The organism is Collinsella sp. OM06-18AC, from assembly GCF_003438785.1.
GTDB lineage: Bacteria > Actinomycetota > Coriobacteriia > Coriobacteriales > Coriobacteriaceae > Collinsella.
Genome location: NZ_QSTX01000015.1, coordinates 1 through 51,724, shown reverse-complemented (window position 1 = coordinate 51,724; position 51,724 = coordinate 1). Strand labels below are relative to the sequence as shown.

The 51,724-nt window shown below is 60.4% G+C and carries 43 protein-coding genes and 1 tRNA gene; 37 read left to right on the top strand and 7 right to left on the bottom strand.

Features of this window, described 5'->3' with window-relative positions; all coding sequences use genetic code 11:
- Window positions 1-468: 468 nt before the first annotated feature.
- On the bottom strand, window positions 469-1,470 hold the full coding sequence (locus DXB86_RS10130) for a C39 family peptidase (protein WP_233504189.1): 1,002 nt from the start codon (window positions 1,468-1,470) through the stop codon (window positions 469-471).
- A 355-nt stretch (window positions 1,471-1,825) separates the two neighbouring features.
- Between DXB86_RS10130 and DXB86_RS08950 the strand changes: the two genes are divergently transcribed.
- The 24 genes from DXB86_RS08950 (at window position 1,826) to DXB86_RS08835 (ending at window position 28,930) form a co-directional block, all read left to right on the top strand.
- Window positions 1,826-3,277, top strand: coding sequence for an APC family permease (locus DXB86_RS08950; RefSeq protein ID WP_117634438.1), 1,452 nt, complete (start codon window positions 1,826-1,828; stop codon window positions 3,275-3,277).
- A 131-nt stretch (window positions 3,278-3,408) separates the two neighbouring features.
- Complete coding sequence (locus tag DXB86_RS08945) at window positions 3,409-4,686, top strand: amidohydrolase family protein (RefSeq protein WP_117736886.1); 1,278 nt, start codon at window positions 3,409-3,411, stop codon at window positions 4,684-4,686.
- A gap of 117 nt (window positions 4,687-4,803) precedes the next feature.
- Window positions 4,804-6,189, top strand: a complete 1,386-nt coding sequence (locus DXB86_RS08940) for a sensor histidine kinase (protein WP_233504188.1) — start codon at window positions 4,804-4,806, stop codon at window positions 6,187-6,189.
- 39 nt (window positions 6,190-6,228) lie between these two features.
- Complete coding sequence (locus DXB86_RS08935; protein WP_117736884.1) at window positions 6,229-6,963, top strand: LytTR family DNA-binding domain-containing protein; 735 nt, start codon at window positions 6,229-6,231, stop codon at window positions 6,961-6,963.
- A gap of 92 nt (window positions 6,964-7,055) precedes the next feature.
- Window positions 7,056-8,000, top strand: a complete 945-nt coding sequence (locus DXB86_RS08930; RefSeq protein WP_117584174.1) for a zinc dependent phospholipase C family protein — start codon at window positions 7,056-7,058, stop codon at window positions 7,998-8,000.
- Between the two features lie 101 nt (window positions 8,001-8,101).
- Window positions 8,102-9,361 (top strand): MFS transporter, encoded by a 1,260-nt coding sequence (locus DXB86_RS08925; protein ID WP_117736883.1) that lies wholly within the window; start codon window positions 8,102-8,104, stop codon window positions 9,359-9,361.
- Window positions 9,362-9,532: 171 nt separating this feature from the next.
- The gene (locus DXB86_RS08920) at window positions 9,533-10,720 is read left to right on the top strand and encodes a glycosyltransferase (RefSeq protein WP_117736882.1); all 1,188 of its coding nucleotides are present in this window, start codon (window positions 9,533-9,535) and stop codon (window positions 10,718-10,720) included.
- Window positions 10,717-12,060: a histidine kinase gene (locus DXB86_RS08915; RefSeq protein ID WP_117736881.1), complete on the top strand. Its 1,344-nt coding sequence runs from the start codon at window positions 10,717-10,719 to the stop codon at window positions 12,058-12,060. The genes DXB86_RS08920 and DXB86_RS08915 overlap by 4 nt, the downstream gene beginning before the upstream one ends.
- Window positions 12,061-12,132: 72 nt before the next feature.
- Window positions 12,133-12,849 carry a LytTR family DNA-binding domain-containing protein gene (locus DXB86_RS08910; protein WP_006235156.1) on the top strand — a complete coding sequence of 239 codons (717 nt, stop codon included), beginning with the start codon at window positions 12,133-12,135 and terminating at the stop codon, window positions 12,847-12,849.
- Window positions 12,850-12,946: 97 nt separating this feature from the next.
- Complete coding sequence (locus DXB86_RS08905) at window positions 12,947-13,414, top strand: YfcE family phosphodiesterase (protein WP_055252090.1); 468 nt, start codon at window positions 12,947-12,949, stop codon at window positions 13,412-13,414.
- A 409-nt stretch (window positions 13,415-13,823) separates the two neighbouring features.
- A tRNA-Asp gene (locus tag DXB86_RS08900) sits at window positions 13,824-13,901 on the top strand.
- A 358-nt stretch (window positions 13,902-14,259) separates the two neighbouring features.
- Window positions 14,260-14,745: an Rrf2 family transcriptional regulator gene (locus DXB86_RS08895; protein WP_117564951.1), complete on the top strand. Its 486-nt coding sequence runs from the start codon at window positions 14,260-14,262 to the stop codon at window positions 14,743-14,745.
- A gap of 21 nt (window positions 14,746-14,766) precedes the next feature.
- Entirely contained in the window at window positions 14,767-15,672 is a 906-nt protein-coding gene (locus DXB86_RS08890) for an adenine glycosylase (RefSeq protein ID WP_117564952.1), read from the top strand.
- Window positions 15,673-15,786: 114 nt separating this feature from the next.
- Window positions 15,787-16,326: a rubrerythrin gene (gene rbr / locus DXB86_RS08885; protein WP_055252097.1), complete on the top strand. Its 540-nt coding sequence runs from the start codon at window positions 15,787-15,789 to the stop codon at window positions 16,324-16,326.
- Window positions 16,327-16,770: 444 nt separating this feature from the next.
- Entirely contained in the window at window positions 16,771-17,205 is a 435-nt protein-coding gene (locus DXB86_RS08880; RefSeq protein WP_117736880.1) for a hypothetical protein, read from the top strand.
- 123 nt (window positions 17,206-17,328) lie between these two features.
- A complete protein-coding gene (locus tag DXB86_RS08875) occupies window positions 17,329-17,859 on the top strand; it encodes a DUF6036 family nucleotidyltransferase (RefSeq protein WP_117736879.1) in 531 nt (176 codons plus the stop codon).
- The gene (locus tag DXB86_RS08870; RefSeq protein ID WP_117629046.1) at window positions 17,856-18,419 is read left to right on the top strand and encodes a transcriptional regulator; all 564 of its coding nucleotides are present in this window, start codon (window positions 17,856-17,858) and stop codon (window positions 18,417-18,419) included. Before DXB86_RS08875 ends, DXB86_RS08870 begins: the two co-directional genes overlap by 4 nt.
- Window positions 18,420-18,470: 51 nt before the next feature.
- A complete protein-coding gene (locus DXB86_RS08865) occupies window positions 18,471-19,826 on the top strand; it encodes a DNA recombination protein RmuC (RefSeq protein WP_117736878.1) in 1,356 nt (451 codons plus the stop codon).
- A gap of 123 nt (window positions 19,827-19,949) precedes the next feature.
- Complete coding sequence (locus DXB86_RS08860) at window positions 19,950-21,752, top strand: ABC transporter ATP-binding protein (RefSeq protein WP_117736877.1); 1,803 nt, start codon at window positions 19,950-19,952, stop codon at window positions 21,750-21,752.
- Between the two features lie 63 nt (window positions 21,753-21,815).
- Window positions 21,816-22,481, top strand: coding sequence for an endonuclease III (gene nth / locus DXB86_RS08855; protein WP_117736876.1), 666 nt, complete (start codon window positions 21,816-21,818; stop codon window positions 22,479-22,481).
- 157 nt (window positions 22,482-22,638) lie between these two features.
- A complete protein-coding gene (gene mfd, locus DXB86_RS08850) occupies window positions 22,639-26,271 on the top strand; it encodes a transcription-repair coupling factor (RefSeq protein ID WP_117736875.1) in 3,633 nt (1,210 codons plus the stop codon).
- A 56-nt stretch (window positions 26,272-26,327) separates the two neighbouring features.
- A complete protein-coding gene (locus tag DXB86_RS08845) occupies window positions 26,328-27,191 on the top strand; it encodes a phosphatase PAP2 family protein (protein WP_117736874.1) in 864 nt (287 codons plus the stop codon).
- 45 nt (window positions 27,192-27,236) lie between these two features.
- Complete coding sequence (locus DXB86_RS08840; RefSeq protein ID WP_117736873.1) at window positions 27,237-28,262, top strand: low specificity L-threonine aldolase; 1,026 nt, start codon at window positions 27,237-27,239, stop codon at window positions 28,260-28,262.
- A 77-nt stretch (window positions 28,263-28,339) separates the two neighbouring features.
- On the top strand, window positions 28,340-28,930 hold the full coding sequence (locus DXB86_RS08835; protein WP_117736872.1) for a GNAT family N-acetyltransferase: 591 nt from the start codon (window positions 28,340-28,342) through the stop codon (window positions 28,928-28,930).
- A gap of 388 nt (window positions 28,931-29,318) precedes the next feature.
- On the opposite strand, the gene DXB86_RS08830 is transcribed toward DXB86_RS08835, so the two are convergent.
- Window positions 29,319-30,041 carry a GntR family transcriptional regulator gene (locus tag DXB86_RS08830; RefSeq protein ID WP_117736871.1) on the bottom strand — a complete coding sequence of 241 codons (723 nt, stop codon included), beginning with the start codon at window positions 30,039-30,041 and terminating at the stop codon, window positions 29,319-29,321.
- A 205-nt stretch (window positions 30,042-30,246) separates the two neighbouring features.
- Between DXB86_RS08830 and DXB86_RS08825 the strand changes: the two genes are divergently transcribed.
- The 12 genes from DXB86_RS08825 to DXB86_RS08770 all read left to right on the top strand — a co-directional run bounded on the left by DXB86_RS08825 (window position 30,247) and on the right by DXB86_RS08770 (window position 43,769).
- On the top strand, window positions 30,247-31,239 hold the full coding sequence (locus DXB86_RS08825; RefSeq protein WP_117736870.1) for an SIS domain-containing protein: 993 nt from the start codon (window positions 30,247-30,249) through the stop codon (window positions 31,237-31,239).
- A 287-nt stretch (window positions 31,240-31,526) separates the two neighbouring features.
- On the top strand, window positions 31,527-32,609 hold the full coding sequence (locus tag DXB86_RS08820; RefSeq protein ID WP_158555310.1) for a DMT family transporter: 1,083 nt from the start codon (window positions 31,527-31,529) through the stop codon (window positions 32,607-32,609).
- A 184-nt stretch (window positions 32,610-32,793) separates the two neighbouring features.
- Complete coding sequence (locus DXB86_RS08815) at window positions 32,794-33,717, top strand: PTS mannose/fructose/sorbose transporter subunit IIAB (RefSeq protein ID WP_117736868.1); 924 nt, start codon at window positions 32,794-32,796, stop codon at window positions 33,715-33,717.
- Window positions 33,718-33,753: 36 nt separating this feature from the next.
- Window positions 33,754-34,548 (top strand): PTS sugar transporter subunit IIC, encoded by a 795-nt coding sequence (locus DXB86_RS08810; protein WP_006235136.1) that lies wholly within the window; start codon window positions 33,754-33,756, stop codon window positions 34,546-34,548.
- A 13-nt stretch (window positions 34,549-34,561) separates the two neighbouring features.
- On the top strand, window positions 34,562-35,395 hold the full coding sequence (locus DXB86_RS08805) for a PTS system mannose/fructose/sorbose family transporter subunit IID (protein ID WP_055252122.1): 834 nt from the start codon (window positions 34,562-34,564) through the stop codon (window positions 35,393-35,395).
- A 191-nt stretch (window positions 35,396-35,586) separates the two neighbouring features.
- Entirely contained in the window at window positions 35,587-36,570 is a 984-nt protein-coding gene (locus tag DXB86_RS08800; RefSeq protein WP_226814256.1) for an SIS domain-containing protein, read from the top strand.
- Between the two features lie 156 nt (window positions 36,571-36,726).
- Window positions 36,727-37,356: an HAD family phosphatase gene (locus tag DXB86_RS08795; RefSeq protein WP_158555309.1), complete on the top strand. Its 630-nt coding sequence runs from the start codon at window positions 36,727-36,729 to the stop codon at window positions 37,354-37,356.
- A 353-nt stretch (window positions 37,357-37,709) separates the two neighbouring features.
- Complete coding sequence (locus tag DXB86_RS08790) at window positions 37,710-38,717, top strand: YitT family protein (RefSeq protein ID WP_117736866.1); 1,008 nt, start codon at window positions 37,710-37,712, stop codon at window positions 38,715-38,717.
- Between the two features lie 104 nt (window positions 38,718-38,821).
- Window positions 38,822-39,541, top strand: a complete 720-nt coding sequence (locus DXB86_RS08785) for a GntR family transcriptional regulator (protein WP_117736865.1) — start codon at window positions 38,822-38,824, stop codon at window positions 39,539-39,541.
- A gap of 376 nt (window positions 39,542-39,917) precedes the next feature.
- Window positions 39,918-41,897, top strand: coding sequence for an ATP-dependent DNA helicase RecQ (locus tag DXB86_RS08780; protein WP_117736864.1), 1,980 nt, complete (start codon window positions 39,918-39,920; stop codon window positions 41,895-41,897).
- A gap of 3 nt (window positions 41,898-41,900) precedes the next feature.
- Complete coding sequence (locus tag DXB86_RS08775; protein WP_117736863.1) at window positions 41,901-42,656, top strand: GntR family transcriptional regulator; 756 nt, start codon at window positions 41,901-41,903, stop codon at window positions 42,654-42,656.
- 144 nt (window positions 42,657-42,800) lie between these two features.
- Window positions 42,801-43,769, top strand: a complete 969-nt coding sequence (locus DXB86_RS08770) for an SIS domain-containing protein (RefSeq protein ID WP_117736862.1) — start codon at window positions 42,801-42,803, stop codon at window positions 43,767-43,769.
- A gap of 378 nt (window positions 43,770-44,147) precedes the next feature.
- Here DXB86_RS08770 and DXB86_RS08765 read toward each other — a convergent pair whose 3' ends face one another.
- Window positions 44,148-45,125: an L-lactate dehydrogenase gene (locus DXB86_RS08765; RefSeq protein ID WP_117736861.1), complete on the bottom strand. Its 978-nt coding sequence runs from the start codon at window positions 45,123-45,125 to the stop codon at window positions 44,148-44,150.
- 255 nt (window positions 45,126-45,380) lie between these two features.
- Between DXB86_RS08765 and metA the strand changes: the two genes are divergently transcribed.
- Window positions 45,381-46,307, top strand: coding sequence for a homoserine O-succinyltransferase (gene metA / locus DXB86_RS08760; protein ID WP_117736860.1), 927 nt, complete (start codon window positions 45,381-45,383; stop codon window positions 46,305-46,307).
- 31 nt (window positions 46,308-46,338) lie between these two features.
- Here the strand turns inward: metA and DXB86_RS08755 are convergent, their stop codons facing one another.
- From DXB86_RS08755 to DXB86_RS08740, 4 genes are all read right to left on the bottom strand, one after another.
- On the bottom strand, window positions 46,339-46,935 hold the full coding sequence (locus tag DXB86_RS08755) for a 5-formyltetrahydrofolate cyclo-ligase (protein WP_117736859.1): 597 nt from the start codon (window positions 46,933-46,935) through the stop codon (window positions 46,339-46,341).
- Between the two features lie 127 nt (window positions 46,936-47,062).
- Window positions 47,063-47,392 carry a type II toxin-antitoxin system HicB family antitoxin gene (locus tag DXB86_RS08750; RefSeq protein WP_022094981.1) on the bottom strand — a complete coding sequence of 110 codons (330 nt, stop codon included), beginning with the start codon at window positions 47,390-47,392 and terminating at the stop codon, window positions 47,063-47,065.
- On the bottom strand, window positions 47,385-47,648 hold the full coding sequence (locus DXB86_RS10220; protein WP_117629026.1) for a type II toxin-antitoxin system HicA family toxin: 264 nt from the start codon (window positions 47,646-47,648) through the stop codon (window positions 47,385-47,387). The genes DXB86_RS08750 and DXB86_RS10220 overlap by 8 nt, the downstream gene beginning before the upstream one ends.
- A gap of 146 nt (window positions 47,649-47,794) precedes the next feature.
- Window positions 47,795-50,827 carry an insulinase family protein gene (locus DXB86_RS08740; protein ID WP_117736858.1) on the bottom strand — a complete coding sequence of 1,011 codons (3,033 nt, stop codon included), beginning with the start codon at window positions 50,825-50,827 and terminating at the stop codon, window positions 47,795-47,797.
- Window positions 50,828-51,724: the final 897 nt, after the last annotated feature.

Genomic DNA, 51,724 nt, shown 5'->3' with positions numbered 1-51,724 from the left:
CTCTCTTCATGAGCCCCGCAGTCCGCTCCGACTGCGGGGCTTTTGCTATTCACCTAGTCATTGGGGACGTTCTTAAACGACTAGTCAAACAAGAACGTCCTCAACGACTATTCATTTAAGTTTGTCCCCAATGACTGCGGAAACCCGGCACTTGGGGACGTTCCTTTCCTGCCGGCAGCTTGGGACAGTCCTTAAAGGCCACTGTCGATCAACTGCGGAAAGTGCATCCCAGGATGAACGTCCAAAACGGGATCTAGTTTCCCTTGAGGTCCTCAACGGGAAAATGCATCCCGGAATTTGGCCGAAAAGCGGGATGTTGTTTCCCAAACGGACCGCTAGCGGAAAGCGCATCTCACCATTGAGTTCCAAAGTGGGATGCGCTTTCCGTACCGGCGGTTCCTGGCAATCTGGGACTACTCATTTAAGTCTGTCCCCAATGAGTGTCTGTCCCCAATGAGTGCTCAATGACTAGTAGTAGGCCCACATGGCTTCGACTTCGTTGAGGACCTCTACGACGCCCCAGCGGCGGGCGCTGCGGCTGGCCGAGTTGGGGTCGTAGACGCCAATCTGGTTGGCATCGTCGATGCCGTAGAGCACGATGTAGTGGCCTACGTTGGTAAACGTACCGGGGCGCACTGCGGCGATAACGGGCGCACCCGAGCGAAGTGCTTGGGTAATCGATTCACGATCGTTATAGAGCTGTGTTCCGTTGAGTCCCAGCTGCCACGCACCGCCCGTCATAAACGACCACTCGGTGGCACCAGTGGGGGCGTAGTTGCCGGCTTCGGCCAGTGCGCATATATCGACCGGCGTCTTATCGGTGTGGCCGGTCTTAAAGATATAGACCATGGTGAGGCAAGTGGGACCGCAAGCGTTTTCGCGAATAGTGCCACCGGCATAGGGCAGCTCCGACCATGCGGGGTCAATTTGGTAGATGTGGGGCATGGTGCCGGCCTGCCATTGCGAGCGTGGGGTCGAGAACGCAAAGGAGTAACCGGGCGCGACGGGAGCTTTAAGCAGCTTGTCCTCGGCAGTGGGCTCAAGACCGGCTGATCCGTGGGAGATACAGGATCCCAAAAACACAAAGACGAGGCAGGCGGCAATGGAGCAAAGCGCAAGGCGTAGGCGGCGGGCCGGAAGCGCGTGGCTTGTGGTGTGTGACGCGGGGTGAGGGGCGGAATTGGCGCGATCGCGTTGAGGTCGCGAAAAGGAGCGCTTAACGTAGTAATCGGTCTTACGACGATCGTGGCGGCGTGGCTGCGATGTGTCGGTCTGGCGTTGGCGTGTGCTCGTGCTCACGCGGTCTGACTGCTGCACGGTACGGCTTTGTTGCCGCGAAGAAGCCCCGAGTTGCTCTTGGGGGCGCTGCGGGTTGTCGTTGTCGGAGGTGCTTCTGGGCGTTGGCGTGGTGCGGCCGGCAAGGCGCACGCTTTGTGGCCGTTGGTCGCCGTCATTGTATCCGTATGCCATTCGAATCACCTTGCCTCATGTGTAACTTGTCTATCCTACATAAAAAGATGCACGACACATGGGTATGTGCGCCAAAAGCCTGACAAATGGTATGAACGTTGCCGCGCCGCGCGCCAAGCGTCACGGCAACAGGTATTCAAAAGCAGACAAGATGAAAGCGTCCAAGACGAATGACGTCTCCCGCCGTTCGTCCCAAAAACGGTGCCGCTCGTTTTGCAGTTCTGCCTTCGGTCGAGCTGCGAGCGGCGCTGCTGCGCCAAGGCCGTATCTTAAAGCCATGGAATAAAAGCGCGCGGCAAAACGGACCGCGCAAGGGGTGACGCCAAGGGGCGTCAAAAAGGAAAGGAGGGGAACAATGGCGGACAAGAACGCAGAAGTTGCAGTCGAGGACAACGGCGGCATGAAGAAAACGCTTTCGCTCTGGAACTTCTTCACCATCGGTTTCGGTGCCATCATCGGTACCGGTTGGGTTCTGCAGGTCGGCGACTGGATGGTCGTGGGCGGCGGTCCCGTTCCCGCTATGATCGCATTCCTCTTGGGTGCAATCTTCCTCGTGCCCGTCGGAGCTGTTTTCGGTGAGCTCACGGCTGCTATCCCCATCTCGGGCGGCATCGTCGAGTATGTCGATCGTAGCTTTGGCCGTACGATGAGCTACATCACCGGCTGGCTCCTGGCCCTGGGCAACGGCATCCTGTGCCCGTGGGAGGCCATCGCCATCTCGACCCTCGTGTCCGAGATGTTCGGCAGCCTGCCCGGCCTTGAGTGGCTGCGCGCCGTCAAGCTCTACACCATCTTGGGCGCCGACGTTTACCTGTTCCCGACGCTGATCGCGCTCGGCTTTGCAACCTACGTCATCTTCCTCAACTTCCGCGGTGCCAGCTCGGCCGCCAAGCTGCAGGCCTTCCTGACCAAGGCCCTGCTCTGCGGCATGCTGCTCGCCATGGGCGTCTCGCTGTTCACCGGCTCGCCGGACAACGCCATGCCCGTGTTCTCCCAGGTCACCGGTGCTGGTGGCGGCAAGCCCGCTACCGAGGGCACCAGCCTGTTCGCCGGTATCGTTTCGGTCCTGGTTCTGACCCCGTTCTTCTACGCCGGCTTCGACACCATTCCTCAGCAGGCTGAGGAAGCAGCCGAGGGCCTCAACTGGAACAAGTTCGGTAAGATCATCTCCTTGGCCCTGCTGGCCGCCGGCGGCTTCTACATGGTCTGCATCTACTCGTTCGGCACCATCCTCGACTGGCATGAGTTTGTTAAGAGCCCGGTTCCCGCGCTTGCCTGCCTCAAGGGCATCAACATGCTCCTGTACCTGGCCATGCTCGTCATCGCCACGCTTGGACCCATGGGCCCGATGAACTCCTTCTACGGCGCCACGAGCCGCATCATGCTCGCCATGGGCCGCAAGGGCCAGCTGCCCGAGAAGTTCGCCGAGGTCGATCCCAAGTCCGGCGCTCCCAAGCTCGCCTGCGTCGTTCTGGGCGTCATCACCGTCGTCGGTCCGTTCCTGGGCAAGAACATGCTCATCCCTCTGACCAACGTGTCGGCTCTCGCCTTCATCTTCTCCTGCGGCATGGTCGCCCTCGCTTGCCTGCGCATGCGCTTCACCGAGCCCGACCTGCCTCGTCCCTACGAGGTGCCCGGCGGCAAGTTTGGCATCAGCCTCGCTATCGTTGCCTGCGGCACCATCATTGGCCTGCTCGTGATCCCGTTCTCTCCCGCCTCCCTCAACATGGTGGAGTGGAGCATCGTGATCGGCTGGCTGGCTGTTGGCCTGGGCCTCATGGCCTTCACCAATTCCCGCAAAAAATAACGCCTAGCCGGGGCGGATCGGGTGCGCGGGGCCCTCTCTCCCGCGCACCGAACCCGGCACCACTTGGGTAGTTTTGTGAGGCCTTAACCCAACGCGGCCTCGCCCACTATATGGATCCATAAGGAGGAACCATGTCCACTAAGTATGCAATCGTTGGCGGCAAGCTCATCGACGGTACCGGTGCCGAGCCGGTCGAGAACTCCCTCGTTCTCGTCGACGACAATGGCAAGATCGAGTACGCCGGTGTCATGCAGGACCTTCCCGAGGGCGTTGAGGTTATCGACGCCGCCGGCAAGACCGTCCTTCCCGGCCTGATCGACACCCACCTGCACTTCTCGGGCAACCTGACCGACGATGACACCGACTGGGTCATGCAGCCGCTCCTCGAGAAGCAGGCCGTCGCCGTCAAGCAGGCCTACGACTGCCTCACCCACGGCCTTACCACCGTCTGCGAGATCGGCCGCTTTGGTATCCAGATCCGTGACTGCATCGACAAGGGCGTCTTCAAGGGCCCGCGCGTTTTGGCAACCGGTCTGGGCTTCTGCCGCGTTGCCGGTCACGGCGACTCCCACCACTGCACCCAGGAGCTCAACAAGGAATCCCACCCCTGGGGCGATCAGGTCGACGGTCCTTGGGATCTGCGCAAGGCCGTCCGTCGTCGCCTGCGCGAGAACCCCGATGCCATCAAGATCTGGGCTACCGGTGGCGGCATCTGGCGCTGGGACTCCGGTCGCGACCAGCACTACTGCTCCGAGGAGATCCAGGCCGTGATCGAAGAGGCCAAGTTGGTCGGCATCCCCGTGTGGAGCCACTGCTACAACAACCACGCCGCTGCCTACGATTCCGTCCGCTTTGGCTGCGAGCAGCTGATCCACGGTTTCGATATCGATGAGCGCACCATGGACCTCATGGCCGAGCAGGGCACCTTCTTCACCCCGACGATCGCCTTCCTGCCCACCTGGTACGCCACCTATCCGCCCGTCTACGTCCCCGAGCTGCACGACAAGTACGAGGGCACCCTGGTCGAGAAGGAGCTGCAGCGCAACTACGACTGCCTGCGCGAGGCCAAGAAGCGCGGCGTCGTCATGACGATCGGCTCCGACTCCTTCTCCTTCGTCACCCCGTACGGCACCTGCTCCATCGAGGAGATGTACGAGTTCGTCGACAAGATCGGCTTCACCCCGGTCGAGACCATCACCTGCGCCACCCTCAACGGTGCCAAGATGTGCCACATCGAGGACGAGACCGGTTCCATCGAGGCCGGCAAGTGCGCCGACCTGCTGGTCGTCAACGGTGACGTCGCCGCTGACATTCACGTGCTCAACACCGACAACATGGACGTCATCATGAAGGACGGCTGGATCGTCGAGGCTGGCACCTTTGGCGAGGCCAACAAATACAGTGCCTAAGATACCGTTTGTCGATGGCTGGATGTAAAACACAGTTTTTGATTGCATAATGCAATGGAGAGGGTCGCTTGCGGCCCTCTTTATTGCTATGGGTGCGGTAGATAAAAGGGGATGACGGTGGATTTAAACAGGCTGATTCTGGGCAAGAGCTACAACTCTACCAAGGTCTTTCGTACGGCCCAGCATGTGGTCCAGGCCATCCTGCTCGGTGTTGTCGTTCCGGCGCTTATCCTGTTGCTTATCTGGGATTTGACCGATAATCCCAACCCCGTCCCGGGCGTTGTCGTCATTGCCGGCTTGGTCATGCTGTGCTTCTTCTTCTCGTACGTCTTTGTCGTTCCCGACGACCTCACGTCGAGCGCTACCGACCGCACACTCGCCATCGCATCGAAAATATTCGCCTATACGTCGCGAGGCCTTACGCCCGAAGCGGCCCTGGGCGCTTCCAAAATCATCCTTTCCGAGACCATCGCCTCGGCCATCTGCTTTACCGACGGCAAGCAGGTGCTGGCGAGCTGGGGCGAGGACTCGGCAAAATGCCCCGCGGGCACTCCGGTTGTGCTGCGGACTACGCTCAACGTGATCAACAGCGGTGAGCAAAGCGTATTTTCGCGCGATGCCTCGACTGAGACGGGTGGCTACTTTCCGCGCCTGCGCGCCGGTATCGTCGCACCGCTCACCGTGCGCGGGCATTGCGTGGGCACGCTCGAGCTGTATTATCCCCGTCTGAGCAGCATCGATATGCGCCAGACGGCGCTTGCCTCGGGCTTTGCCGACCTCATTTCCACGCAGCTTGCGAGCTTTGAGCTCGAGCGCCAGGACGAGCTTACAGCTCGCGTGGAGCTGCGCGCCTTGCAATCGCAGGTCGATCCTCATTTTCTGTTTAACACCATCAGCACCATCGTGTCGCTCGTGCGTACCGAGCCGGACAAGGCCAGGTCGCTGCTCATCGACTTTTCCAATTACTACCGTCAGACACTGTCCGATTCCGATACCCTCACAACGCTCGAGCACGAGGTGGAACAGGGCACTCGTTACATCAACCTTATGCAGGCCCGGTATGGCGACGGCCGTCTGCGCGTCTCGGTCGATATCGACTTTGAGGTGCGCGACAGCATGGTGCCGCCGTTTATCTTGCAGCCGCTGCTCGAAAACTGCATCAAGCATGCGCAGCGCGAGACCGAGCCGCTTTCTATTCATGTTAGGGCTTTTGAGACCGATGACGGCTTGGAGATCATCGTCGAAGATGACGGCATCGGTATGAGCGAAGAAGTCTGCGCGCATCTGTTTGAGCAGCATCGCCGAGAGGAGCCCGAGAGCATTACCGCCGACGGTTCCGTCAAGCGAGGTTGCGGCCTGGCGCTCTTTAACGTACTTCAGCGCATCCATTTCTTTTACGGAGAAGATTCGGGCATGCGCGTGAAGTCCCAGGAGGGCGTGGGAACGCAGGTCATCGTCGAGCTGAACGGCGAGCCGCATGAGCCGGCGCCGATGAAGGTGTAGCGCGCGGTTGGATTGAGAGAAAAAAGAGGGGAAGCGCATATGTCCGAGGGATGGAACATCTTGGTGGTTGATGACGAGCCTCCTATTAGGGCTGAGCTACGTTATCTGCTGGAAAAGGATGCACGTGTGGGACAGATTGCCGAGGCGGGCAATGTCACCGAGGCCGTGGAGTCGATTCTGTCGAACAAGCCCGACGTGCTGTTTTTGGATATCACGATGCCCGGCCGCTCGGGAATCGAGCTTGCCGAGACGCTGCAGAACCTAAAGACGCCGCCGGTCGTGGTGTTTGTGACGGCATTTGCCGAGTATGCGGCCGATGCCTATAACCTCGATGCCGTCGATTACATCGTCAAGCCGGTCGAGGACGCGCGCCTGTCGAAGGCGCTCGACAAGATCGAAACCGCCCTGGGTGTTCGCCGCGCTGTCCATACCCCGCGCCAGCCCCTTCGCCTGACGGTGGATCGTGGGGGTAAAAAGGTGTTCATTCCCGTGGCGGATGTCTGCTACTTTGAGGCACGCGCCGATTTTTGCAACGCCGTCTGCGCCGAGGGAACATACCTGATCAATGAGTCGATTTCCTCGCTCGAGCGGCGCCTGGCCTCCGAGGGCTTTATCCGTGTCCACCGCAGTTATCTGGTCAATTTGGAAGACGTGCACAATGTCGAGATCGGCTCCACGGGCCTGATGGAGCTCAGGCTCGATCGCGTGACCTCGACGGTGCCCGTGTCCCGCCGTCGCGCCGCCGAGGTTAAGACGCACCTGGGGCTTGCGTAAGCGGTCCGCACGCCACCGTTTACCGCCGCAGGTTTGGCACGGGCGCGCGGTGGGCATAATGGGTGGCATCGAATGAAATCGAAAGGATCATTATGCCTGCGCTCATTACGCATCATCTGTTTGGCGAGGAAAGCATCGACCGTCTTCCGCAGGGCGTTATCACGTCCGACGAGGAGCGTATTGCCTTTATCCTGGGCAACCAGGGCCCCGACCCGTTTTTCTTCCACATTCTGACACCGCGTGTTTCCGACTGTACGCTGCTGGCGCAGGTCATGCATCGCTCGCGCATGTCTCGCCAGTTCGCGTGCCTGCGCGACGGCGTGTCGCATCTGCTGCCGCGCGACGCCAGCTTGGGTCGCGCCTTTGCGCTGGGTCTGCTGTCTCATTACGTGCTCGACCGCAACGCCCACCCCTTTGTCTATGAGCAGCAGTTTGGCATCGTGGAGTCCGATTCAGAGCTTGAGGATTCGAGCAGTCAGGTCCATGCCGTGATCGAGAGCGACCTGGATGTACTGATGCTGCAGCTTAAGCGCGATGGCGCTACGGTCGACGATTACCCGCCGGCGGGCGAGATCGTCACCACCGATCGCATCAGTCGCGTGGCCGGCGTGCTGATGAGCTATGTTGCCGGACGCGTGTACGGCATTGACATTCCGGCGGGGGAGTACGGTGCTGCCGTTGCCAATATGCAGCGACTTTACCGTGCGATTGAGCCGGCCGGCTCCGTAAAGACGCGCGCGATCTCGCTGGTTGAGGGGTTGGTGCACGACTACTCGCTGCTCGACGGCCTTGCCCATCGCGTGACGACGGAGCTGCCCGAGCGCACCGGTAACCTGGGCCATCTGACATGGAAGAATCCCTTTACCGATGAGGTCTCGAACGAGAGTTTCCCCGAGGTCTTTGATCGCGCGCTGGTCGATTACGAGTGCACGGTCGCGCGTTTTATCGAGACCGGTGACATGGAGGCCGTGACCGGTCACGTCAACTACAGCGGCCGCGTGCTCGGCACCGACGAGGAGTTCGACCGCGAGGAGTAGGGTCCGCTCCTGTCTCTTTGCCGAATCCTTACCGGCGCCTCCGTGCAATTGGGGTACGATGAACTAGCTGCATATCGGGCGAATACGAAGGGTCCCTGTCCATGAAATACACCAAGCTCGAGCGTAACTGGGTCATGTACGATGTGGGAAACTCGGCCCTCGTGCTGCTCAATACCTCGGTGGTGCCCATCTACTTTAACGCCATCAATACCGGCGCTTCCTCGGCAGACCTGGTGGTCGCTTGGGGCAACGCGCAGACGATTGCCTCGCTGGTCATTGCCATGCTCATGCCCATTCTGGGCGCGCTTGCCGATTACGCCGGCAACAAGATCAAGTTCTTCTTGGGCTTCTTCCTCACGGGCCTGGTTCTTTGCCTGGCGCAGGCTATCCCAATGTCCGCCATGGCATTTTTGACTGTGTACGTGCTGTGCACCATCGGCCTCAACTCTTCTATGACGTTCTACGACGCCATGCTGCCCGACATTACCACCGACGAGCGCATGGACGTCGTGTCCAGCTCGGGCTATGCCTGGGGCTACATCGGTTCCACCGTGCCGTTCATCATCTGCCTGGCGCTTATCATGGGTGGCCCCGCTCTTGGCGTCCCCACCATGCTGGCAACGCGTCTGTCGTTTATCATCACTGGTGCCTGGTGGCTCATCTTTACCCTGCCGCTCATTCGCACCTATAAGCAAAAGTACGGTCGCGAGCGCGGTCCCGAGGACACCATCGGCCACATCGTGGGCGGTGTGTTCTCCGAGGTCGGACACACCATGCGCGAGATTGCCCACAACAAGACCGTACTGGTCTACATGATCGCGTTCTTCTTCTACATCGACGGTGTGCACACGGTCATTTCCATGGCCACCAGTTACGGATCGGCCTTGGGCATCGATTCGACGCAGCTGGTGCTGGCGCTGCTCGTTACGCAGTTCGTGGCCTTTCCGTCCGCCATCATCTACGGCAAGCTCGCCGGACGCGTGGGCACGCTCAACATGATCCTGGTGGCGGTCGCCGCCTACATGGGGATTGTGCTGTTCGCCGCGTTCTTCCTAAAGACCGCCTTTGAATTCTGGGTGCTTGCCATTATGGTCGGCCTGTTCCAGGGCGGTGTGCAGGCGCTCAGCCGTAGCTACTTTGGCCGCATTATCCCCAAGGAAAAGTCCAACGAGTACTACGGCTTCTTTGACATCTTTGGTCGTTATGCAAGCGTTATGGGCACCTTCCTGGTGTCGGTCGTCACCTCGCTGACCGGCAACCCGTCGCTGGGCGTCCTTTCCATTGGCGTGCTGCTGGTCGTTGGCTTTATGCTACTGGTCCGCCTGTCCCGCATGACTCGGGCGGCAGAGCATGCCGCATAGGAGCGAGCGGCTATTGTGCCTGTCCACGGTACTCTTTTGGGGTTATCCGCAATAAACATTGCGACTTGCGAGCAATGATTTGCCCAAGTGGGTATGATGGAGTCAGCTAGGTCGCGGGGCGTCGCCTGTGTTTGGCGGCGTCCCGTTTTTGTGTTGCAGGGAGGGTAAGGCATGAACGCCACGGTCGTGATTCCAACGTATTGGGCGGGCGATGACGCTCGCGCAAACGCCCCTGGCACCTATGACCATTCGACACGACTCAACGCCGACAATCCCGAACTCGACCGCTGCCTGGTCTCGCTTGAGCAGGTACGTGACATCCCGCGCATCATCCTTTTGGTGGTCTGTCCCGTTTCTGCCACAGCCGATGTGTCGCTGCGCGTGCACGAGATTGTCGACGCGCATCCCACGCTCAAGGTCACCGTTGTCACCAACACCCAGGCCTCGCGCATCGCAGACCGGGTTGCTCAGATCGCACCCAAGGGTTCGGGCGAGTGCGTGAGTCTGCGAGGCTACGGCGCCATCCGCAACATGGGGCTAGCCTGTGCCGCTGTGCTGGGGCATGACGCGGTTATCTTTTTGGATGACGATGAGACTGTCATCGACGCCGACTTTATGAAGCGCGCGACCTATGCGCTGGGCCAGCAGACGCGTCAGGGCCTGCCGATCTTGGTCAAGAGCGGCTATTTCTACGATCGCGACGGCTCGCCGTTGGCTCCCACAGATAAGGCGGGCATCTGCCATCGTTGGTGGACCAAGCGCATCGAGTTCAACCGTTGGATGAAAAAGGCGCTCTCGGGCACCCGCATCTCGCGCTCCAACTACGTGTGCGGCGGCCTGATGGCCCTGCACGCCCGCGCCTTTACGCGTGTGGCCTTTGATCCGTTTATCACCCGTGGCGAGGATCTGGATTACCTCTTTAACATGCGCATGTTTGGCTACGACGTGTGGTTCGATAACGAGTGGACCGTGCGCCATCTGCCTCCGGAGTCCGAAAAGCGCTCACCGCGCTTTATGCAGGATGTATACCGTTGGTACTACGAACGGGCCAAGTTGACATTCGCCGCGCATCAAAAGGAGCTCATTCCCGTTACGGCGGCATCGCTCATGCCCTACCCGGGCCCGTGGATTTCGCGCGAGCTCGACGACCGCGTGCGCAAGACCGCTATGGTCCGCAGCGTGTTTACCCGCGAGCATGAGGGCTACCTGCGCATCTGGCGCCATGGTATCGACGAGGCAAAAGCCTATGCGCGCCAAAACGCTGCAAGCTACCTGCGTTTCCAGAGTTTTTGGCCCAAGATCATGGACGGGCTTTGGCGTGACGCACAACTGATCAGTATCCTGGAGGGGGCCGAATGATCGACCGCCGCGCCCAGCGCGATAGTTCAATATCAATCTTTCGCATCATTGCCGTTGCCTGCGCCATTTGCGTGCTGGTGTACTTTATTATTGCCCTGGCGACTGGAATCGAGCCGATTGCCACGGTGATTGCCTGTGCGCTGCTGTGCATCTTTCTGTGCATCTTTATCTTTTTGACGCTCAATCCCGATTCGGTGCGCTCCCAGTACACCGAGGAGACGCTCTCGGTGGCCTCGGCCATGCTCGAGGACATTAAGGGCGGTCTGACGCAGGAGTCGGCGCGTTTGGTGTGTCAGCGCATTTTGCCCGAGACGCGCGCCATGACGGTGGCCATCACCGACGAGGACAACGTGCTTGCCTGCGCGGGCGAGTTTGAGGAAAAGCTACTGCCAGATTCTCCCATCCACACGCTTGCCACACGCTACGTTATCGAACATGGCATCGTGCAATCGTTCAACCGTATGGTGGATGTCGTGGGCTCGGACGGCTCGCACAACCAAGTCCCCGCCGGCATTATCGCCCCCATCAAGGTGGGCGATCGTACCGTCGGCACGCTCAAGTTCTACTACAAGACCCCGCGCGCTGTCGACCGTACCCAGTACGCGCTTGCCTCGGGCTTTGCCGAGATCTTGTCCACGCAGCTCGCCATCCACGAGCTCGAGGTGCAAAAGGAACTCACAGCGCGCGCCGAGGTGCGTGCGCTGCAGGCGCAGATTAACCCGCACTTCCTGTTCAACACGCTGAACACCATTGCATCGTTTACGCGCACCGACCCGCTGCGGGCTCGCGAACTGCTTCGTGAGTTCTCATCGTTCTATCGCGCCACGCTCGACAACTCGGGATCGCTTATTCCGGTCTCGCGCGAGGTCGCACAGACCAAGCGCTACCTTACCTTTGAGAAGGCCCGCTTTGGCGAGGACCGCGTGCTTGCGACGTTCGATGTGTCCGAGGACGTGGAAGATACGCTGGTGCCGGCGTTCGTGATCCAGCCGATTGTCGAGAACGCTGTGCGTCATGGTATGGGCGATGACGACGCCCTGAGGATCGACGTGACCGTTCACCAAGACGGCGAGGATGCAATCTTGATTGCCGTGGCCGATAATGGCGTGGGCATGGATGAGGGTACCGCCGCCAGACTGTTTGACGAGCGCTCTGCCCGTCCCGACGCCAGCTCTCCCCAGGGTGGCGGCGCCGGTGTGGCCATGCACAATATTTCGGAGCGCATCCATCGCTTTTTTGGGCCGCACTCCTATACGCGTGTCGAATCGGCGCCGGGCAAGGGCACCAAAGTGCTTCTTCATCTTGATTTGTCAGAGAGCATCTTTGACATTCAAGAGTAAAATAAAAGGCTACGGGCTCAACGTCATGCGACGGATGCCCGGCGTAGTTAGTTGACGAAAGGTTTTATCCCTATGCTGCGTGCGATGATTGTGGATGATGAGGCGCCGGCTCGCTCGGAGCTTCGCTTCCTGCTCGAGCAAACGGGCAAGATCGGCACGATCACGGAGGCGTCGAGCGTCCGCTCCGCCATCGAGATGCTTATGGAAAGTCGCGTGGATGTCGTGTTTCTCGATATCTCGATGCCCGGTGCCTCGGGCCTGCAACTTGCCGAGGCACTGCATAAGCTCAAAAATCCGCCGGCGATCGTATTTGTGACTGCGTATAGCGACCATGCGGTTGAGGCATTCGACGTCGATGCCGTCGATTATCTGATGAAGCCTGTCGAGGAAGCTCGCTTGGATCGCGCGATCGAGAAGGTTATGCAGCGCGCCAAGCCGGTCACGGACAGCAAGGTGACCATCGAGCGTATCCCGGTGGAAAAGGGCGGTCGCAAGGTGCTCATTCCCGTGGACGACATTCGCTTTATCATGGCCAAGGACGATTACTCCTGCATCTATACCGTCGATGATCGCTTTTTGTCGACGACCTCGCTGGCGCAGTTTGAGGCCAAGCTCTGCGACTTTGGCTTCTTCCGTGTTCACCGCCGCTATATCGTCAACCTGGCGTGCGTCACGGACGTTGAGACGGTGCCCTCGGGTGCCATCCAGCTGGGCATTACGGGCGTCGACGAACGCGTGCCGGTTTCGCGCCGCCGCGTCGTGCCGCTCAAGAAGGCTCTGAGTCTCTAGCACACTGGCCCCGCAGCCCTGTAGACCCATCGTCTGCGGGGCCGTGGGGCCTTTTTTGTATGTATCTGCCGAATCGTTTTTTTGCGGAAGGGATCCCATGAACAGTGCAAGCGCCAAGCGTATCGACATCATCTCGGACACCCACGGCTATTTATCGCCTGCGCTCTTGGATGAGCTTGAGGGCGCAGATCTGATCATCCACGCCGGCGACCTCACGTCAGAGATGGACTACGAGCACCTATGCACCATCGCCCCCGTGCGGGCCGTATTGGGCAACAACGATTACTACCGCGACTACGGCCCCGATGTAGACCGTCTTGCGCTCTTTACCTACGAAGGCCTCAAATTCGCCGTAGCCCACTACCGCGAAGACCTTCCGGTGGGATCCGTAGACGTAGCCATCAACGGCCACACCCACGTAACCAAAGAAGCCCAAGTGGGCCGCTGCCTAGTCCTCAACCCGGGCAGCGCCAGCTATCCCAGAGGCACCCGAGGCCCCACCATGGCCAGAATGCTAGTAAAAGACGGCAAGATACTGACCACTAAGTTTATTGACTTGGACTAACCGCAACAAAAACGGGGGATGCACAACGCATCTCCCGTTTTTCTTTGAGCCAAAGTCAGAAGTCCAACCAGAACAATCAGACCAACCCCGCCGGGAAGCACGCGGGCTAGCCGCGCAGCGGCGCACGCCCGCAAAACTGGTTGAATAATGTGACGGCAGGGAGGGTCTCCGGGGCTGAGGGCGGGGGTTAAGTTTGTCGCGAGTTCCGCACGCAAAGGAAAGCACTTAATGTGCTTTCCGTCTTGCGCAGGACTGTAGAGCAGCAAACTTAACCCCCGCCCTCAGCCCCGGAGACCCTCCCGGATGGCCCCAAAAATTTTTTCAAAAAAGTTGTTGCGCGCCGGACAGACTTCTGTGTATACTAATCCCCGCAGCGCACGCGAGTGGAAACAAACGCGAACGCCTGCCTGGGGAGTTAGCTCAGTTTGGTTAGAGCGCCGGCCTGTCACGTCGGAGGTCGCGGGTTCGAGCCCCGTACTTCCCGCCAACGCAATTAAAGCCACGTCTTCGGACGTGGCTTTTTGCGTTTGATGCACTTTGTTTCGGTAGAACGATCGCCCTGGCGCATCTTCGCCCAGAATCCCCGCCCCTTCGGGAACGCAAGTAAAATCTAATAAGCATATCTGTCTAAACAACAGCTTTGTTGCGCAACACCTGTTCAACGAGACAGGGGGTTAGGTTATACTAAATTGCACTGTAGGCCGCATCTGATGCATTTCGCTCCAAGCGCGGCGCTCAGTGGATATCCGATTTACCATTTGGATGTCCTGCGGTCATTTAGCGTCTCGACACAAGCTCGGCCCCGGAGCTCGTTCGAGCTGTTCGTATTCCTTGAAAGGGGAAAAATGGACATATCGAGGAAGACTGATTACGCCCTTCGTATGTTGGCGATGCTTGCCGAGGATCCGGAGCGTTTGCTTTCTGTTCGCACCGCTGCCGAAGAGGTCAATGTTCCGTATTCGTTTGCCCGCTCGATTCAGCACGGTTTGGTCCAGGCCGGTATTGTGGAGAGCCTGCGTGGCGTCCACGGTGGCATGCGTCTCAAGGTCAGTCCGGATGACGTCACTATCCGTCAAGTCGTCGAGGCCGTTCAGGGTCCTATGGTTATGAACGATTGCACCGCGCCCGATGGTGACTGTGCGCGCATGGGCACGTGCTGCTATCATCCCCTGTGGGCCGGAGCTCAAGCGTTGATGCGCGACTACCTCGATTCCGTTTCACTCGGCGACATCGTCGCTCACCGCCAGTTCCCGGCCGTCGATCCCAAATTCGCCGACCGCGAAGCGTTTCCCGAGTACGCCACCTGTGCGTATACATGCCGGGAGGAATAGCGCCGCATAAGGAGCATAGATATGATTCAGGACCCCTTTCGTTCGATGATTCGTTCGGAAGGGGTCCTGCGTTATCGCGACCTTCCGTGGCGCCGCACGCGCGATCCGTACATCATTTGGCTTTCCGAGGTCATGTTGCAGCAAACACAGGTGCCACGCGTGGAGACGCGTATGCCGGCGTGGCTCGATCGCTTTCCGACCGTGCAGGCGCTTGCCCAAGCCGCGCCTTCCGATGTTTTGGACGCTTGGCAGGGCATGGGCTACAACCGACGCGCTCTGGCGCTCCACAAGGCCGCTCAGCGCGTTGTGGAGGACTGGGACGGTGAGTTTCCGCGTGAGACGCGTGACTTGGTCGCTCTGCCTGGTATTGGCCCGGCAACGGCGCAAGGTATCCGGTCGTTTGCGTTTGACCTTCCAGGCGTGTATCTGGAGACCAACGTGCGCACGGTCTTTCTGCATCACTTCTTTCCCGATGTACCGGCTGTTCCCGACCGCGAGCTGGTGCCGCTGATTCAGGCGGCCTGTCCGGCGGTCCCCGGTGCGGCGACCGACGAGATCGCTCCCTTTGCCGTGCCGCTCGATGATGCCGACACGCCGCGCGCGTGGTATTACGCGTTGCTGGACTACGGCGCATATCTAAAAAAGACGTTGCCCAATCCGTCCAGGCGCTCGGCGGGCTATAGCCGTCAATCAAAGTTTGAGGGCTCACGTCGCCAAAAGCGCGCGCATATCGTGCGCATGTTGCTGGCAGCGCGCGATGGCCAACCGGCGGGGATTACGCTTGCTGATGCCGTGGTGGGCGTTAACGATATGGAAGCGGCGGCTGGGCGCGGGCCGGTCGAGCGCGAGCTTGTCGCGGGCATTCTGGCCGACCTGGAGCGTGAGGGCTTTTGCCGAGCCGAGGGCGATCGCTGGCTGAGCATTTAGCCCGTGGAAATCTGAAGAACAGGATTGTAAGGTTTAGATTTCCGACATGAGGGCATCCTAAAGACGAGGCCGCTCGAAGCCTACGGGCGGCATGCGTTGAAGGGAAGTACACCTATGGATTTTGAGAATTCCCAGACCAAGAAGAACCTCGAGACCGCTTTTGCCGGTGAGTCCCAGGCACACACCAAGTATCGCTACTATGCCTCCAAGGCAAAGAAGGACGGCTACGTTCAGATCTCGAACATCTTTGCCGAGACGGCTGGCAACGAGTCCGAGCACGCCAAACTGTGGTTTAAGTATCTGCACGATGGCGCCGTCCCCGATACCCTGGACAATCTGCGCGATGCCGCCGCGGGTGAGAACTACGAGTGGACCACGATGTACGACGAGTTTGCCAAGACCGCCGAGGAAGAGGGCTTTGCCGAGATCGCCGCGAAGTTCCGCGGCGTCGCTGCCGTCGAGAAGGCTCACGAGGAGCGCTACAACAAGCTCGTCGAGCGCATTGAGTCGGGTGAGGTGTTTGAGCGCGAGGGCGTAAAGGTGTGGAAGTGCCTGAACTGCGGGCACCTGCACGTTGGTGCCGAGGCGCCTGAGGTGTGCCCGGTGTGTAACCACCCGAAGGCGTACTTTGAGGAGCAGGTGGTGAACTACTAGCGCGTGGCGCTGGCTGTTGCGGAGCGCAGGGCGGGGGAAACACCTTTCCCTCTCGCTCACGGCTCCGCAGGGTCGCGCGAGGCAAAGGTGTTTCCCCCGCCCTGCGCTCCGGCTTCGGGTCGTCGCGTGCTCGTTACTGAAAAGCTGATATTAAAGATTGTGTGCCGCCCCTTTTTGGGGCGGCACGTTTTGTGTGGGGTCTCGGTCTCCACAATTTTCGTCAAGCTTTTGGTTAGATTTTGGTTAGTTGGCGGGTTGGCGGAAGGGCAAAAGACCATTCGATAAAAAAGCTCAGAGAAAGTGCTGGTAGGGGAGTTGTTGAGGTTTTCGACAGCTTTTGTCAACAAGAAACTTTGCGGCTATTGCTACGGATTGCGTTGTCGCGGTCATGGCGGTGCGGGATGCTGGGCGTAAGCGTCGAATGCTCCGATTTTGGAGGCCAGCATGGATTTGTTTCTTGAGACTCCGCAGCAACAAGCTGAGCGCATGCTGCGTCAGCAGCAACGACTCATGGAGATGCAAATGCAAGGGGCGGCAGTCCAGCCCTTTGCGCAAAATGTCGTGCCCGCTGCTGTACCTGCAGCTGTGCCCGGGTGTGAATCGGCACCAGAGGCCTATTCCGTACAGCAAGATTCATATGCGAAGGAGCTCGCGTTCGACAAGCGTCGTGCGCGTCGTCGCCGCGTGGGCCAGCGCCTGCGCACCTTGGCGATGATCGTGCTCATCCCGCTGGGGCTTGCGGCCATCTTTCTGGCGTCGTATGCCCTCGCGTGCATCCTCAACGGCGCATCGCCCAACGAGGTGCTCCAGCATCTAGCGGCCCTAGGCCAGCGCTTAGGTGACGTCATAACAACCATCCGCGCCGGCTGGGAGAGTTAGCGTTTGTCACATTAGGACTTCTAGGGTGTAGGGATTCTCGCCACGAGTAGGATTCTTGCATCCTGTGGGTCCTGTCGTGCGACTGAATAGTATTATTGAAGATGAATAATAATAGGATTTGCTATGTATAAGCAGGATTTAGAGCAGACTCTTTTGGATATTGACGAAGAGGCGGAGCTGGAAATAGGTCCAAGAGACGATAGGCCGAGCGTTGTATTGGTGGGAGGAAGCGCCTTCATGCTAAACGATGTGACGAATCGGTCGGTTACACATGACATTGATGTGTTTGAGGCAGACAGGTGCCTCCGCGAGATCATAGCTCGATACCCCGAGGTGAATGGCATGGTAGTGGCATATTGCAACCAGATGCCATTCAATTACGAAGATCGACTGATCCCATTGGAGATCGGGGCGCATTTTATCAGGTACTTTACGCCATCTTTGGAGGATCTGGCGGTGATGAAGCTTTATGCCTATCGTCCGAACGACATCGTCGACCTCCATAGTCGAACATTTATCGACCGACTTGATTGGGATCTGCTCGAGCGGCTTATATTCGATGAAGGAGAGGCGTTGGCCTCGTCGCCTTCAGAGCGGAGTTATCAAGAGATGGTCTGTGCATACAGGCAATACAAAAAGGAGGTGCTCGGTTGAATCTGACTTTTGAGGGATTTTTGAAAGGCTATTGCCGAGAGCTGTCCGGACAGCAGTCGCTGAGTTTTAGGAAGCTTGTAAAGCAGGCAACAACGGTTGAGCCGCGTGTGGCGGAGCCTCTGTTTTTGCTCGCTTTGGCGCAGGGTAAGGCCGAATACGTTCTGGGTTTATCCGAGGGCTCGTGGATGGAAGAGGGCTATCGAGGTGTTTTGTCTCTGTATGGCCAAGCGAGTAGCCTGGCATCTCTATGCTCCGAGGATAAGCTCCCCAATCGTTACGCCAACGTTTGGCGTGCGTATAGAGGGGTGAAAGAAAAGCCAGCGGCCGACAGAAGGGTGAACGCCCTGATGAGAAAGAGAACACTTAAAGCATTGGAGGAATCGGGTGTAACGCGCTACGGTCTCTGCCGCGATTTGAATCTGAATAAGGGAAACGTGTACGCATACTTAGCCGGTGATGACTCGAAGGTGAGCAGGAAGACAGCGCGTCGCATTATGGAATATGCGGAGGAGAGAAGCACCCAAGAAGGGGCCGGGCGCCCGGTGCGTGTGGCGGGGTAAGATTGATCGCGGTTTTGATTGATAATCGATTGGGTTTGTTGGGCGGAGTCTATGTCTGCTATTGATATTGCGCTTGTTGTGATTGCCTTGGTGGCGGTGGGAGTTGCTGCGGTCTGCGCCCTGCAGCTTAAGGGCCTTCGTGCCGAGTTGCGAGAGCGTGGCGGCAACGAAGCGGAAACGCTCGCGGCACTCGAGCAGGCCAACAGCGCGCTCGATGCCCTCAACGTCGCGCTGACAGAAACCCGTCGCACGGCAAATGCCATCGCGCAGCAGCAGACGACCGACGCCGCCGTAGAGCAGCAGCGCTACCTGACCATTGTGCGCGAGTTCTCGCAGGCCGGCGACCGTATGGATGACCTGCGCCGCGAGACGGCCCAACAGCTTGGCGCCAACCGCGAAGGCATCGAGCATCGCCTGGACAAGGTGCGCGAGACGGTCGATGCCCAGCTGGGCGCCATCCGCAAAGACAACAACGTGCAGCTCGATCAGATGCGTGCGACGGTGGACGAGAAGCTCTCCCGTACGCTCAACGATCGCCTGTCGGCATCGTTTAAGCAGGTGAGCGACCAGCTCGAGGCCGTGTATAAGGGCCTGGGCGATATGCAATCTATCGCCACCGGCGTGGGCGACCTTAAGCGCGTGCTGGGCAACGTCAAAGCGCGTGGCATTTTGGGCGAGGTGCAGCTGGGCGCGATCCTGGCGGACATCCTCACGCCCGACCAGTATCTGGAAAACGTCGCCACCAAGCCCGGCGCCTCGGAACGCGTTGAGTTTGCCGTCAAGCTGCCGGTGGACGAGGGCGACCCCGTGCTGTTGCCGATTGACTCCAAGTTTCCGGGCGACGCGTACGAGCACCTGCTCGACGCGCAGGAGTCGGGCGACGCGGAGGCCGTTGCCGCTGCGCGCAAGGCGCTCGATATGATGGTGAAGCGCGAGGCAAAGGACATCTGCGAAAAGTACCTGAGCGTACCCGCGACCACCAACTTTGGCATTATGTTCGTGCCGTTTGAGGGCCTGTATGCCGAGGTCGTCAGTCGCCCCGGGCTTATTGAGACCCTGGGCCGCGACTATCACGTCAACGTTGCCGGCCCCAGCACCATGGCCGCCATTCTCAACAGCCTGCAGATGAGCTACCAGACGTTTAGGCTGCAAAAACGTACCGACGACGTACTGCGCGTGCTCTCCGCCGTCAAGGCCGAGCTGCCGCGTTATCAGGCGGCGCTGCGCCGCGCCCAGCAGCAGATCGAGACCGCGGGCAAAACGGTCGAGGGCATCATTACCACGCGCACCAACGTCATGGAGCGCAAACTCAAGGACATCGACGCGCTGGAAGACGCGCGGGAGGCCGACGCGATTTTGGGCTTGGAGTCCGCAGACCTGCCCGCAGACCAAAAAGACGAGGACTAGCTGCATCTGACGGCGGGGCGCCTGCGCAAGCACGGCGCGGGCGCTTTTCGCATCGCGCTTGCCTGAAGTGCGCTTCAATGTGCAACAATGGCGTTTCGCCCTATCAGATGCGAAAGGAAGCCCATGTCTCAGAGAAGCACCAGTCCGCTCAGCCGCTCCACCGTGCGCCGCACGCTGCAGCGGTTTTGGGGTGTCACGCGCACACAGCCGCTGATTGTCTTTCTCTCGGTGTTCTCGTCGGCGGGTTACATCTTTTTGCTCACGTTTGCCAACACCTACGTTATGGCCCTCATCGTCGACCGCGTCCAAGCCGGCCCCGTGGCGGGCGACCAGGTGTTTGAGGTCTTTGGCCCTTACATTCTGGCGCTCGTACTCGTTAACCTGGTGGGTCAGATCCTCTCCAAGCTACAGGACTACACCGTCTACAAGCTCGAGATTGCGGGCAACTATCACCTGGCGCGCCTGTGCTTTGACACGCTCTCCAATCAATCCATGACATTCCACACCAGCCGCTTTGGCGGATCGCTCGTGAGCCAGACGAGCCGTTTTATGAGCGGCTACACGGGTCTGGTGGACGTGACGGTGTATTCGCTCATCCCCACTATCACCTCGGTCATCTGCACCGTGGCGGCGCTCGCTCCGGTGGTGCCCACATTTACCGTGATCCTGGTGTGCATCATGGTCGTCTACATTGCGTTTGTCTGGCTTATGTACAAGCGCATCATGCCGCTTTCGGCCGCGACGTCCGCCGCGCAGAACAAGCTCTCGGGCGTGCTCTCCGACGCGGTCACGAACATCCTGGCCGTCAAGACCTGCGGGCGCGAGGACTTTGAGCACGATCTGTTCGATGCCGCCGACCGCGCCGCGCGCGATGCCGAGACGGTCTCGATGCACGCCATGATGCAGCGCAACTTTACGACCTCGGGCCTTATCGTCATCACCATGGCCGTGGTGAGTGTGTTCGTGGCGGGTGGCAATGCGTGGTTTGGCATCTCGGCCGGCTCGCTCGTCATGATCTTTACCTACACCTACAACCTCACCATGCGCCTGAACTACGTGAGTTCCATGATGCAGCGCATCAACCGCGCGCTCGGTGATGCGGCCGAGATGACGCGCGTGTTGGACGAGCCGCGTCTGGTGGCAGACGACGAGAACGCCCCCGAGCTCAAGGTGGGCGAGGGTGCGATTGATTTTGAGCACCTGAGCTTTGCATACCGTGATGCCGCGGCGGGCGAGAGCGTGTTCGACGATTTGACGCTCCATGTGGCGGCGGGTCAGCGCGTGGGCCTGGTGGGCAAATCGGGCTCGGGTAAGACGACGCTCACCAAGCTGCTGCTGCGCCTGGACGATGTTCAGGGCGGCCGCGTGCTCGTGGACGGTCAGGATGTCTCGCGCTGCACGCAGCAGAGCCTGCGCCGCCAGGTTGCCTACGTGCCGCAGGAGGCGCTGCTGTTCCACCGCTCCATTCGCGAGAATATCGCCTACGGCCGCCCTGACGCCACCGACGCGCAGATCCGCGAGGCCGCGCGCCTGGCCAATGCCCTGGAGTTTATCGACCGCTTGCCCCGTGGCTTTGACACCATGGTGGGCGAGCGCGGCGTCAAGCTCTCGGGCGGCCAGCGTCAGCGTGTGGCTATCGCCCGCGCGATTCTCACCGACGCGCCGATTCTGGTGCTCGACGAGGCGACCTCTGCCCTCGACAGCGAGTCCGAGGCGCTGGTGCAGGAGGCGCTCGAAAACCTGATGCGTGGACGTACCTCCATTGTGGTGGCGCACCGCCTGTCCACCGTGGCGGCGCTCGACCGCATTGTGGTGCTGGCCGATGGTGAGATCGTCGAGGACGGCACGCATGTGCAGCTCGTCGAGGCGGGCGGCGAGTACGCGAGCCTGTGGAGCCGTCAGACCGGCGCATTCTTGGAGGCGTAAGCGTCTCGGACGTGGGACAATTGTGCTCATAGGTTTGTTGTGCCGTTGAGCCAAGGAGTCGTTATGCCACGCGAGACCAATGCTGCCAAACGCGAGCGCGCCGTTGAGGTGTGCGAGCGCCTCAACCGTCGCTATGGCCCGGTCGAGTGTTTTTTGGACCACGAGAATCCCTTTAGGCTGCTCATCGCGGTGCTGCTCTCAGCGCAGACGACCGACGCGCAGGTCAACAAGGTGACGCCGAAGCTGTTTTCCCAGTGGCCCACGCCCGAGGCTATGGCGGGGGCAAGCGTGGCTGACGTGGCAGACACCATCAAGTCACTCGGCTTCTACAAGAGCAAAGCCAAGCATGCCGTCGAGGCCGCGCAGATGATCGTTGCCGATTACGGCGGCGAGGTACCGGCCGACATGAAGGAGCTCGTCAAGCTGCCGGGCGTGGGGCGCAAGACGGCGAACATCGTACTCAACGTGGGGTACGGCATCGTGGAAGGCATCGCAGTGGATACGCACGTCAACCGCATTGCGCACCGCCTGATGCTGAGTCCCAAGACGCATGCCAAGGAGCCGCTCAAGACCGAGCAGGATCTGCTCAAGATTTTGCCGCACGAGTATTGGGAGTCGGTCAACCATCAGTGGATCACCTTCGGTCGCGAGATCTGCGATGCCCGCAAACCCAAGTGCGACGAGTGTCCGCTGGCAGATTTGTGCCCCAGCGTGCGCGTAGCGGGGTAGGGCGGAATGCATCTTCGTCTGGCGTTTTTTGCAGGGCCGGGTTTGCCCTTGAGCAGGAGTCCTCTCCATGCGCTACCATGACAGGCAACGAATTTGACGAACGACCCGCCGAGCTTGCCTCGGCGGGCTTTTGGCGTTGCAATGCCGGAGGAACAGCATGCTCATTCACCGTATAGCCGCGCAGCTCTACACTGCCGAGGCGCTGCAGACCGTTGAGGCCGGGCTCGATGCTGGCGAGGACGTGACACTGGCCGTGTCTCAGTCGGGCCGAACGCTCATGGCGGCCGCCCAGTTCGCGCGTCGTCCGCGCCCCACGGTCTACATCGTGAGTGGCGAGGACGCCGCCGACCGCGCCGCACGCAGTCTGGCCGCCTATGTGGGCCTGGCGCGCGTGTGCCGCTTTCCCGAGCGCAAGGACTACCCTTGGCGCGAGCAGGCGCCCGATGACGCCGTAGTGGCCCAACGCTGCGAGGCGCTCGGGCGCATCGCGCGCGGGGACAACTGCATCATGGTCGCCTCGGCCCGTGCACTGCTGCGCTGCGTGCCGCCGGTCGAGAGTCGCTACTGGGAGTCCACTACTTTTGCGGTGGGCGAGGAGATTCCCTTTGACGAGGTGCCGCAGCGTCTGGTGGGCATGGGCTACACCAATGCCGGCGCCGCCGACGCGCCCGGCCTGTTCCGTGTGCACGGCGACACCGTCGAGGTGTTTCCCGCGCAGGAAAAGGCGCCCGTGCGCATTGAATTTTTCGGCGACGAGATCGACCGCATCCGCCGCATGGTGAGTTCAACGGGCCAGACCATCGGCAACGAGGACAGCATCGAGATCTTCCCGTGCCGCGAGTTGGCGCTCACCGACGAGGCGGTCCATAACATGCATGTGGCGCTCTATCGCGCCAGCCAGAGCGATAGCAAGCTGGCGGCGCTGCTCGAGATGGTGGATGCGCGCATCGTCACGCCCGAGCTCGACCGCTTTTTGCCGGTGATGTACGGCCAGACCGTGAGCCCGCTGTCGCATGTGATCGGCAAGGCGCTCGTGGTGCTGTCCGAGCCGCGCTCGCTGTTCGATGATTGCCTGCGCGCCTACGAGGATATCGAGGCGCGTGCCGGCGAGGCGGGGGTCGACCGTCTGGACGGCCTGTACGTGCGTGCCCAGCAACTCGACTTTGGCTCCCAGCAACGCCTGAACTATGTGAGCCTCATCCGTGCCGGCGGTGCGGTGACGGCTGAGCTCAAGATTGAGCAGCCTGCCATCGCAGGCTCGGACAACCGTTTTATGACGCGCATCCAGGAGGTCGTGGGCAAGCGCTATGCCTGCGTGTTTGCCATCCCCGACCGCGGTGCGCGCGAGTCGATGGAGCTCACCTTTGGCGACGAGGGCGTTACCTTTGAGGAGTCGCTGACGGCCGCCCCCGAAAATGCCGGCGCTATCGGCGACCGCGTGCGCGTGGCAGCAGCGGATTCCGCCGACCGTGCCGCGCGCCAGGAGGCCCATGCTTCCATTCGCGAGCGCCGCGCCGACGCGCTCAACGCTCGCTCGCTCGAGGCGGGTGCCGCCCAGGCTGCCGCCGGTGCTGCCGTGCCCACTATCTCGCGCGGACGCGTGACCTTTGTCGATGCCGCCTTGCCGCAGGGCGTGGTGGTGCCCGATGCCAATTTGGCCGTGTTCTCGATCGCCGACCTTAACGCCCGCATGGATGCCAACCGCGCGCGTAGCCGCCGAAAGGTTGACATTACGCAGATCACCTTCCCGTTTAAGCCGGGCGACTACGTCGTGCATGCCACCCACGGCATCGCGCTCTTTAGCGAGATCGCGCGCCAGGAAGTGGGCGGCAAGGAGCGCGACTACTTTTTGTTGGAATACGCCGACGGCGACAAACTCTATGTGCCGCTGGAGCAGGTCGACCGCATCACGCGCTATGTCGGTCCCGACGGCGACAAGCCGCGCCTGACCAGGCTCAACACCGCCGACTGGACGCGTGCCACCAACAAGGCGCGCAAGAATGCCAAAAAGCTGGCGTTTGACCTGGTCGACCTGTATACGCGCCGCTCTTCGATTACCGGTATCGCCTGTCCGCCCGATACGCCCGAACAGATCGAGATGGAGGAGAGCTTCCCCTACGACGAGACGCGCGACCAGCTGGAGGCTATCGCCGACATAAAGGCCGACATGGAGGCACCCAAGCCCATGGACCGCCTGCTGTGCGGCGACGTGGGTTTCGGCAAGACCGAGGTCGCCCTGCGCGCAGCCTTTAAGTGCGTGGACTCCGGCCGCCAGGTCATGGTGCTCTGCCCCACGACCATTCTGGCCCAACAGCACTACGAGACATTCTTTGAGCGCTTTTCCCCGTTTGGCCTGGAGGTCGAGGTGCTCAGCCGCTTCCGCACCCCGGCGCAGCAAAAGCGCGCGCTCAAGGCGTTTGCCGAGGGCACGATCGACGTGCTGATCGGCACGCACCGCCTGCTTTCTGCCGACGTGAACCCCAAGAACCTGGGCATGGTGATCATCGACGAAGAGCAGCGCTTTGGTGTGCAGCACAAGGAGCAGCTCAAGAACCTGCGCGAGCAGATTGACGTGCTCACGCTTTCGGCAACGCCGATTCCGCGAACCATGCAGATGGCCACGAGCGGCGTGCGCGACATGAGCCTGATCACCACGCCGCCGACCGGGCGCCGCCCCGTGATCGTGCACGTGGGAGAGTACGATCCCGACGTGGTGAGCGCGGCGATTCGCCTGGAGGTGGGCCGCGGCGGCCAGGTGTATTACGTGTCCAACCGCGTCAAGACCATCGACGACGCCGTGGCGCGCGTGCACGAGGCCGCGCCCGAGGCGCGCGTGGGCGTGGCGCACGGCAAGATGAGCCCGCGCGAGGTCGAGGACGTGATGATCGAGTTCGCGACCAAGAAGATTGACGTGCTCATCGCCACGACCATCGTGGAGAGCGGTATCGACAACGCGTGCGCCAACACGCTCATCATCGAGGACTCGCAGCGCCTGGGCCTGGCACAGCTCTACCAGCTCAAGGGCCGCGTGGGCCGCTCAGCCACGCAGGCATACGCGTACTTTATGTTCCCAGGCGAGCTGCCGCTTACCGAGGAGGCCACGGCACGCCTGACCGCGCTTTCCGAGTTCCAGGACCTGGGCAGCGGCATGCGCATCGCCATGCGCGACCTGGAGATCCGCGGCGCCGGTTCGCTTATGGGTGCCGAACAGCACGGTAACCTGTCGAGCGTGGGCTTCGACCTGTTTACGCAGATGCTGGGACAGGCCGTGGCCGAGGCGCGCGGCGATGACGATGCCGGCGTGGAGGCGGCGAGCGTGGGCATCAACCTGCCGGCCGATTACTTCTTGTCCGAGGAGTACATGCCGGCGGTGGATCAGCGCGTGCTCGTGTACCGCAAACTTGCGGCGGCCGAGGACCTGGAGAGCATCGATGAGGTGCAGGAGGAGACCGAGGCTGCGCATGGTGAGCTGCCGTTGGCGGGACTCAACCTGTTCAACCGCGCGCGCATCCGCATTCGCGGCGAGCGCCTGGGGCTCGAGAGCGTCACGCTCAGCGGTGGGCGCATTACCTTCCTGGGGGTTGACGTTCCCAAGAAGGTAGCCTTTGAGTTTAAGAATCGGTACGGCGCGGTGAACTTCCCCAAGAGCCGCAAGCTGTCGGTGCCCTACAAGGCGGGCGCCGGTGCGGGCAGCGGCCTGGGTCGCGGTCTCGATGCCAACGACGGCACCGGCCCCGTGGCAGCCGCCCTCATGCTGCTGCAGCAGCTGGGTGCGAGCGACGACGACTAACGGGTCGACGTTGCAAACGCCCCATTTGGGCACTCTGGTTCCATCGAAAGGAAAGCATGTTCGGATACATCTATAAGAAAGACGTCGCCATTATCGCGGTTGTTTTGTGCCTTTGCCTGGGCGTGGGCAGCTTCTTCGATTATCAGATTTCGAGCGCGCTGTTCAACATCGGTAGCATGTACGGTCGCTTTATCGAGGCCGCCGGCGAGCTGCCGTTCGAGCTGACGGCGAGCGTCGCGGGCGTTATGCTCGTGCGCGCGGCGCGCCCCGACTCCAAGGGAAGCAAATGGCTCGCCGTACTCGGCATCCTCGTCAACGTTGGCCTGGCCGGCTACGAGGTTATTTCGTCCCTGCGCGTCGGCGGCAAACTTGTTGCGGCTCAGCTCGTGCTGACGTTTGTGCTGGTCATCGCTGCCAACTTCATCGTCTATCGCCTTACGCGCGATACCGATTCCAAAGAGCTCACGCGTTGGGCGCTGATGGTGCTTGCCGTGTGGGTCGCTCAGGCCATCATCCTCAACGTGGTTGTCAAGCCGCTGTGGTCGCGCCCGCGCATGCGCGTGATCGAGGTCACGCCGGGGCTCACTTTTCAGCCGTGGTGGGTGATTGGCAACACTGACAAGTGGAGCTATATTGCGGCCGGCGTAATCAAGGACGGCTTTAAGTCGTTTGCGAGCGGACACACGGCGCACGCGGCGATCGGTATTATGCTTGCCGGGCTTCCTGCGGCGTCCTTTAAGGAAAAGCCGTCGCGCCGTCGCGTGGTCTTTTGGACGGCGGCTGCGGTTGCGGCGCTCGTCGCCTTTGGCCGCATTGTGATCGGTGCGCACTTTTTGACTGACGTGAGCTGCGGCTTTGCCCTGGTGCTGGCACTTGAGTGCCTTGCCGCGCGCATTGCCTATCCGGGCGGCGTACAATAGCCCCACCTGAATCATCTGGCCGATACCTGGTAAGAGAGGATTGCCATGCTCGCGTTCAACAACGACTATTCCCACGGCGCACATCCAGCGGTGTTGCAGGCGCTCGTCGACACCAACATGGAGCCGCAGCCCGGCTACGGCACCGATGCGCACACCGAGCGTGCCAAGCAGCTGATCCGCGAGGCCTGTCAGTCCCCCGATGCCGACGTGTTTTTGCTGGTGGGCGGCACGCAAACCAACGCGACGGTGATTGACATGCTGCTCGCGCCGTACGAGGGCGTCGTTGCCGCCGAGACCGGCCACGTTGCCTGCCACGAGGCGGGCGCCATCGAGTTTGGCGGCCACAAGGTGCTCACCATCCCCGGCTACGAGGGCAAGATGCACGCCGAGGATCTCGAAAACTATATCCAAGTGTTCTACGAAAACGAGAGCTGTGAGCACATGGTGTTTCCGGGCGCCGTGTATGTGAGCCTGTCGACCGAGTACGGCACGCTGTACTCCAAGGCTGAGCTCGCGGCAATCCATGCGGTGTGCCAGAAGCGCGAGATTCCGCTGTTTGTGGATGGCGCCCGCCTGGCCTATGCGCTGGCGGCCGATGAGTGCGACATTACCCTGCCCGAGCTGGCGCAGCTGTGCGACGTATTCTACATTGGCGGCACCAAGTGCGGCGCGCTCTGCGGCGAGGCTGTGGTGTTCTGCGGCATGCACGCCCCGGCGCATCCCATTCCGCGTATTAAGCAGCACGGCGCGCTGTTGGCCAAGGGCCGCCTGACGGGCGTGCAGTTTGAGGCGCTCTTTACCAATGGCCTGTATTTTGAGATCGGTCGCCAGGCGATTGAGACGGCTCAGGCGCTGCGCCGCGTGCTGCATGAGCGCGGCTACGAGTTCTTCTTGGAGACGCCTACGAACCAACAGTTCGTGATTCTGCCCAACGAGGATATGGCCCGCATTCGCGAGCATGCCTCGATCGAGTACTGGGAAAAGTACGACGAGACCCACACGGTGGTGCGCTTTTGCACCAGCTGGGCCACGACGCAGGAGGATATCGACGCGCTGGCGGCTGTCCTGTAGCTTGATGCAATGACGAGGGCCGCCTTGCGCTTGGGTTTGGCGCAAGGCGGTCTTTGCTTTTGAGGGGGAGGGGCTGTATGCCCGAGATGTCCGATCCGACGATTCGCCTGGCGACGCCCGAAGACGCGCCGGCGTTGCTTGCCATCTATGAGCCATATGTGCGCCAGACGGCGATTACCTGCGAATACGAGGTACCGAGCGTTGAGGAGTTCGCCGGGCGCATCGAGCGTACGCTCAAGCGCTATCCGTATTTGGTGATGGAGCTGGACGGGCTTCCGGTAGGCTATGCCTATGTGAGCCCGCTCAACAACCGCGAGGCCTATGACTGGTCGGTCGAGACGTCAATCTACCTGGCGCGCGACGTACGCCACGGCGGCCTGGGCCGCAAACTGCACGATGCACTCAAGCAATGCCTGATCGCGATGGGCATCACCAACATGTGCGCGCTCATCGCCGTGCCGCACGACAAGGACGACGAGTACCTGACGCACAACAGCCAGGACTTCCATGCTCATATGGGGTATCGCCTGGTGGGCGCCTTCGACCGCTGCGCCCAAAAGTTCGGCCGCTGGTACGACATGTGCTGGATGGAGCTGATCCTAGCCGAGCGCGTCCCTAACCAACCCAAACCAACCTGGTTCCCCGACCTTCCTAAACCTACCATTTAGGGACAGGTTTATTTTGGCAGGTTTTTGGCTGTCTTGTGGTATCAAATCGCCGCAAGAAGCGTGGCGTTTGTACGCTATTTTGACCTGGATTGTCCCCTCGGGACGCCTTGCGGGCTAAGTGAGTAGACTTTTTGGCGCAGGCCGAGCACAAAGCGTATCTGCCTTAGTAAAACCGCAGGTCACGGAGGTGGCTGTTTTGAATGTGCTCGGCAGGTCGCGAAAAGTCTACTCACTTAGATTTACGGTGCTGGATATTTTGGGCAGGAACAGTTGAGCTTGGGCGGCGAGTGTTGCCAGGCGATGTTGGCATTTGCGCCATGCCGGCTTGAGATTTAATAAAAACCGCAGGTAAAACGTTTATTAGGTACATTTTGCCTCGTTTGGTGCGCTAGCCGATGGGCTCGGTGTATTTGGCGCGGTCGGTGCGTTGGATGCGCTTGGAGACATGGAGCGGACGGCCGTCGGTGTCGTAGACGTAGTCGGTGATCAGGATCAGCGCCTGCCCGCGCTCGACGTTGAGCAAAAATGCCTCGTTTTGCGACGCATAGCACACCTCAAAGGTCTTATGCCCCTGCGCCGGCGCGCGATGGAACTCCTGGCGCAGCGTGGCGTAGAGCGAACCGTTGATATCGCGATCGATGAGCGACCCAAAGCTTGGCGGCAAATAGGTGGTCTCCAGGCACAGTGGCGCATCGTCCAGGTAACGCAGGCGGACAAGTTTGACAAGCTTGCTGCCCACGCTAGCGTCAAAGAACTTGGCCACGCTGCCCATTGCTTTGGCAAAGCCCGAGTCCACCGTGCGCGTGGTGGGCTTCATACCCTGGCCTTCGACCTGCTTGGTATAGCTCGAAAACACCAGGTTGTTCTCGTGGAGCGCCGGCGTGTCGGCCACAAAGGCACCGCGCCCGCGCTCGGTGCGGACCAGGCCCTCATCGACGAGCACCTTAAGGGCGTGGCGCACGGTGCTGCGCGACAGCCCCGATTCGTCCATGAGCTCCATCTCGGACGGCAGCTTGTCTCCACGGGCGTAGGTGCCGGCGGCGATGCGGTCGCGCAGTGTGCCCGCCAGACGCTCGTATTGGGTCAGTTTCTTTTCAGACGAAGCGCTCATACGACTAACCTGTATCTAACTTGTATGCTTGCCTAATCAAGCATGTATCTAATACAACAATAAAACTGCTGGTAACGACTTATCGAAAACTGCATCAGCAAAATTTCTAAGACAAATATAGCATACAACTAGTCGACATCGCTAAAACATGTATGTAACTTGTATGCCGTCAAGAGCATTAAATGAGAAGAAAGGCTGATGCGCGATGACTACTCAGGAACAGGTTAAGGACGTCGTCTCCCAGGTTTTGGCTGACAAGGCAGACAAGGGCGGCATCAAGCGCGTCGTGTGGATCGGCGCCGGCGGATCCAACGGCGGCAACTATCCTGCCCAGTACTTTATGGAGCACGAGGCCACGCAGGTCGTGAGCTCCAGCTACACCAGCAACGAGTTCGTGCACGCCACCCCGGCCTACGTCAACGAGAACACCCTGGCCGTCGTCGTGTCCATGCGCGGCACCAAGGAGACCATCGTCGCCGCCCAGGTCGCCAAGGACCACGGCGCCAGCACCATCGCCATCTATGTTGACGAGTCCGGCCTCACCGAGGTCTGCGACTACAAGATCCAGTACGACAGCCTGGCCGTCGACGAGTCCTGCATGGGCCGTACCAACTCCGCCGTCGTGACCATGATCGCCATGGAGCTCACGCAGCAGACCGAGGGCTATGCCGAGTACGAGACCGCCATGGCCGCCTTCGACCTGATCGATCCCATCTATCGCAAGGCCGTTGAGTACACCCGTCCGCTCGCTGCCAAGTGGGCCGAGCAGAACGCCGACAAGCCCTGCATCAACGTCATGGCCCAGGGCCCGCTCTTTGGTGCCGCCTACGTCTTTAGCATCTGCAACGTGCAGGAGATGCTGCAGATCGACTCCTGCACCATCAACACCTGCGACTTCTTCCACGGCCCCTTCGAGATCCTGGACAAGCGCACCTCGCTGTTCCAGCTCATCAGCGTCGGCCGCAGCCGCTGCAACGACGAGCGCGGCATCCGCTTCGTCAACCAGTACGGTGGCGAGCGCGTCTATCAGCTCGACGCCAAGGAGCTCGGCCTCAACGACATCAAGGATAGCGTGAGCGAGTACTTCAACCACCTGATCTTTGCCCCGATCCTCAACAACGTGTACATGCGCGCGCTCTCCGCCGTCACCCACAAGGACTACATGACGCGCCGTTACATGTGGAAGCTGGATTACTAAGGGATAGAGCGGCCTAACAGCCCAATACCCCTCATGAGTTGCGGTGGAATAGTTCCTGTTTGGGAGTGTGAAGCCTCTGTTTGAGAACTATTTCACCGCAACTGCTAGAGCGGCACTTGGGGACGTTCCCTTTCTGCCGGCAGTTAGGGATGTTCCTTTTGTGCCGGCAGTTGGGGACACTCCTTGTGTCGAGAGATTTCCCGTTCGCCGATTTGTGCCTTGAAAAATGTATATAACGACTATAACGTAGCATGAAACATATTGGAAATAATACTGAGGAGGCTGCGTTGAAGAGGAGCAATCTGGGCTATGTGCTGGTGCTGATCGCCGCGCTTATGTGGGGCAGCATCGGAATCTTTGTAAACGGCATCTCGGCCATGGGCGTTTCGTCCCAGAGCATGGCTGCCTTTCGCTTGTTGGTCGGAGCGCTTATCTTGGCGCCGGTCCTGATGTTTATGGGCTGCCGTCCGGGTGAGGGGTCTACCGTGGTTCAGGGTCCGCTGACCCTGTTCAAGGCAAGACCTAAAGAGCTTGTTTCCTGCGCGCTTGTCGGTATCGTCGGTTTGGCTGCCGCCAACACCTGCTATTACGAGTGCATGCGCGAGGTGGGCATGTCCACGGCATCGGTGCTGCTCTACACGTCGCCGGTGTTTGGCGTCGCGCTCGGCCGCGTCCTTTATCGCGAGGACGTGACCCTCAACAAGCTCGTTGCCATTGTCTTTAACATCGTTGGCTGTGTGCTTGCGGTGACCAATGGCGACCTTTCCGGTTTTCATTTTTCGGTTTGGGGCGTCACGTCGGGCGTGATTGCAGGCCTTTGTGGTGCGTCGCTCGCGGTGTTTAGCCGGATAGCAACCAAGACGGTCCACCCGCTGGCTGTCACGTTTTGGGGCTTTGTTTTTGGCGGTGCGGTTATGGCAGCTATCGCGGCTCCGTGGCCGGATGTCGCCGCGGCAATGTCGCCACAGCTGCTGCTGCTGTTCCTTGGCTTTGGACTCATCCCCACAGCCGTGGCTTACATCTTATATATGCAGGGTCTGTCCATGGGGCTCGAGACGTCGAAAGTTCCCGTCGTAATGTCATTCGAGACAGTCGTCACCGTACTGCTGGGCATTGGTGTCTACGCCGAGCCCGCCGGCGCGATCAAAGTTCTGGGCATCGTTTTGGTGCTCGCGTCCATCGTGATTATGAACACCGACTTTTCCAAGCTGCGCAACAGTGTGTTTGTCGGTCATGTCGTTGAGAGCATGACCTTTAAGCCCAACACGTGGTGGACGGAGAAATCGCAGGACATGGATCTCTTCCGCGAGCGCACGGGCATTGCGCTGGAGCCCACCGTGCAGGAAAGCCCCTGGTACTTCGTGCGATAGGGGGGTTGCGCGCGGCGTCCGACCTGGGGTTATCCAGCCAGCGCCGGCCTACCCAAGACCATCGTTTCGATTGCGTTAAGCCCGCCAACGGTCGTTTTTCACCCGCGAACGGTTTATATACTAATTATCAATATAAGCAACGTATAAGACGTTATAATGACCATAACGAAAAGGAGGAGGCAAGATGAATCAGATCATTCTCGCATCTCATGGCGGCCTGGCCGCAGGCGCCAAAGACACGCTCGAGATGGTTCTCGGCGACGTGTCGAACGTCCACGTCGTGTCGCTTGCTCGTGACGACAAGGAGCCCATCACCAATAAGGTTGAGGCTATGATCGCCACGTTCAACGCGGACGACACCGTGTATGTGCTAACCGATATGCTCGGTAGCTCGGTCAACAACAACATGGTCGAGCTTTCCAAGAACGGCACGAAGTTCACGGTTGTCAGCGGTTTCAACATCCCGCTGGCGCTCACGCTTGCTATGAGCCCCGCCCCCGTCAAGGGCACCGAGCTCGCGGCCCTCATCAACGAGGCCCGCACCGGTCTGACCAACCCCAACGCACCGGTCGAGGTCGCCGCGGCTCCCGCCAAGAAGGCCAAGGCGTCCCGTCACAGCTCCGGTCCCGCCAAGATCGTCCTCGCACGTCTTGACTACCGTCTGCTGCACGGCCAGGTCGTCTTTACCTGGACCACCAAGGTTCAGGCCGAGCGCATCATCGTCGTCGACAACGCTGCCGCCAACGATGACATCAAGAAGGGCGCTCTTAAGCTGGCCAAGCCCCAGGGCGTGCGCCTGAACGTCTTCACCGTCGAGCGTGCCCTCGCCAAGATGGACAAGCTCAACACCCTCGGCGAGCGCGTCATGTTCGTCTTTGGCAACACTGCCGAGATGCTGCAGTTCTGCCAGGGCTACAAGCTCGACGCCATCAACCTGGGCGCCACCGCCAACCACGACGGTGCCGATCAGATTGGCGGCAAGGACAGCTCCGTCTTCCTCGACGCCACCCAGAAGGCCGACGTCAACCAGCTGCTCGACATGGGCATCAAGCTCTACGTCCAGCAGACCCCTACGTATCAGAGCGTCGACATCGACGCCAAGCTGTAATCAACCAGGCTTTTGCCTGACTGAAAGGAGAAGGGTATGAATACGTTCATCAGTGCGGTGCTCGTCGGCCTCGTCGGCGTGTTCTGCATGTGGGACTCCCGCCTGCTCGGTCGTCTTAACTTCGAGCAGCCCCTCGTTGGCGCTACGCTCGTCGGTCTGCTGCTGGGCGATGTGCCCACCGGCCTTGCCGTCGGTGCCGCCGTCGAGCTCGTGTCCATGGGCCTGGTGCAGGTCGGCGCCGCCGTTCCGCCCGATATGGTCCTGGGCGGCATCGTGGCCGCTGCCTTTGCGTGCCTGACCGATGCTTCCGCCGAGACCGCCATGACGATCGCCATCCCGGTCGCCGTCCTGGGTCAGCTCCTCGGCATCGTGTTCCGTTCCATCATCGCCGCCCTCACCCATGTGGCAGATAGCGCGATCGATAACGGAAAGTTCAAGACCGCTTACCGTATGCACATCTGCGCCGGCTCCGGTCTGTACGCCGTCATGTACTTCCTGCCGATCTTCCTCGCCGTCTTTGTTGGCACCGACTTGGTTCAGGCCATCGTCAACATGGTTCCCGAGTGGCTGTCCACTGGTCTTAACGTTTCGACCAAGATCATGACCGCCTACGGCTTGGCCCTGCTGCTCACCATGATGATCAAGAAGGGTATGACTCCGTTCCTGTTCATCGGTTTCCTGCTCGCCGCTTACCTCAACCTGTCCGTCATCGCGGTCGCTCTGATCGGTGTGTGCCTGGCTGTCGTCTTCATGGGCTTCAAGTTCAACGGTTCCCATGCAGCCGCCGGTGTCGATTCCGACTACGATCCGCTCGAAGACGACGAAGACTAAGGAGGAACACACTATGGCAACCGCAACCAAGGACGTGTCCCTGAACAAGAAGGTCAGCCAGTTCTTCTGGCGCTCCTGGGCCATCCAGGCCTCTTGGAACTACGAGCGTCAGATGAACATGGGCTTCCTCTACGGCATGGTTCCCACGCTCGATCGCCTCTATCCGGACGAGTCCGACCCCAAGCAGCTCGCTGCTAAGAAAGAGGCTTACCACCGTCACATGGCGTTCTACAACTGCACCCCGCAGACGAGCGCTTTTGTCCTAGGCCTCGCCGCCTCCATGGAGGAGGAGTACGCCAAGGATCCCGAGAACTTCGACCCCGATTCAATCAACGCGGTCAAGACCTCCCTCATGGGCCCGCTTTCCGGCATCGGTGACTCCTTCTTCCAGGGCACCATCCGCGTTATCGCCTTTGGCTTGGGCGTTCAGCTGGCTCAGCAGGGCTCCATCATGGGCCCGATCCTGGCCATGCTCATCTCCATCGTGCCCTCCGTGCTGATCACGTGGTTCGCTGCCAAGATCGGCTACCAGGGCGGCCACGAGTACCTGAGCAAGCTCCAGGGTGGCGACCTCATGGAGAAGCTCATGTATGTCTGCGGCATCGTGGGTCTTATGTCCGTGGGCGGCATGATCGCTACGCTGATCGGCGCCACCACCCCGCTGCAGTTCGCTGAGGGTACCGTCGTTATCCAGGACATCCTGGACGGCATGATGCCCCAGATGATCTCCCTCGGCCTCACCGGCCTTATGTACTGGCTCATCAAGAAGAACGTCAACACCGGTTGGCTTCTCGTGATCGCCATTGTGGGCGGCATCGCCCTCTCCGCGGCCGGCATCCTGGCCTAGTCGCGACCCAATGCTTCCCCCGGGGGCCTGCCTGGCATCCCATACCCCAGGCAGGCTTCCATCCCTAACATGTGACAAAGAGACAGTTCCTTTGTCACATCCTCAACGGGCCGGCGACTCGGTCCTAACCACGGTAACCCTGCGAGCGTCCGGCAATGTGGCGCCGCAACAAATCGAAAGGAATGTGTCAGATGTACGAGATCGACCTTAACCTCCCTAAGCAGATCGTCGCTGACGTCCTGTCCAACCACGAGATCCACAGTGTCGCCTTCGTCGGCTGCGGCGCTTCCATGTCCGACCTTTACCCCGCCAAGTACTTCCTGGCCAACAACACGGACAAGCTGAACGTTCAGATCTTCACCGCTAACGAGTTCAACTACGACACGCCCTCCTGGGTCAACGAGCACACCTTCGTGATCACCTGCTCCCTCGGTGGCTCCACGCCCGAGACCGTCGAGGCCAACAAGACCGCCAAGAAGCACAACTGCCCGGTCGTCTCCCTCACCAACAAGGCTGGCTCCGCTCTGACCGTCGACGCCGACCACGTCATCGTTCACGGCTTCCACGCCAACTACGCTGCCAAGTGCGAGAAGCCCGGCTATGCCATCGCTCTTGCTCTCGAGATCCTTCAGCAGACCGAGGGCTATGATCACTACGAGGACATGATCACCGGCCTCACCAACGTTTTCGATCTCTGCGAGAACGCCGCTCAGCACTGCAAGAAGCTCGCCAAGAAGTTCGCCGAGGACTTCAAGGACGACAAGATGATCTACTTCATGGCTTCCGGTGCCTCCGAGAAGATGGCTTATTCTCACGCCGCCTTCCTGTTCACCGAGATGCAGTGGATCGACGCCGCCGCCTACAACACCGGCGAGTACTTCCACGGCCCGTTCGAGGTTTCCACCGAGGGTAAGCCCTACGTCTTCTTCATGTCCGATGGTGCTACCCGTCCGATGGACGCTCGCGCCCTCACCTTCCTTGAGCGCATGGGCGCCAAGGTCGCTCTGATCGACTCCAAGGACTACGGCCTGGCCGACGCCGTGCCCGCGAGCGTCGTCACCTACTTCAACCCGCTGCTGCACCTCGCCGTTATGCGCGAGTACGGCAACCAGATCGCCGAGGCCCGTCAGCACCCGCTGACCATGCGTCGCTACATGTGGAAGCTTTCCTACTAATCACAAGTAAGTAGACCTTACGGGTTGATTGAGAGGGGATGGGGTTTGCGCCCCGTCCCCTTTTTGCTTTGGGGGCGTGTCCGTTGCGTCATAAAACCCCAGATAAAACCTACCAAAATAAACCTGTCCCTTTTTGGCAGGTGGGAGGAGATGCGTATGATCAAGGCAGTGCTGTTTGATATGGACGGCGTGCTGGTCGATACCGAGTGGTTCTACAACCGTCGTCGCGTGGCGTTTATGGAAGAGAAGGGGTTCCACTTTGACGAGATCCCCGATCTTTCGGGGTCTAACGAGCCCGCCATTTGGGAGGCGCTGGTGCCCGACGATGTTGAGCTGCGCGAGCGCCTGCGCGTGGAGTACAAGCAGGTCTACAGCCCGGACCATCCCGTTCCGTATGCCGAGCTACTCAACGAGCAGACGGAGCCGGTGATGCGTGAGCTGCACGAGCGCGGCGTCAAGTGTGCCATCGCGAGCTCGTCCTATCGCGAGCTCATTGACGAGCTGGTGGAGATTGCCGGTATCACCGACGTGCTGGACTACACCATCAGCGGTCACGAGTGCAGTGCATTTAAGCCCGACCCCGAGATCTACCTGCGTGCCATGGAGGCGCTGGGGGTGGAGCCTGCCGAGTGCCTGGTTATCGAGGACTCGCCTTTGGGCATCGAGGCCGGTAAGCGCTCCGGCGCCCGCGTCCTGGCACTGCGTCCGCACGAGGGCGTTAACCTGGACCAAACGGGAGCCGACGCCGTCATCGACAACCTCGCCGACATTCTGACCGCTTTGTAGCGTCAATTCGCCGCAAGAAGTGCGGATTCACACGTCTCTTGCGGTGGATTGGCTCATTTTGGCTTCAATTTAGATCCGTTTGGCTTCGACTCGGACTAAGTGAGTAGACTTTTTGGCACATGCCGAGCACAAAGCGTATCTGCCTTAGTAAAACCGCAGGTCGGAGAGGTGGCTGTTTTGAGTGTGCTTGGTAGATCGCGAAAAGTCTACTCACTTAGAATTTGGCTCTTTGGTTGGGGAGCTGCTGGCTCGTTTTGGTTGTCGAGAGAGGGTGAATTGAAGCGCCCCCGCACGCTCCATGCTACAATCGCGGGCATGCCCCACAACTACATCTGCCTTCGAAGGGAGCCTACGTGGCGAACGCCATCGAACAGCTCACGGACCGCGTGCTCGTGCTCGGCCGCCTCACCATCGTCCGCCGCGCCATCACCGCCGTGGCGGTCACCATTTCTGCCGTTCTCCAGACATTTCTGATCCAGGCGTTCATTCAACCCGCCGACCTGCTTCCGAGCGGTCTCACCGGCGTCGCGGTCCTACTCGATCGCGTCACCTCGCTCGGCGGCGTTCATATCGACATCTCGCTCGGCATGCTCGCGCTCAACATCCCCGTGGCGCTCCTTTGCTGGAGCGGCATCAGCAAGCGCTTCGTCATCTTCTCGATGATGCAGGTCATGCTCTCGTCGCTGTTCCTCAACATCTTTCACTTCGCCCCGTTTTTGGGCGACAAGATCATGCTCATCATCTTTGGCGGCGTGGTCTCGGGCCTGGGCGCCGCCATCGCGCTTAAGTCCGGCGCATCCACCGGCGGCACCGACTTTATCGCGCTGTGGGTTTCCAACCATACAGGCAAGACCATCTGGGGCGTCATCTTTGGCTTTAACTGCGCTATCCTGGCGATCTTTGGCTTTATGTTTGGCTGGGACAATGCGGCGTATTCCATCGTGTTCCAGTTTATTTCGACCAAGACCATCGACAGTTTCTACCGACGCTACGACCGTGTGACGCTGCAGATCACGACACGCAAGGCAGACGAGGTCATGACAGCCTATGTTGACCATTTTCAGCATGGCATTAGCTGCGCCGAGGTCATTGGCGGATACAGCCGCGAAAAGATGTATCTGCTGCACGCCGTTGTCTCGACCTACGAGAGCCAGGACATTATCAAGCTGGTGTGCGATATTGATCCCGGCGCCGTGATCAATGTGTTCCACACGCTCAACTTCGTGGGCGGCTGGTGGGGCGGTCATGTCGACGAGCCCATGCCCACGGCCGTACCCGATCCCGACAAGCCCGCGCGCATGGCCAGCAGGCAGGCGCGCCTCAGCGAGCAGGACAGTCTGCAGCAGGACGACGGCAAGTAAGGATTTGCTGTATGTGGTGTATCGTTTTATCAAACTGAGATAACATATAAAAAGACGTTATATACGTATTAGTTATTTCGCTATTTTGATAAGAGTGATCAGATATGCCCGCACCCAAAAATGCACCACTTTACCAGCAGATTTACGACGAAATCAAGGATGCGATCGAGAAAGGTGTTTATGCACCCAAGGAGCGTATCCCGTCCGAGCTTGAGCTTGCCGAGCAGTACGAGGTAAGCCGCATTACGGTGCGTCGCGCCGTTGAGGAGCTGTGCTCCGATGGCTACCTGGTTAAGCAGCAGGGCCGCGGCACCTTTGTCTCCACGCCGCACATCAACCGCCAGTTCCACGCCTCGACGCTGCAGACGTTTACCGCGCTGTGTGCCGACAATGACATGAAGGCGGGTGCACACGTGGTCGATCGCCAGATTGTGCCGGCACGTCAAAACGAGATGGAGTTCTTTGGCCTGCAGAAGGACGCGCTGCTACTGCACATTAAGCGCGTGCGTACGGCCGACGGCGAGCCCATCTTTGAGGAAAACATCTTTGTGCCGTTTGATACATACCGTGAGCTGTTGACGGCCGATCTTGAGGACAAGTCGATTTTTGCCGAGGTCGAGCGTGTTGGCGGAACGCCGATTGTCTCGGTTGGCTACCGTACGGTCGAGGCCGTTCGCGCTAACGCCGAGCAAGCGGCCGAGTTGGGCATTGCTCCGCACGATCCACTGCTCAATCTGCGTGCCGGCTTTATCGGCCCCAATGGCGAGCCGGTCCTGATGGGTAAGCAGTACTACGTGGGATCGCGCTACGTTATGGTGATGTAGCTCTAGTTGCGCGGTTTTCCAAACCGCGCAACGGCTCGACGCTGCAAGCCCGCCAGAGCGGCAATCTGCCTTTCAACTTCGGCGGCATGATCAGAAGTTTTGTTCCGTCGTTCTAACGAACGACGGACCGGTCGACGCTGCAAACGCCCCTAGGCGGCAATCTGACGTTCAATCGTCGGTCGCGTACCGAAGTACGCTTCCCTCCTCTTTCACGTCACCTTGCTCGCTTAGGGGCGTTTTCGCTGACTCATGCTCAACCAGCGACGTTTCCACGCTCATCCGCCTTGGATCGTATTGCCCGTGGCCGGTAGCCGTGCGGCACTGGTCCGCGTGGCGGCGTATAATCGGCGGCAGATGATTCTGACGTTAGGAAACCATGACCGATAGCATGCAGCAGATGGCGCTCGACACGCTCGGCGCCTATTTTGGCTACACCTCGTTTCGCCCGGGACAGGATCGCATGGTGGATGCGATCCTTGCCGGTCGCGACGCGCTGGGCGTTATGCCCACAGGCGCCGGCAAGTCCATTTGCTACCAGGTGCCCGCGCTCATGCTGCCCGGCATCACCTTTGTGGTGAGTCCGTTGCTCTCCCTTATGGAGGACCAGACCCGTGCGCTGCTCGCGGCGGGCGCGCGACCCAGCTATCTCAACTCCAGCCTTACTCCGGCCCAGCAAAATACCGTGCTCAAGCGGGCGCGCGAGGGCCGCTACCAGCTTATGTACGTGGCGCCCGAGCGCCTGCTCGAGCCGCGCTTTTTAGCCTTTGCGCAGGAGGCCGCGGCGGACGGCGGCATTGGCGTTCCGCTCGTGGCCATTGACGAGGCCCACTGCGTAAGCCAATGGGGCCAGGATTTCCGCCCCGCCTACCTGCAGATTCGCGAGTTCATCGATTCCCTGCCGCAGCGCCCCATCGTGGCGGCCTTTACCGCTACGGCGACTGAGCGCGTGCGTGCGGACATTCAGCAGATGCTCGGCCTGCAAAAACCCGCGACGGTGGTGACGGGCTTCGATCGCAAGAACCTCTACTTTGGCTGCGAAGAGATGGGCGACAAGGCCAAGACCGCGTGGGTGCGCGACTATGTGATCGCGCATTCGAGCGAGAGCGGCATCGTGTATTGCTCGACCCGCAAGACCGTCGATGCGCTGGCAGGTGAGCTTACCGAGGCGCTGGGCCCCAGCGGCATTCGCGTTGGCCGCTACCATGCCGGCATGGGCAACGACGCCCGTCGTCAAAGCCAGCGTGCCTTTATCGACGACGACATCCAGGTGATGGTTGCCACCAACGCCTTTGGCATGGGCATCGACAAGCCCAACGTGCGCTACGTGATCCATAACAACGTGCCCGAGAGCATCGAGGCCTACTACCAGGAGGCGGGCCGCGCCGGCCGCGATGGCGACCCGGCCAGCTGCCACCTGCTGTGGAACGGAAATGATTTTCGCATGCGCCGCTTTTTGATCGACCGCGGCGATGCTGCCGACGAAGCGCTCGACGACGAGCAACGCGCGTGGGCGCTCCAGAATCGATATCGCCTGCTCAGCCAGATGGAGGGCTATTGCAATACCACCGGCTGCCTGCGCGAATACATGCTGCGCTACTTTGGCGACGAGGCCGCGGCCGAGCATGCGGCAGCCGCCGCGGGCGGCACCGCCACGGACGAAGCCGAGGGCTGCGGCAACTGCAGCAACTGCCTCACGCAGTTCGAAGTCGAGGACGTCACCGATATGGCCCGCGCCGCCGTGCGCTATGTGGCCACGCGACCCATGCGCTTTGGCAAGTCGCTCATCGCCGATGTGCTCCACGGCGGCAACACCGAGCGCATTCGCCAGATGCATCTGGACGAGGACCGCGGCTACGGTGAGCTGTCGAGCGAATCGATCGGGCGCATCAAGGACATCATCGGCCAGCTGTGCGGTCGTGGTTATCTGGCCACCTCGCAGGGGCAGTACCCGGTCGTGGGACTGGGTCCGCGTGCCGGCGAGGTCGAGGACGAGGCGTTTGCCTTTACCGTCAAGCGTCGCGCGTCCAAGCGCAAGGTCTCGGCTCGCGCCCGCCGCGCGGTGGATCTGCTGCGCGAGGAGGCCGAGCTGGACCAGCGCCCGCGCGTGGGCGACGATGCCGAGCTGTTTGAGCGCCTGCGCGCCCTGCGCAAGGAGATCTCGACCGAGCTGGAGATGGCGCCGTACATGGTCTTTTCCGACAAGGCTCTGCGAGGCCTGTGCCGTCTGCGCCCTCAGACGCGCGACGAGCTTATCCAGGTCAACGGCATCGGCGAGAAAAAGGCCGACGCCCTTGGCGAGCAGTTTATGGCGGCGATTGAAGAGTTTGAATCCGAGCATGCGCGGGATGGAGCGTAAACGATGGTAGCCGATAGCAAGACCGACCGTACTGACGTATCCGCCGTGCCACTGTACCAGCAGGTTATGGACGATCTAAAGGGCGAGATCGCACGCGGCGTGTACGCGGCCGGCTCGCGCATTCCTTCCGAGATGGAGCTCGCGAAGTCCTACGGCGTGGGGCGCATCACCGTACGCCGTGCCATCGAGGAGCTGTCGCGCGCGGGCTACCTCAACCGCCAGCAGGGGAGGGGCACCTTTGTATGCGCTCCCAAGCTCAAGCGCAAGATTCGCCAGAAGGGCGACGTCCAGAGCTTCACCGAGGGTTGTGCCGCCAACGACATGGTGGCTGGAGCACGCCTGGTATCGCGCACGGTGGTTGCGGCGACGCGCGAGGACGCGGCGTTTTTTGGTGTGGAACCCGGCTGCGAGCTCATCGTGGTCGAGCGCGTGCGCACGGCCGACGGCATCCCCGTCATGCTCGAGAACAACGCCTTTGTGCTGGCCGACCATCCCTACCTGCAGACGCTTGCCGACAAGGACCTCACGGACAATTCAATCTTTGCGCTCGTTGCCGAGCATTCGGGCCGCGCACCGCTCAAGTCCGACCCCTGCACCGTGGAGATTGCGCTTGCCGATGCTCAGGTGGCCCCGTTGTTGGAGGTGCCGGTCGGCGAGCCGCTCTTTTATATGGAGGCGTACTTTACCGATGAGGACGAGCGGCCCCTGCTGCTCGGTCGTCAAAAGATCGTGGGCTCGCGCTACGTGTTCGACATCTAACGTCCATAGATAGAACAACATAGAACAAATTTGCTGAAATGACTTCACGGGCACCTGCTTGCATGCTATAAATAGAACAACATAGAACGACTGCAGGTACGAGCTGCCGTCGTCCAAAGCCGCCACACAAGGAGGAGCGTCACCGTGAACGCACACGATCTGATTCAGGAAATTATCGAGCGCAAGGGTAAGATCGAGAACGTCTTTTGGATCGCCTGCGGCGGTTCGATGATCGACCTCATGCCGGCTAACGAGCTGCTCAAGCGCGAGGCCACCACGTTTACCTCGACGGTCTACACGGCACGCGAGTTTTGCCTGATGGCCCCCAAGAGCCTAGGGCCGAAGTCGCTCGTTATTGCCTGCAGCCACAGCGGCAACACGCAGGAGGTCGTCGACGGCTGCGAGATGGCGCTGGCCGCTGGCGCCGAGGTTGTCGCCCTCACCGACTGCGAGGGCTCCAAGATTGACAACGGCAAGTGGACCACCTGGGTCTACCCCTGGGGCGAGGGCGTGTCGCAGGCCGAGGTGCCGCAGGGCATCGGCGCCCTGATCGCCGCCGAGCTGCTCGACCAGCAGGAAGGCTACGAGGCACTCGCCGACATGTACGAAGGCCTTAAGCAGATGGATGCGCTGCTGCCCGCCGCCCGCGAGAAGGTCAACGCCGAGCTGGGGGCCTGCTTTGCCGAGCTCTGCCAGCAGCATGAGTTTTTCTATATCCTGGGCTCCGGCCCCAACTTTAGCCAGACCTATGCCATGGCCATCTGCTCGCTCATGGAGATGCAGTGGCAGCACTGCTGCTATATTCACTCCGGCGAGTACTTCCACGGTCCCTTCGAGGCCACCGAGCCCGGCGTGTTCTACTTTGTGCAGCTTGGCGCGGGCGAGTGCCGCCCCATGGAGGAGCGCGCTCTTGCGTTCCTCAGCACGCACACCGACACGATCATGGTGCTCGACGCGCTCGAGTACGGCGTAGGCGACGTGCCCGCCAGCGTGCGTTCGTACCTGGAGCCGATCTTCTTCTACGCGATGAGCTGCGAGCTGCGCGCAGCCCGCGGTAAGGTGTTCGACCACAGCCCCGAGGTTCGTCGCTACATGGGCATCGAGCAGTACTAGGTAACGGGAATTATCTTTTTTGACGGGGTCTGCGCTGCGCGCGGGCCCCGTTTTGCGTTGTGGCGGCCGGATTCGTGTCTGCGCGAAAACGAAGGTGAATACTTTTCCGCGAAGTGAACGACCTATTTTGGACCCCCGAAGCATCCACACTTTTTGACGCCAAAACTGCAGGAAAAACTCGGCGAAACCGCAGGAAACGGCGTCTGAAAAGTGTCGATGCTTCGGGGGCTCGTTTTTGCTCGTTCACTTCGCGGAAAAGTATTCACCTTCGATTCGCAAGGGCACTGCGTGAGTCAAAAAAGCGGGCCGCGCCGGGGATTTCCGGCGCGGCCCGCTTAGTATCGCGCTTAGATTCGCAAGGTTGCGGCAGCCATCGGCCTACTTTGCGTCGTAGGCCTCGGTGTCCCACCAGTCGAGCTGGGCGATGTTGTCGCGGATGTGCTGGCAGCTCTTGTGGAAGCCCTCGAGCTCGTACTCGGACAGGTCGAGCGTGTAGACCTCCTCGACGCCCTCGGCACCGATCACGCACGGCAGGGAGGTAAAGATACCCTCCTTGCCATACTGGCCGGTCATGAGCGTGGAAGCGGAAAGCACGGCGTGCTCGTTGTGCAGAACGGCAGCGCAGACGCGCGCGGCGGAGTTGGCGACGGCGTACTCGGTGCACTGCTTGCCCTGGTAGGTCACATAGCCGCCCTTGCGCGCGAGCTCCTCGACCTCCATGTGGTCAAAGGCGTACTTGTCGGGGTTCTCGGCCTGGAGCTCGTTGAGGCTCTTGCCGGCGATGGTCGCGGCCTTAAAGGCGGCCAGCTGGCTAAAGCCGTGCTCGCCGATCATGTAGGCGTCGATGGACTTGGGGCTCACGCCGACCTTCTTGGAGATCTCGGTGCGCAGGCGCGCGGAATCCAGGCCGCAGCCCGAGCCGATGATCTTCTTGGGATCATAGCCGGTCAGGTGCCACAGCTCGGTGCACACGACATCGCAGGGGTTGGAGATTGAGACGAAGATGCCGTCAAAGCCGGCGTCGACGATGCGCTTGGCAAAGGTGCGCGCGGCGTCGGTGGTAAAGAACAGCTCGCCGTCGCGGCTGCTGGCGGCCAGCGCAACCTTGCCGGCGGCGTTGACGATGACGTCGCAGCAGGCCAGCTCCTCGTAGTGGTCGTAGCAGTTGACGATCTTGGTGTTATACGGGACAAACGAAAGGGAGTCGCGCAGGTCCTGGACCTCGGACGTCACCTTGGCCTCGTTGATATCGCACAGGTACAGCTCGTCGGCAATGCCCTGCATAAGCAGGCTGTTAGCGACATGTGCTCCTACATGGCCCTGGCCGACCACACCGATCTTACGCGTCTGGTACATATACGTATCCTTTCGGCCGAGTTTTTCGCGTCGGACCATTGTAGCGTCCTGGCGTCACTTTGCTAAGCTAAAGTGCCGTAGATTTTTGGGACATGCCTTTATTTCTACTTTTACGGCGTTTTAGGACGAACAGTGCCCGGATGGTCGAAAGGTAGAAATTAAGGCATGTCCCAAAAATCTACCGCTGGGGGATGTGCTCGCGCGGATGGGGTCGCTCGTTGTACCATAACTGCAACTGACTCGTAAGGAGCATCCATGCCCATTCGCATTCCCGACGCCCTCCCTGCCGCCGCGCAGCTCGAGAGCGAGAACATCTTTGTCATGACCGAGTACCGCGCGCTGCACCAGGACATCCGTCCGCTGCGCGTGCTCATCCTCAACCTCATGCCCACCAAGATCGCCACCGAGACGCAGATCATGCGCAAGCTCTCCAACACGCCGCTGCAGGTGGAGGTGGACCTGCTGCGCACCAAAACGCACGAGGCCACCCACGTGAGCGCCGGCCACCTGGAGACGTTTTACCGCACGTTCGACGACATCCGCGACATCCACTACGACGGCCTGATCATCACGGGCGCGCCGGTGGAGCAGATGCCGTTCGAGGAGGTCGACTACTGGCCCGAGCTCTGCCAGATCATGGATTGGTCCACCACGCACGTGCACTCTACGCTGCACATTTGTTGGGGCGCGCAGGCCGGTCTGTACCATCATTACGGCATTCAGAAGTATGACCTGCCGGCAAAGGCGAGCGGCGTGTTCGAGCATTATCTGGTCAAGCCGCAAAGCCCGCTGGTCCGCGGCTTTGACGACTGTTTCTATGCTGTGCATTCGCGCAACACCGATGTGCGCCGCGAGGACGTGGAAGCCGAGCCGCAGCTTGAGGTCGTGGCCGTGTCCGACGAGGTGGGCCTGTACATCGTCAAGTCGACCGACAGCCGCCGTTTCTTTGTCTTTGGACATCCCGAGTACGATACCGATACGCTGCGCCTAGAGTACGAGCGCGACGTGAAGCGCGGGCTTGATCCCGAGGTGCCGGCCCATTACTTCCCGGGCGACGACCCTACCGCCGAGCCGCGCAACGTCTGGCGCAGCCAGGCTCAGCTGTTCTACACCAACTGGCTCAACTACTACGTCTACCAGACCACGCCCTACGACCTGGCCCGCGCCGGCGAGGAGCACTAGACTTCGCTCGTGTAACGAGGCGCGCCAGCGGTTAGGCGCTGATGATGTTGGGTAGCGGCAGGTCGTGGACGTCTGCGGGGACGTGGTCGACGCGCTGCTCTTCAAAGGCGATGCCGATGATGTGGCAGTCGGGACGAAGCGTGGGCAGGTAGCGGTCGTAGCAGCCGCCGCCGTAGCCCAGGCGCGCGCCGGCGCGGTCGAAAGCCACGAGCGGCACGACGATCATGTCGAGAGCTTCGGCAGGCACAATGGGGAAGCGGCTGCTGTCGATGTCCGTGGCCGCAAAGGCCCGCGTGGGGTGGGCGATAAACGTAGCCGCGTCCGCGTCGCCGGCAGCAACTGCCCGCATACACATGCGCTGGCCACAAGCTGCGGCGTCTGTTGCCGAGAGCATGCACGGATAGGCCACGCGCCAGCCACGTTTGGCGGCAGCTGCGGCAAACGCGGCTGAGTCGACTTCGGAACCCATCGCGGCATAGACGGCAACGGTGTGCGGCGCCGCGGCATCCAAGCGGCCCAGCAGCTCAACCAGCCGCGCACAGATATCAGCAGACTTCGCCGCCCGCAAGTCCAAATCAAGAGCATCGCGCCGAGCAATCACCGCCCGCCGCAACTCAGCCTTGTCCATCCCGGCTTCCTCTCCCAAACCTACCAAAAGGGGCAGGTTTATTTTGGCAGGTTTTATCTGGGCAAATGTCGAAACCACCACAAAGGTGCCTGTCCCCTTTGTGGTGGTTTTGGCCCATGCGTTAACGCTATAACGCCGCGGCGATTGCTTCGGTCACAAACTTATTGAGTGACTCGCCCTTCTTTGCCGCCGCCAGTGCTGCCTGCTTGTGAAGCTCGGAGCCTGTTCTCACATTGAACGAGCCCTTAAAAGCCCGCTCTGGTTCCTTGCCCTTTTCGGCACAAAACTCAAGGTAATCGTCGACGGCGTCGTGGAAGCATTGCTCCACTTCTTCAGCCGTGGAGCCTTCAAATACAATTGCGTCCCTAATGCCGGCGACCATACCTGTTAGTACATGCTGCTCGGCATCGAACTCGACTGGGGCGAAATAGCCCTTGTATGCCAAAACGTTACTCATGACTGCCTCCGACATCCTGCAGAAATCGAACGATGTTTCGAATTGTCCCCGCTGTCAATTCGTCAGATGGATGAGGCGCGTGCATCACGAACATCCTGCCATCTGAGGGCCTGTAGAAGCGAATGCGCGATCCGGATGTCTTGCCTTTGCTGTCCATTTCAAAGCCATATGAGGCCATGACTTTTAAAAAATCGGCATACCGATACGTCGAAGGGCAGCTAAACAGTTGGGCGATGAGTTTATCGGCTCGAGTCATCCCGCCTCACATTCTGCAACTATATTCTAGTTGCAATTTAGATCCGATGCAATCACCCATACTATAGAACATGTGTACGTATAGAACAAGTGTTCGAACCACTACAAAGGGGCCTGTCCCCTTTGTAGTGGTTTTGCTTGCTGTGGTTAGCCCATCAGGTCGACTACGTTAAAGCCGGCGTTGCTCTTGGCGATGACGTCTCGGCCGCCAAAGACGCAGGTGGGCGACTCGGCTGCGATGCGCGTTACGTCGGTACCGAGCGAGCGCAGCTCACCGGGCGTGGCGGCGAGCATCTGGGCGCGACGCTCCTCGCGCGCATGCGGATCGAGCCCGGCCAGGTAGGTCGTGTTGCGGCGCTTGGTGAGCGCATAGGGCTTCACCGGCGCGTCCATGCCGCTCACGCAGCTCACGATAAAGCCCTCAAAGGCGGCCTCGTCGGGCTCAAAGCGGCCAAGCCATGCGCCTGCACGCTCCACGCGCTCAATCGAAGGGTCAATCGCCGGGTCGCGGTAGGTGTAGAACGCCGTCTGGCGCTCGCCGGCTGCGCGGAATCCGCAGCCGTATGCACCGCCCTTCACGCGAATCTCGTTCCACAGGTAATCGTAGGAGAGCGCGTTGGCAGCCACGGCCCAAGCGCCTGTCACGTCAAGCCCCAAGCGACGCGGGTCGCACGCGCTTGCCGCAAAGCAGATGTCGCTGGGGATCACGAAAGCCTCGTGGCGGTCGCACGGCGCCGGCACCACGAGCGCGTCGCGGCCGGCACCATCGCCCGCGCCAAGCCCTAGGTTGCCCGCGGCATCCCAGTACGCGTCAAAGTCCTCATCGCTGCCGGTAAAGCTCGCCATGCAGCCATCGGCCACAAAGATGCGGCCTGCCAGCTCGGCAAGCTTGGCGCGCAGGTCGTCCAGGCGCTCGTCAAAGTGGTCGAGCAGATCGCGCAGGAACAGGTAGAAGTCCACGCCCGAAAGCTGCTCGCGCACCACGGCCGAAGGCGAGCTGTAGCTCATCGCGCGACCGAGCGCCGCCGAGTGACCGTTGTTGATAAAGCCCTGCTCAAGCCCAATGCGAATCTGCGTGAGCACGTCGCGCACGCGGTCGGCGTCGGCATCTGCCAAAAGCGTGCTCGACCACACCTCGCGCGGCAGGCTCGCCAGCGCACCGATCTTCTCGGACAGGGCACCGGCGCTCACCAGCAGGTAGGGGCGCGCGCCGTTTACGTCGGGCTGGGTCATGACCTCGGTCGTAAAGCTCAAAAAGCCTAGCTTGCCGGCGAGCAAGTTGTCGAGTTCCTCGGCCGAGTGCTCGCTCGTGGGCAGCTGCTTGAGCAGGCGGCAGAGCAGCGTTACATAGGGCAGGTCCTCAAACGCGACGCAGCTCAGGTCGAAATACTGCATGGCGTAGGCCAAACGGTTGGTGGGGATGTCGTGGCGCAGGCAGGGGATGGGCGCGGTCGTGTCCACGACCAGCGGCGGTTCGGGGCGCGCCTCGCCAATGTCGGACACGCGCAGGCGCGGCAGCGTGGCCTTGTCCTCGGGCGTGTCCTCGGCCTCCTGCGCGGCACGCAGCGCAGCCGTGCGCTCGACCACGTCGGCCAGCTCGGCATCGGTCATGGCGTCGCGCTTGGCTGCCAGCTCAGCGGCCTCGGCACCCTCCGAGCCAGCACCAGCATCCACCGGCACCAGCTCGACGAGCGCCATGTGGTCGTTCTCCAGCACCAGCTCGCGCAGCAGGTCCTCAAAGTAGGTGCCGTCCAGCTCGCTGCGCAGCTCCTCGTACACCGGGCCGTACTTGAGTGCCAGCGTCGCGGCGTCGTCATCGTAGAGCCAGGTGCTCAGCGCGTCGCACGCAATGGCCACGCCGTCGGCGATGCCGTAGTCGCGCTGGCGCAGATCGTATTCGTTGCTGCTGATGATGGCTTCCAGGCGCTCGCGCGGAACGCCGTGCTCGCACAGGTCGCGGCAGGCATCCTGGAACACACGACGCAGCTCGCGCGCCACGCCGGGCTGCGCGTTTTGCAACATGATGAGCTCGTAGGGCTGCAGGCTCTCGGCCGCGGTGTAGCTCACCACGTTGCCGCCCAGGCCGGCGGCCAGAATGGCCTTCTTAACCGGTGCTTCGTTGGAACCCAGCAGCGCCTCAAACAGGATATCCGCCGCGATCGTGCGCTTGCGATCGAGCGCGCTGCCCAGCACAAGACCCAGGCCCACCAGCGCGTTCTCGGGCGTGGTGGCCATCTCGACGCGCTTATACTCGCAGGTCACAGGCGCTTGCACGTCCAGCGGATTAGGCGCCAGCGCGGACGGGTCCTCGCCGGCGGCAACGGCGGCGTCCATGCGGCGGCTTGCGGCACTCGACTGCGACAGATAGCGCTCGTCCAAAAACGCCAGCGAGCGGTCCATATCTAGGTCGCCGTAGAGCGTGATGTAGGAGTTGGAAGGATTGTAGTGGCGCGCGTGCGTATCCAGGAACTGCTCGTAGGTGAGCGCAGGGATTGCGCGCGGGTCGCCGCCGCTCTCGTGCGCATAGGCGGTGTCGGGATAGAGCGCGGCGTTGACGGCGTCGTCCAGCACGCTCATGGGATCGGACAGCGCGCCCTTCATCTCGTTGAACACCACGCCGTTATAGCGCAGCGTGCCCTCGCGCAGGCTCGCGGAGCTGCCGTCGCCCTCGGCGTCCTCCGGCAGGTCCAGCTCGTAGTGCCAGCCCTCCTGCTCAAAAATGGTGGGCTTGGTGTAGATGGCCGGGTTGAACACGGCGTCCAAGTACACATCCATCAGGTTGTACAGGTCCTGCTCGTTGGTGGTGGCAACGGGGTAGATGGTCTTGTCGGGGTAGGTCATGGCGTTGAGGAACGTCTGCATGGAGCTCTTGATCAGGTCGACAAACGGCTCCTTGACGGGAAACTTGGCCGATCCGCACAGCACCGAGTGCTCAAGAATATGGAACACGCCGGTGGAATCGGCCGGCGGCGTCTTAAAGCCAATGGCAAAGGCCTTGTTTTCGTCATCGCACGCCAGGTACAGCAGGCGAGCGCCCGAGGCAGTGTGGCGCAGCACGTAGGCGTCTGAGTCGAGCTCGGGCACGGTCTCGCAGCGCTCGACGGCAAAGCCGTGGCAGGTGGTACCGGGCACCAGCAGCGCGGCAGCAGCGGAGCGTGGGTCGGTTGAGGTGGTGGGCATATGCAGTCTCCTTTGACGCCCCAGCGGGGGCGAATCGAGTCGAATCCTCGAGAGTATACCCATATGGGACCGCGGCACTGCAGCGAACTGAAGACGATGCCGGCGGATTGGCATGGGCCCCGCGTGTCCCGCCAAATGAGCGTGGATTTTCGGACGAAATAATCCGTCGCAGGCCCAAATGTCGTCCAATTATCCACTCCCGCATACCTTTCGTCTCCAACCGTGAGATGAGAGATAGACGAGAGACGTATACGAAAGATGGCTGTACAGCAAAGAGCCAAACAATTAATAGTGCTGTTAATAGTGCTGTTTGGTTGGTGATTGTTTTTTCAGTAAAAACATTTACGAATAAAGCAAGTTGCAAACGGCTGCCCCCTTATTTCGTACGCATTTTTATGGCGAGAAATTGCCGCCATATGATCGGACGAGTTTCAACGATTGCGATTTAGTATTTGGCGCGGATGCGGTCGATTCCGATGAAACGCTAGTTGACCACGCGGTAGATTGTGCTTTCTCCCAGACGCCCCGGCAATGCGCAATAAGCCAGATAACGAAGCGATTGCCGGTGCGTCTATCCATAGGGAATTCCGGGAAAGCTTCTGCGGGCAGTCAAAAGATTCGTCGGCCTCAAGCGGATTAAAGGTATTTGCATAAGACGTCATTTAACCAAAGACGATGCACATTGAATCGTTCAATGAACTTGCGCGCTGTGTCCAACAACGCCGATTGTTGTTTTAAGGGGCTTGAGGAAAGAGCAGAAGCAAAATAATACTTGCATAGTTAGTTATATAAAGTATTATAACGTTATGGGATGAATGAAGGGTTCATCTAAGTGAGTTAGGAGTAAGGGATGTTCAATTTCGATGAGCCTCGTTACGAGAAGGTTGTGAGCGATGC

Bases quoted from the DNA above. Each gene is read 5' to 3' on its own strand.
- DXB86_RS10130 (WP_233504189.1), bottom strand. From the start codon at position 1,470: ATGGCATACGGATACAATGACGGCGACCAACGGCCACAAAGCGTGCGC.
- DXB86_RS08950 (WP_117634438.1), top strand. From the start codon at position 1,826: ATGGCGGACAAGAACGCAGAAGTTGCAGTCGAGGACAACGGCGGCATG.
- DXB86_RS08945 (WP_117736886.1), top strand. From the start codon at position 3,409: ATGTCCACTAAGTATGCAATCGTTGGCGGCAAGCTCATCGACGGTACC.
- DXB86_RS08935 (WP_117736884.1), top strand. From the start codon at position 6,229: ATGTCCGAGGGATGGAACATCTTGGTGGTTGATGACGAGCCTCCTATT.
- DXB86_RS08930 (WP_117584174.1), top strand. From the start codon at position 7,056: ATGCCTGCGCTCATTACGCATCATCTGTTTGGCGAGGAAAGCATCGAC.
- DXB86_RS08925 (WP_117736883.1), top strand. From the start codon at position 8,102: ATGAAATACACCAAGCTCGAGCGTAACTGGGTCATGTACGATGTGGGA.
- DXB86_RS08920 (WP_117736882.1), top strand. From the start codon at position 9,533: ATGAACGCCACGGTCGTGATTCCAACGTATTGGGCGGGCGATGACGCT.
- DXB86_RS08915 (WP_117736881.1), top strand. From the start codon at position 10,717: ATGATCGACCGCCGCGCCCAGCGCGATAGTTCAATATCAATCTTTCGC.
- DXB86_RS08910 (WP_006235156.1), top strand. From the start codon at position 12,133: ATGCTGCGTGCGATGATTGTGGATGATGAGGCGCCGGCTCGCTCGGAG.
- DXB86_RS08905 (WP_055252090.1), top strand. From the start codon at position 12,947: ATGAACAGTGCAAGCGCCAAGCGTATCGACATCATCTCGGACACCCAC.
- DXB86_RS08895 (WP_117564951.1), top strand. From the start codon at position 14,260: ATGGACATATCGAGGAAGACTGATTACGCCCTTCGTATGTTGGCGATG.
- DXB86_RS08890 (WP_117564952.1), top strand. From the start codon at position 14,767: ATGATTCAGGACCCCTTTCGTTCGATGATTCGTTCGGAAGGGGTCCTG.
- rbr (WP_055252097.1), top strand. From the start codon at position 15,787: ATGGATTTTGAGAATTCCCAGACCAAGAAGAACCTCGAGACCGCTTTT.
- DXB86_RS08880 (WP_117736880.1), top strand. From the start codon at position 16,771: ATGGATTTGTTTCTTGAGACTCCGCAGCAACAAGCTGAGCGCATGCTG.
- DXB86_RS08875 (WP_117736879.1), top strand. From the start codon at position 17,329: ATGTATAAGCAGGATTTAGAGCAGACTCTTTTGGATATTGACGAAGAG.
- DXB86_RS08865 (WP_117736878.1), top strand. From the start codon at position 18,471: ATGTCTGCTATTGATATTGCGCTTGTTGTGATTGCCTTGGTGGCGGTG.
- DXB86_RS08860 (WP_117736877.1), top strand. From the start codon at position 19,950: ATGTCTCAGAGAAGCACCAGTCCGCTCAGCCGCTCCACCGTGCGCCGC.
- nth (WP_117736876.1), top strand. From the start codon at position 21,816: ATGCCACGCGAGACCAATGCTGCCAAACGCGAGCGCGCCGTTGAGGTG.
- mfd (WP_117736875.1), top strand. From the start codon at position 22,639: ATGCTCATTCACCGTATAGCCGCGCAGCTCTACACTGCCGAGGCGCTG.
- DXB86_RS08845 (WP_117736874.1), top strand. From the start codon at position 26,328: ATGTTCGGATACATCTATAAGAAAGACGTCGCCATTATCGCGGTTGTT.
- DXB86_RS08840 (WP_117736873.1), top strand. From the start codon at position 27,237: ATGCTCGCGTTCAACAACGACTATTCCCACGGCGCACATCCAGCGGTG.
- DXB86_RS08835 (WP_117736872.1), top strand. From the start codon at position 28,340: ATGCCCGAGATGTCCGATCCGACGATTCGCCTGGCGACGCCCGAAGAC.
- DXB86_RS08830 (WP_117736871.1), bottom strand. From the start codon at position 30,041: ATGAGCGCTTCGTCTGAAAAGAAACTGACCCAATACGAGCGTCTGGCG.
- DXB86_RS08825 (WP_117736870.1), top strand. From the start codon at position 30,247: ATGACTACTCAGGAACAGGTTAAGGACGTCGTCTCCCAGGTTTTGGCT.
- DXB86_RS08815 (WP_117736868.1), top strand. From the start codon at position 32,794: ATGAATCAGATCATTCTCGCATCTCATGGCGGCCTGGCCGCAGGCGCC.
- DXB86_RS08810 (WP_006235136.1), top strand. From the start codon at position 33,754: ATGAATACGTTCATCAGTGCGGTGCTCGTCGGCCTCGTCGGCGTGTTC.
- DXB86_RS08805 (WP_055252122.1), top strand. From the start codon at position 34,562: ATGGCAACCGCAACCAAGGACGTGTCCCTGAACAAGAAGGTCAGCCAG.
- DXB86_RS08800 (WP_226814256.1), top strand. From the start codon at position 35,587: ATGTACGAGATCGACCTTAACCTCCCTAAGCAGATCGTCGCTGACGTC.
- DXB86_RS08795 (WP_158555309.1), top strand. From the start codon at position 36,727: ATGATCAAGGCAGTGCTGTTTGATATGGACGGCGTGCTGGTCGATACC.
- DXB86_RS08785 (WP_117736865.1), top strand. From the start codon at position 38,822: ATGCCCGCACCCAAAAATGCACCACTTTACCAGCAGATTTACGACGAA.
- DXB86_RS08780 (WP_117736864.1), top strand. From the start codon at position 39,918: ATGACCGATAGCATGCAGCAGATGGCGCTCGACACGCTCGGCGCCTAT.
- DXB86_RS08775 (WP_117736863.1), top strand. From the start codon at position 41,901: ATGGTAGCCGATAGCAAGACCGACCGTACTGACGTATCCGCCGTGCCA.
- DXB86_RS08765 (WP_117736861.1), bottom strand. From the start codon at position 45,125: ATGTACCAGACGCGTAAGATCGGTGTGGTCGGCCAGGGCCATGTAGGA.
- metA (WP_117736860.1), top strand. From the start codon at position 45,381: ATGCCCATTCGCATTCCCGACGCCCTCCCTGCCGCCGCGCAGCTCGAG.
- DXB86_RS08755 (WP_117736859.1), bottom strand. From the start codon at position 46,935: ATGGACAAGGCTGAGTTGCGGCGGGCGGTGATTGCTCGGCGCGATGCT.
- DXB86_RS08750 (WP_022094981.1), bottom strand. From the start codon at position 47,392: ATGAGTAACGTTTTGGCATACAAGGGCTATTTCGCCCCAGTCGAGTTC.
- DXB86_RS10220 (WP_117629026.1), bottom strand. From the start codon at position 47,648: ATGACTCGAGCCGATAAACTCATCGCCCAACTGTTTAGCTGCCCTTCG.
- DXB86_RS08740 (WP_117736858.1), bottom strand. From the start codon at position 50,827: ATGCCCACCACCTCAACCGACCCACGCTCCGCTGCTGCCGCGCTGCTG.